Source organism: Stenotrophomonas sp. WHRI 8082 (assembly GCF_040223995.2).
Lineage (GTDB): Bacteria > Pseudomonadota > Gammaproteobacteria > Xanthomonadales > Xanthomonadaceae > Stenotrophomonas.
This window is the reverse complement of sequence record NZ_CP167826.1, coordinates 1138906-1195338: the sequence shown is the minus strand read 5'-3', so window position 1 is coordinate 1195338 and position 56433 is coordinate 1138906. Positions and strand designations below refer to the sequence as shown.

Below are 56433 nucleotides of genomic sequence, written 5' to 3'. Positions count from 1 at the left end.
CGGCACCGAGCGCGTCATCGTCTCGCAGCTGCACCGTTCGCCGGGTGTGTTCTTCGACCACGACCGTGGCAAGACCCACAGCTCGGGCAAGCTGCTGTACAGCGCCCGCATCATCCCGTACCGCGGTTCCTGGCTGGACTTCGAGTTCGACCCGAAGGACGCGCTGTTCACCCGTATCGACCGCCGCCGCAAGCTGCCGGTGTCGATCCTGCTGCGCGCACTGGGCTACAGCAACGAAGAAATGCTGGCCGAGTTCTTCGAGATCAACACGTTCCACATCAATCCCGACGAAGGTGTCCAGCTGGAGCTGGTGCCCGAGCGTCTGCGTGGTGAAACCCTGGGCTTCGACCTGGCCGACGGTGACAAGGTCATCGTGGAAGCAGGCAAGCGCATCACCGCGCGCCATGTCAAGCAGCTGGAAGCCTCGGGCATCGCCGCCCTGGCCGTGCCGGATGATTACATCGTCGGCCGCATCCTGTCGCACGACGTGGTCGATTCGTCCACCGGCGAACTGCTGGCGCAGGCCAACGACGAGATCAGCGACGACCAGCTGCAGGCCTTCCGCAAGGCCGGCGTGGACGCCGTGGGCACCCTGTGGGTGAACGATCTGGATCGTGGCCCGTACCTGTCCAACACGCTGCGCATCGATCCGACCAAGACCCAGCTGGAAGCCCTGGTCGAGATCTACCGCATGATGCGTCCGGGCGAGCCGCCGACCAAGGACGCCGCACAGAACCTGTTCCACAACCTGTTCTTCACCTTCGAGCGCTACGACCTGTCCACGGTCGGCCGGATGAAGTTCAACCGTCGCGTGGGCCGCAAGGAAACCACCGGCGAAGCCGTGCTCTACGACCGCAAGTACTACGGCGAGCGTAATGACGAAGAGTCCAAGCGCCTGGTCGCCGCGCATGGCGAGTCGTCCGACATCCTGGACGTGATCAAGGTCCTGACCGAGATCCGCAACGGCCGTGGCGTCGTCGATGACATCGACCACCTGGGCAACCGTCGTGTGCGTTCGGTCGGCGAAATGGCCGAGAACGTGTTCCGCGTGGGCCTGGTCCGCGTCGAGCGCGCGGTCAAGGAGCGCCTGTCGATGGCCGAGTCCGAAGGCCTGACCCCGCAGGAGCTGATCAACGCCAAGCCGGTCGCTGCCGCGATCAAGGAATTCTTCGGCTCCTCGCAGCTGTCGCAGTTCATGGATCAGAACAACCCGCTGTCGGAAGTCACGCACAAGCGTCGCGTCTCGGCCCTGGGCCCGGGCGGCCTGACCCGCGAACGCGCCGGCTTCGAAGTGCGCGACGTGCATCCGACCCATTACGGCCGCGTCTGCACCATCGAAACGCCGGAAGGCCCGAACATCGGCCTGATCAACTCGCTGGCCGTGTATGCCCGCACCAATGAGTACGGTTTCCTTGAAACCCCGTACCGCAAGGTCGTCGACGGCAAGGTCTTCGACGAAGTCGAGTTCCTGTCGGCCATCGAAGAAAACGAGTACGTCATTGCCCAGGCCAACGCGCTGACCAATGCCGACAGCGTGCTGACCGAGCAGTTCGTACCGTGCCGCTTCCAGGGCGAATCGCTGCTGAAGCCGCCGGCGGAAGTCCACTTCATGGACGTCTCGCCGATGCAGACCGTGTCGGTCGCTGCCGCGCTGGTTCCGTTCCTGGAGCACGATGACGCAAACCGTGCACTGATGGGCGCCAACATGCAGCGCCAGGCCGTGCCGACCCTGCGTGCGCAGAAGCCGCTGGTGGGTACCGGTATCGAACGCGCCGTGGCCCGCGACTCCGGCGTCACCGTCAACGCCCGTCGTGGTGGTGAAGTGGTGCAGGTCGACGCCGCGCGCATCGTGGTCAAGATCGTCGAAGAAGAGATCATCGGTGCAACCGACGCCGGCGTGGACATCTACAACCTGGTCAAGTACACCCGCTCCAACCAGAACACCTGCATCAACCAGCGTCCGCTGGTGAACGTGGGTGACGTGGTGGCGCGTGGCGACGTGCTGGCCGACGGTCCGTCCACCGACATCGGCGAGCTGGCCCTGGGCCAGAACATGCTGATCGCGTTCATGCCGTGGAACGGCTACAACTTCGAAGACTCCATCCTGCTCTCCGAGCGCGTGGTGGAAGAAGATCGTTACACCACGATCCACATCGAAGAGCTGACCTGCGTTGCCCGTGACACGAAGCTGGGGCCGGAGGAAATCTCCGCCGACATCCCGAACGTGTCCGAGCAGGCGCTGAACCGCCTGGACGAATCCGGCGTGGTGTACATCGGTGCGGAAGTGCGCGCCGGTGACATCCTGGTCGGCAAGGTGACGCCGAAGGGCGAAAGCCAGCTGACCCCGGAAGAGAAGCTGCTCCGCGCGATCTTCGGCGAGAAGGCGTCGGACGTGAAGGACAGCTCGCTGCGCGTGCCGCCGGGCATGGACGGCACCGTCATCGACGTGCAGGTCTTCACCCGCGACGGCATCGAGAAGGACAAGCGTGCGCGCCAGATCGAAGAATCCGAAATCAAGCGCGTCAAGAAGGACTTCGACGACCAGTACCGCATCCTGGAAGGTGCCATCTACGCCCGTCTGCGTTCGCAGATCGTCGGCAAGGTGGTCAACGGTGGCGCCAACCTGAAGAAGGGTGACGTCATCACCGACGCCTACCTGGACGGCCTGAAGAAGGCTGACTGGTTCGTGCTGCGGATGAAGGACGAAGACGCTTCGGAATCCATCGAGCGCGCGCAGAAGCAGATCCAGGCGCACGAGAAGGAATTCGAGCGTCGCTTCGCCGACAAGCGCGGCAAGATCACCGCGGGCGATGACCTCGCTCCGGGCGTGCTGAAGATGGTCAAGGTCTTCATGGCCGTGAAGCGCCGCATCCAGCCGGGCGACAAGATGGCAGGCCGCCACGGCAACAAGGGTGTGGTCTCCAACGTGGTGCCGGTCGAGGACATGCCGTACATGTCGTCGGGCGAAACCGTGGACATCGTGCTGAACCCGCTGGGCGTGCCGTCGCGCATGAACATCGGGCAGATCCTGGAAGTGCATCTGGGCTGGGCCGCCAAGGGCCTGGGTCGCAAGATCCAGGGCATGCTGGAAGCCCAGGCCGCGGTGTCGCAGCTGCGGATCTTCCTGGACGAGGTGTACAACCACGACAGCACCAACGTGGCCACCCACGTCGACCTGACCCAGTTCAGCGATGCGGAACTGCTGCGCCTGGCCGGCAACCTGACCGACGGCGTGCCGATGGCAACGCCGGTCTTCGACGGTGCCACCGAGGCGGAGATCAAGCGCATGCTGGAACTGGCAGACCTGCCGACCAGCGGCCAGACCCAGCTGTATGACGGCCGTACCGGCGAGGCGTTCGATCGCCAGACCACCGTCGGCTACATGCACTACCTGAAGCTGAACCACCTGGTCGACGACAAGATGCATGCCCGTTCGACCGGTCCGTACTCGCTCGTCACCCAGCAGCCGCTGGGCGGCAAGGCGCAGTTCGGCGGGCAGCGCTTCGGTGAGATGGAAGTCTGGGCGCTGGAAGCCTACGGCGCGGCCTACACCCTGCAGGAAATGCTGACGGTGAAGTCCGATGACGTGCAGGGCCGCAACCAGATGTACAAGAACATCGTCGATGGCGAGCACGAGATGGTGGCCGGCATGCCGGAATCCTTCAACGTGCTGGTGAAGGAAATCCGTTCGCTGGCCATCAACATGGAACTGGAAGACAGCTGATCGCGCAGGCGCTGCTGCCCCGGCAGCAGCGCCGCCGCTTCGCTCCTGACAGCCCATCGACACAGCATTCCTCCTTCTGGAGAACACCATGAAAGACCTGCTCAACCTCTTCAACCAGCAGCGCCAGACGCTGGACTTCGACGCGATCAAGATCGCGCTGGCTTCGCCCGACCTGATCCGTTCGTGGTCGTTCGGCGAAGTGAAGAAGCCGGAAACGATCAACTACCGTACCTTCAAGCCGGAGCGTGACGGCCTGTTCTGCGCCGCCATCTTCGGACCGGTCAAGGACTACGAGTGCCTGTGCGGCAAGTACAAGCGCATGAAGCACCGTGGTGTGGTCTGCGAGAAGTGCGGCACCGAAGTGACCCTGGCCAAGGTGCGCCGCGAGCGCATGGGCCACATCGACCTGGCGTCGCCGGTCGCGCACATCTGGTTCCTCAAGTCGCTGCCGTCGCGCATCGGCCTGATGCTGGACATGACCCTGCGTGACATCGAGCGCGTGCTGTACTTCGAAGCCTACGTGGTGACCGAGCCGGGCCTGACCGCCCTGGAGCGCCGCCAGCTGCTGACCGAAGAGCAGTACCTGACCGCGCGTCAGGAGCACGGTGATGACTTCGACGCCGCCATGGGCGCCGAGGCCGTCTACGAGCTGCTGCGCACGATCGACCTGCAGTCGGAAATGACCCGCCTGCGCGAAGAGATCGCCAGCACCGGTTCGGAAACCAAGCTCAAGCGCCTCACCAAGCGCATCAAGCTGATCGAAGCCTTCCTGGAATCGGGCAACCGTCCGGAGTGGATGGTGATGACCGTGCTGCCGGTGCTGCCGCCGGACCTGCGTCCGCTGGTGCCGCTGGACGGTGGCCGCTTCGCGACCTCCGACCTGAACGACCTGTACCGCCGCGTCATCAACCGCAACAACCGCCTGCGTCGCCTGCTGGAACTGAGCGCGCCGGACATCATCGTGCGCAATGAAAAGCGCATGCTGCAGGAATCGGTCGATGCGCTGCTGGACAACGGCCGTCGCGGCCGCGCCATCACTGGCACCAACAAGCGCCCGCTGAAGTCGCTGGCCGACATGATCAAGGGCAAGCAGGGTCGCTTCCGCCAGAACCTGCTGGGCAAGCGCGTCGACTACTCGGGCCGTTCGGTCATCGTGGTCGGCCCGTACCTGCGCCTGCACCAGTGCGGCCTGCCGAAGAAGATGGCGCTCGAGCTGTTCAAGCCGTTCGTCTTCGCCAAGCTGCAGCGTCGTGGCCTGGCCACCACCATCAAAGCCGCCAAGAAGCTGGTCGAGCGCGAAGAAGCCGAAGTCTGGGACATCCTGGAAGAGGTCATCCGCGAACATCCGGTGATGCTGAACCGTGCGCCGACCCTGCATCGTCTGGGCATCCAGGCGTTCGAGCCAGTGCTGATCGAAGGCAAGGCCATCCAGCTGCATCCGCTGGTCTGCACCGCGTTCAACGCCGACTTCGACGGTGACCAGATGGCCGTCCACGTGCCGCTCTCGCTGGAAGCCCAGCTGGAAGCGCGTGCGCTGATGATGTCCACCAACAACATCCTGTCGCCGGCCAACGGCGAGCCGATCATCGTGCCGTCGCAGGACGTCGTGCTGGGTCTGTATTACATGACCCGCTCGCTGGTGAACAAGAAGGGCGAGGGCATGGCCTTCGCCAACATCGCCGAAGTCAAGCGTGCCTACGACAACCGCGTGGTGGAACTGCATGCGCGCGTCAAGGTCCGCATCACTGAAGTGGTGACCGACGAGGAAGGCAACAAGCAGAACAAGACCTCGATCGTGGAAACCACGATCGGTCGCGCCCTGCTGGCTGAAATCCTGCCGGAAGGCCTGCCGTTCGCGCTGGCCAACACCGAGCTGACCAAGAAGAACATCAGCCGCCTGATCAACTCCAGCTACCGTCAGCTGGGCTTGAAGGACACGGTCGTGTTCGCCGACAAGCTGATGTACACCGGCTTTGCCTACGCAACCCGTGCGGGTGTGTCGATCGGTATCGACGACATGCTGATCCCGGACGAGAAGCGCGGCATCCTCACCGAGGCCGAAGCCGAAGTGCTGGAAATCCAGGAGCAGTACCAGTCGGGCCTGGTCACCGCCGGTGAGCGCTACAACAAGGTGGTCGACATCTGGTCGCGCACCAACGAACGCATCGCCAAGGCGATGATGGACACCATCGGTACCGAGAAGGTCACCGATTCCAACGGTGACATCATCGACCAGAAGTCGATGAACTCGCTGTACATCATGGCCGACTCCGGTGCACGTGGTTCGCAGGCGCAGATCCGCCAGCTGGCCGGTATGCGTGGCCTGATGGCGCGTCCGGATGGCTCGATCATCGAAACGCCCATCAAGGCGAACTTCCGTGAAGGCCTGAACGTGCAGGAGTACTTCAACTCCACCCACGGTGCCCGTAAGGGTCTGGCCGATACCGCGCTGAAGACCGCCAACTCGGGTTACCTGACCCGTCGTCTGGTGGACGTCGCGCAGGACGTGGTGATCACCGAGGTGGATTGCGGTACCACTGAAGGCCTGACCATGACGCCGATCGTGGAAGGCGGCGATGTCGTGGAGCCGTTGAAGGACCGCGTGCTGGGTCGTGTCGTCGCCGAGGACGTGTTCCTGCCGGGCAACGACGAAGATCCGATCGTCACCCGCAACACGCTGCTCGACGAAGCCTGGGTGGCCAAGCTGGAAGATGCCGGCGTGCAGAGCATCAAGGTGCGCTCGACGATCTCGTGCGCCTCGCCGTTCGGTGTCTGCGGCCGTTGCTACGGTCGTGACCTGGCGCGTGGCCACATCGTCAACATCGGTGAAGCGGTCGGCGTCATCGCCGCGCAGTCGATCGGTGAGCCGGGCACCCAGCTGACCATGCGTACGTTCCACATCGGTGGTGCGGCATCGCGTGCGGCAGCAGTGGACAACATCACGGTGAAGACCACCGGTTCGGTGAAGTTCAACAACCTGAAGTCGGTGTCGCATGCCAACGGTTCGCTGGTGGCGGTGTCCCGCTCGGGCGAAATCTCGGTGCTCGATGCCCATGGCCGCGAGCGCGAGCGTTACAAGCTGCCCTACGGCTCGATGATCGCCTCCAAGGATGGCGACTCGGTCAAGGCTGGCCAGACCGTGGCGAACTGGGATCCGCATAACCACCCGATCGTTTCGGAAGTGGCCGGTTTCCTGCGCTTCATCGACTTTGTCGATGGCATCACCGTCATCGAAAAGACCGACGAACTGACCGGCCTTGCCTCGCGCGAGATCACCGATCCGAAGCGTCGCGGTTCGATGGGCAAGGATCTGCGTCCGCTGATCCGCATCGTCGACGCCAAGGGCGCCGACCTGCTGATCCCGGGCACCGACATGCCGGCCCAGTACCTGCTGCCGCCGCGCTCCATCGTCAACCTGCAGGACGGCGCCGCCGTCGGCGTGGGCGACGTGGTCGCCAAGATCCCGCAGGAAGCGTCCAAGACCCGCGACATCACCGGTGGTCTGCCGCGCGTGGCCGATCTGTTCGAAGCCCGCAAGCCGAAGGATCCGGCCGTGCTGGCCGAGCGTTCGGGCATCATCAGCTTCGGCAAGGACACCAAGGGCAAGCAGCGTCTGATCATCAAGGACACTGACGGGACGGAACACGAAGAGCTGATTCCGAAGTACCGCCAGGTGATCGTGTTCGAAGGCGAGCACGTGACCAAGGGCGAAACCATCGTGGACGGCGAGCCGAGCCCGCAGGACATCCTGCGTCTGCTGGGTGTCGAACCGCTGGCTGCCTACCTGGTCAAGGAAATCCAGGACGTGTACCGCCTGCAGGGCGTGAAGATCAACGACAAGCACATCGAGGTGATCACCCGCCAGATGCTGCGCAAGGTCGAGATCACCGACCAGGGCAACAGCAAGTTCCTGAATGGCGAACAGGTGGAACGTCAGCGCGTTATCGAGGAGAATGCACGCCTCGGTGCCCGTACCGAACTGCCGGCCCAGTACGATCCGGTCCTGCTGGGCATCACCAAGGCTTCGCTGGCAACCGAATCGTTCATCTCGGCGGCGTCCTTCCAGGAAACCACCCGCGTGTTGACCGAAGCCGCTGTTCGCGGCACCAAGGACAACCTGCGCGGCCTGAAGGAAAACGTCATCGTCGGTCGCCTGATTCCGGCCGGTACCGGCCTGTCCTATCACGCCAACCGCCGTCGCGGCGCTACCGGCCTGACCGATTCGGAGATGCTGACGCTGACCGGTACGCCGGCCGCTGCAGCCGCAGAACCGGCTGCTCCGGCGCCGGCTCCGGTGGCCGCCGTCGAAGCTGAACAGGCTTCGGGGGAAGAGTAAGAAACACGGTCCGCCCCCTCGGGGGTGGGCACGGAAAAGGGCAGGCGAGGCCTTCGGGTTTCGCCTGCCAGTCTGAACGGGGTACATGGAGGCCCCCCGGTAACTTCCCTGGATCAGGGAGGGCTTGACAGGAGCGCGTTTGACTGCGTTTCTGACAGGTTGCTACAATCGTCTGTCTCAGCAGGCCCGTTTTCAGGCCTGCTTTAACATTTCCGCATCTCTGGTCAGTTTTTACTGGCCCCAATCAGAAGAACCTACTGATGGCGACGATCAACCAGCTGGTCCGCAAGCCGCGGCAAGCTACCACCTACAAGAGTGCCTCGCCGGCGCTCGAGAAGTGCCCGCAGCGCCGTGGCGTCTGCACGCGCGTCTATACCACCACCCCGAAGAAGCCGAACTCGGCCCTCCGCAAGGTTGCCAAGGTCCGCCTGACCAACCAGGAAGAGGTCATCAGCTACATCGGTGGTGAAGGCCACAACCTGCAGGAGCACTCCGTGGTCCTGATCCGCGGCGGTCGCGTCAAGGATCTGCCGGGTGTGCGTTACCACACTGTTCGCGGTTCGCTCGATGCCTCCGGTGTCGCCAAGCGTCGCCAGGCCCGTTCGAAGTACGGCGCCAAGCGTCCGAAGGCATAAGGAGAGAGCACATGTCGCGTAAAGGTAATACTCCGCAGCGTTCCGTCCTGCCCGATCCCAAGCACGGAAGTGAAACCATCGCCCGCTTCATCAACATGGTGATGTTGAGCGGCAAGAAGTCCGTAGCCGAGAAGATCGTCTACGGCGCGATGGACGTCATCAGCGAAAAGAACGCCGCCGCCAATACGGTGGAACTGGTGCAGAAGGCGCTGGAAAACGTCGCTCCGTCGGTCGAGGTCAAGTCCCGCCGTGTCGGTGGTGCCACCTACCAGGTGCCGGTCGAAGTGCGTTCGTCGCGCAAGATGGCACTGGCCATGCGTTGGCTGATCGACTCCGCGCGCAAGCGTGGTGAGAACACCATGCCGAAGAAGCTGGCGGCCGAGCTGCTGGATGCCTCGGAAAACCGTGGCGGCGCGATCAAGAAGCGCGAAGAAACCCACCGTATGGCCGAAGCCAACAAGGCGTTCGCGCACTACCGCTGGTGAGTTTGACGGCCTTGTAAAACAGGCAGGGCAGCACCATCTGAGTGCTGCCCCGCGACCCCGGAAGGGTCGCGCCAATCCGAAGGCCGCCGAAAGGCGGCGTTCGGCCATCCGAAATCCAAGAAATCGAGAGGCTCCCCGTGGCCCGCAACACTCCCATCGAGCGTTACCGTAACTTCGGCATCATGGCTCACATCGATGCCGGCAAGACCACCACGTCCGAGCGCATCCTGTTCTACACCGGCAAGAGCCACAAGATCGGTGAAGTGCATGACGGCGCTGCCACCATGGACTGGATGGAGCAGGAGCAGGAGCGTGGCATCACGATCCAGTCCGCTGCTACCACTGCGTTCTGGAAGGGCATGGACAAGTCCCTGCCGGAGCATCGTTTCAACATCATCGATACCCCCGGACACGTTGACTTCACCATCGAAGTCGAGCGCTCGCTGCGCGTGCTCGATGGTGCAGTGTTCGTGCTGTGTGCCGTTGGTGGCGTACAGCCGCAGTCCGAAACCGTGTGGCGTCAGGCCAACCGGTACAAGGTGCCGCGCATTGCGTTCGTCAACAAGATGGACCGCACCGGCGCGAACTTCACCAAGGTCGTTGGCCAGCTGAAGGCGAAGCTGGGTGCGGTTGCCGTGCCGATGCAGCTGCCGATCGGCGCTGAAGAAAACTTCAAGGGCGTGGTCGACCTCATCAAGATGAAGGCCATCCATTGGGATGAAGCGTCCCAGGGTATGAAGTTCGAGTACCTGGAAATCCCGGCCGACATGCAGGCAGAGGCTGATGAAGCCCGCGTCTTCATGATCGAAGCTGCGGCTGAAGCCAGCGAAGAGCTGATGGAAAAGTACCTGGGCGGCGAAGAGCTGACCGAGGCCGAGATCGTGGAGGCCCTGCGCGTGCGCACCCTGGCCACCGACATCGTGCCGATGTACTGCGGTTCGGCCTTCAAGAACAAGGGCGTGCAGGCCATGCTGGACGGCGTGGTGCAGCTGCTGCCGTCGCCGATCGACGTGCCGGACGTGACCGGTACCGACGTGGACGACGAAACCGTCGCACTGAGCCGCAAGTCCGATGACAAGGCGCCCTTCTCGGCGCTGGCCTTCAAGATCATCACCGATCCGTTCGTCGGCGCGCTGACCTTCTTCCGTGTCTACTCGGGCACGCTGAATGCTGGCGACCAGCTGCTGAACTCGGTGAAGGGCAAGAAGGAGCGCATCGGCCGCATCCTGCAGATGCATTCCAACGATCGCGAAGAGATCAAGGAAGTGCTGGCCGGTGACATCGCCGCTGCCGTGGGTCTGAAGGACACCACGACCGGTGACACGCTGTGCTCGCAGGAGCATCCGATCATCCTGGAGCGCATGGTGTTCCCGGAGCCGGTCATCTCGATGGCCGTCGAACCGAAGACCAAGTCCGACCAGGAAAAGATGGGTCTCGCCCTCGGCCGTCTGGCCCAGGAAGATCCGTCGTTCCGCGTCAAGACCGACCAGGAATCCGGCCAGACGATCATCTCGGGCATGGGTGAGCTGCACCTGGACATCATCGTTGACCGCATGAAGCGCGAGTTCAACGTTGAAGCCAACGTCGGCAAGCCGCAGGTGGCTTACCGCGAAACGATCACCCTGGCCGACGTCAAGTCGGACTACAAGCACGCCAAGCAGTCCGGTGGTAAGGGTCAGTACGGTCACGTCGTGATCGAGCTGTCGCCGATCACCGCTGCCGATCGTGCCGATCCGAAGCTGTCCGCTGCGATCAAGGATGATTTCCTCTTCATCAATGACATCGCCGGCGGCGTGATCCCGAAGGAATTCATTCCGTCGGTAGAAAAGGGCCTGCGCGAAACCATCACCAGCGGTCCGCTGGCTGGCTTCCCGGTCGTGGATGTCAAGGTCAAGCTGGTGTTCGGCTCGTACCATGACGTCGACTCCTCGGAAATGGCGTTCAAGCTGGCTTCCTCGATGGCGTTCAAGGAAGGTTTCCGCAAGGCCAAGCCGGTCCTGCTGGAGCCGATCATGAAGGTCGAGATCGTGACCCCGAGCGATTACCAGGGTGACGTGATGGGCGACGTCAGCCGTCGTCGTGGCATGCTGCAGGGTTCGAGCATGACCGGTGACGGTTCGGCCGAAATCATCAATGCGATGATTCCGCTGGGCGAGATGTTTGGCTACGCCACCTCGCTGCGTTCGCAGACCCAGGGCCGCGCCACGTTCACGATGGAATTCGATCACTACGAGCCGGCGCCGACCAACATCGCCGACGAAGTCATGAAGAAGGCCTGAGCGTAAGCTCAGGTCCTCCCAACCACTTTAGAAACTAAAAGGTAGATAGAAATGGCAAAGGGTAAGTTCGAGCGCACCAAGCCGCACGTCAACGTCGGCACCATCGGTCACGTCGATCACGGCAAGACCACGCTGACCGCTGCACTGACCAAGATCGGTGCCGAGCGCTTCGGTGGCGAGTTCAAGGATTACTCCTCGATCGACGCCGCGCCGGAAGAAAAGGCACGTGGCATCACGATCTCGACCGCACACGTCGAATACGAATCCACCGAGCGTCACTACGCCCACGTTGATTGCCCGGGCCATGCTGACTACGTCAAGAACATGATCACCGGTGCAGCGCAGATGGACGGCGCGATCCTGGTCTGTTCCGCTGCTGACGGCCCGATGCCGCAGACCCGCGAGCACATCCTGCTGTCGCGTCAGGTTGGCGTGCCGTACATCGTCGTCTTCCTGAACAAGGCAGACATGGTCGATGACGCCGAGCTGCTTGAGCTGGTGGAAATGGAAGTGCGCGAGCTGCTGAGCAAGTACGACTTCCCGGGCGACGACACCCCGATCATCGCCGGTTCGGCGCGTCTGGCGCTGGAAGGCGACCAGAGCGACATCGGTGTGCCGGCTGTCATCAAGCTGGTCGAGGCGCTGGACACCTGGATCCCGATGCCGGAGCGCGCTGTCGACAAGCCGTTCCTGATGCCGGTGGAAGACGTGTTCTCGATCTCGGGCCGCGGCACCGTGGTGACCGGTCGTATCGAGCGTGGCGTGATCAAGGTCGGCGAAGAAATCGAAATCGTCGGTATCCGCGACACCGTCAAGACCACCGTGACCGGCGTGGAAATGTTCCGCAAGCTGCTCGACCAGGGTCAGGCAGGCGACAACGCCGGTCTGCTGCTGCGCGGCACCAAGCGTGACGACGTCGAGCGTGGCCAGGTCCTCTGCAAGCCGGGTTCGATCAAGCCGCACACCGAGTTCGAAGGCGAAGTGTACGTGCTGTCGAAGGATGAGGGCGGCCGTCACACCCCGTTCTTCAACGGCTACCGTCCGCAGTTCTACTTCCGTACCACGGACATCACCGGTGCTGCCAAGCTGCCGGAAGGTGTCGAGATGGTGATGCCGGGCGACAACGTGAAGATGGTTGTCACCCTGATCAACCCGGTGGCAATGGACGAAGGCCTGCGTTTCGCGATCCGCGAAGGCGGCCGTACCGTCGGCGCCGGCGTGGTGTCGAAGATCATCAAGTAATCTGTTAGACTTTGCGCCCCGATGTTGCCTGGGTAGGGCATCGGGGCGCTTTTAAAAGGGAAAAGAAACACAGGACGTGTTTCGTGTTCCCCGGACCAGGATCGGTCGCGCCATTCAGGCTTTGTCAACACACTGTGTTGACAGGCTTTTTGTATGTGCGCTATGCTTCTACGTCTGGGCAGGCCGGGAAACCGACCTGCCTACGTTTTTGAGGTTAATGGATTGACCTTGTCGGCCTGCAGGAGTGCGGGCCGTCTGTATTCAGGATATTCACGGGGCTAGGCAACCCAGAGGCCTGGCTCGTCGCTCTTTTAACGAAGGAACCACCGTCATGGCGGACCAAAAGATCCGTATCCGGCTGAAGGCGTTCGATCATCGTTTGATCGACCGTTCGGCCAGCGAGATCGTAGAAACGGCAAAGCGGACCGGCGCGCAAGTGCGTGGCCCGATCCCGCTGCCGACCAAGATTGAACGCTACACCATCCTCGTCTCCCCGCACGTCGACAAAGACGCGCGTGACCAGTACGAGACCCGCACGCACAAGCGCGTGCTCGATATCGTTGATCCGAACGACAAGACCGTGGACGCGCTGATGAAGCTCGAACTGGCTGCCGGCGTCGACGTTCAGATCAAGCTGACCTGAGGACTACGACCATGACGAAGAAATATTCGTTGGGCTTCGTGGGCCGCAAGGCTGGCATGAGCCGCGTTTTCACTGAAGATGGCCAGTCCATCCCGGTGACCCTGATTGAAGCCTCCCCGAACCGCATCGCGCAGATCAAGACCGTCGAAGCTGACGGCTACAGCGCCGTGCAGGTGACCGTCGGCGCGCGTCGCGCTGCCCTGGTCAACAAGCCGGAAGCCGGCCACTTCGCCAAGGCGAAAGTGGAAGCGGGCCGTGGCCTGTGGGAATTCCGCGTTGAAGACGCGCAGCTCGGCGATTTCGCCGTTGGCGGCGAAGTCAAGGCGGACATCTTTGAAGTCGGCCAGATCGTCGACGTCCAGGGTGTCACCAAGGGCAAGGGCTTCCAGGGCACCATCAAGCGCTACAACTTCCGCATGGGTGACGCTACCCACGGTAACTCGCTGTCGCATCGCGCGCCGGGTTCACTGGGCCAGCGCCAGACGCCGGGTCGCGTGTTTCCGGGCAAGAAGATGTCCGGTCACATGGGTTCCGTGCAGCAGAGCACCCTGAATCTGGAAGTTGTCAAGGTCGACGTCGAGCGCGGTCTGATCGCGGTTCGCGGCGCCGTTCCTGGCGCGGCGGGTGGCGACGTGATCGTCCGTCCGGCGAGCAAGGCATAAGGAGAGATGACGATGGAACTCGTTATCACGGGTAGCAATAACAAGGTCTCGGTCTCCGATGCCGTGTTCGGTCGCGATTTCTGCGGTGATCTGGTCCACCAGGTTGTCGTCGCTTATCGCAACGCCGGTCGCGCAGGTACCAAGGCGCAGAAAACGCGTTCTGAAGTGGCTGGTACCACGAAGAAGTCGAAGAAGCAGAAGGGCGGCGGTGCGCGTCATGGCGCGCTGACGGCTCCGATCTTCATCGGCGGTGGTGTCACCTTCGCGGCCAAGCCGCGTAGCTTCGAGCAGAAGGTCAACCGTAAGCAGTACCGTGCCGCCATGTGCGCGATCCTGTCCGAGCTGAACCGTCAGGGCCGTTTGACGATCGTGGAGGCCTTCGATGTCGAAGCGACCAACACGAAGTCGTTGATCGCCAAGCTGGCCGGCCTGGAAGTGGGCAAGCGCCCGCTGATCGTCACTGAAGAAGCCTCCGAGCACCTGTACCTGTCGGCGCGCAACATTCCCTACGTGGAAGTGCGTGACGTGCAGGGTCTGGACCCGGTGTCGCTGGTCGGTGCCGATACGGTCATCATTACCGCTGATGCGGTCAAGAAGGTCGAGGAGTGGCTGGCATGAGCAGCAACGAGAAAATCTTCAGCGTGCTGCGCGCTCCGCGAGTCTCTGAAAAGACCGCGCGCCTGCAGGAACTTTCCAACCAGTATGTCTTCGAGATTTCGAACGAAGCCACCAAGGCCGATGTAAAGGCCGCGGTAGAGCAGCTGTTCGACGTCAAGGTCGAGGCCGTCAACGTGCTGAACGTCAAGGGCAAGAACAAGTCCTTCCGTAACCGCGCTGGCCGCCGTGGCGATTGGCGCAAGGCGTACGTGCGCCTGGCCGATGGCCAGTCCATCGATGTAACGGCCAAGGCCTGAGGTCCATCCCATGCCATTGATGAAATTCAAACCCACTTCCCCCGGCCGTCGTTCGGCCGTGCGCGTGGTTACTCCCGATCTGCACAAGGGCGCACCGCACGCACCGTTGCTGGAGCCGTTGAGCAAGTCGGGTGGTCGTAACCACCACGGCCGCATCACGGTCCGCCACGTTGGTGGTGGTCACAAGCAGCACTACCGCGTCATCGACTTCAAGCGCAACAAGGAAGGCATTCCGGCACGCGTGGAACGCATCGAATACGATCCGAACCGCACTGCCCATATCGCCCTGCTGTGCTACGTCGACGGTGAGCGTCGCTACATCATCGCACCGAAGGGCCTGAAGGCCGGTGACCAGGTGATTGCAGGCTCGGATGCGCCGATCAAGGCAGGCAACACGCTGCCGCTGCGCAACATCCCGGTCGGTACCACCATTCACGGCATCGAGCTGAAGCCGGGCAAAGGTGCACAGATCGCTCGTGCCGCCGGCGCCGCCGTGCAGCTCGTCGCTCGTGAAGGCATCTACGCCACCCTGCGCCTGCGCTCGGGTGAAATGCGCAAGGTGCCGGTCGAGTGCCGCGCCACCATCGGTGAAGTCGGTAACGACGAGCACAACCTGGAAAAGCTGGGCAAGGCTGGCGCCAAGCGCTGGCGCGGTGTCCGCCCGACCGTTCGTGGTGCAGCCATGAACCCGGTTGACCATCCGCACGGCGGTGGTGAGGCGAAGGCCGGCCAGGGTAATCCGCATCCGGTCACCCCGTGGGGTGTTCCGACCAAGGGTTACAAGACGCGCCATAACAAGCGCACTCAGCAGTTCATCGTCCGCGATCGTAGGGGCTAATCGACCATGGCACGTTCACTCAAGAAGGGCCCGTTTGTCGATCACCACCTTGTTGTCAAGGTGGCAGCCGCTGCGGGTAGCAAGCGTCCGATCAAGACCTGGTCGCGTCGTTCGATGATCCTGCCTGACATGGTAGGCGTCACCATTGCCGTGCATAACGGCAAAAACCACATCCCGGTTCTCATCAACGAGAACATGGTCGGCCACAAGCTTGGCGAATTTGCCATCACCCGGACCTTCAAGGGTCACGGTGGTGACAAGAAGTCCGGCAAGTAAGGAGAGATGACAATGGAAGCGAAAGCCATTTTGCGCTCCGCGCGCATCTCTGCGCAGAAAGCCCGCCTGGTCGCTGACCAGGTGCGCGGCCTGCCGGCCGAGCGTGCGGTCAACCTGCTGAAGTTCTCGGACAAGAAGGCTGCACACCTGATCAAGAAGGTGGTGGAGTCGGCTATTGCAAATGCCGAGAACAACCAGGGCGCTGACGTCGACGAGCTGAAGGTCCAGACCATCATGGTAGATGAAGGTCCGACCCTGAAGCGTTTCATGGCGCGGGCGAAAGGCCGCGGTACCCGCATCCTCAAGCGCACCAGCCACATCACTGTGGTTGTGGGCGCCGGCAAGTAAGCGGAAAGGAAAAGACCATGGGTCATAAAGTTCATCCGATTGGTATCCGCCTCGGTATTTCCAAGGATTGGAACTCCAAGTGGTACGCCAACAAGGGCGAGTTCGCTGGTTATCTGGCGGCCGACCTGAAGGTGCGGGAAATGCTGCGCAAGAAGCTTGCGCAGGCCGGCATCAGCAAGATCCTCATCGAGCGTCCGGCCAAGACCGCCCGCGTGACGATCCACACCGCCCGTCCGGGCGTGGTGATCGGCAAGCGTGGTGAGGACATCGAGAAGCTGCGCAAGGAAGTGAGCGAGATGATGGGCGTCCCGGCGCACATCAACGTCACTGAAGTGCGCAAGCCCGAGCTGGACGCACAGCTGGTTGCCGAGTCCATCGCGCAGCAGCTTGAGCGTCGCATCATGTTCCGCCGTGCAATGAAGCGCTCGGTCGGCAACGCGATGCGCCTCGGTGCCCTGGGCATCAAGGTCAACGTCGGTGGCCGCTTGAACGGTGCAGAAATCGCCCGTTCGGAGTGGTACCGCGAAGGCCGCGTGCCGCTGCACACGCTGCGTGCCGACATCGACTACGGCTTCGCTGAAGCCAAGACGACGTACGGCATCATCGGCATCAAGGTCTGGATCTACAAGGGCGAGGTCTTCGATTTCTCCCAGGTTGGCCAGGAAAAGCAGGACGACTCCCCGCGCAACGATCGTAACGATCGCGGCGACCGCGGTGACCGTCAGCGCCCGGCTCGTGAAGCGAGGTAACGACAATGTTGCAACCCAAGCGAACCAAATACCGCAAGGTACACAAGGGGCGTAACGACGGCCTGAGCTGGAGCGCAAACGCTGTCAGCTTCGGCGAGTACGGCCTGAAGGCAACCGCCCACGGTCAGCTGACCGCGCGTCAGATCGAAGCGGCCCGCCGCTCGATCAGCCGCTACGTCAAGCGCGGTGGCAAGATGTGGATCCGTGTGTTCCCCGACAAGCCCATCACCAAGAAGCCCATCGAAGTTCGAATGGGTTCGGGTAAGGGCAACGTGGAATACTGGGTGGCCCAGATCCAGCCCGGCCGCATGATCTATGAAATCGAGGGTGTTACCGAAGACGTGGCACGCGAGGCATTCCGCCTGGCCGCCGCCAAGCTCTCGGTCACCACCACTTTCGTAACCCGGACGGTGCGCTGATGGACCTCAAACAACTCCGTGAAAAGTCGGCTGACGAACTGAAGGCCCACCTGATCGACCTGCGTAAGGAACAGTTCTCTGTCCGTATGCAGCAGGTCACCGGCCAGCTGCCGAAGACTCACGATATCCGCCGGGTCCGTCGCGAGATTGCTCGCACGAAGACCCTGCTCGGCAGCACCAAGTAAGGATGGCCGCTATGAGCGACAACACTGAAAACAAAGCGCTGCGCACGGTCGAAGGCCGTGTCGTCAGCAACAAGATGGACAAGACGGTCACCATTCTGGTGGAACGCCAGGTCAAGCACCCGCTGTACGGTAAGTACATCAAGCGCTCGTCCAAGCTGCACGCCCATGATGCCGACAATGCCTGCAATGAAGGCGATGTCGTGCGCGTGACCGAAATTGCTCCGATGTCCAAGACCAAGAACTGGCGCGTGGTGGAAGTCATCACGCGTGCGGCTGAATAAGGAGATCTGACTCATGATCCAGATGCAGAGCTACCTTGACGCCGCGGACAATTCCGGTGCCAAGGAACTGATGTGCATCAAGGTGCTTGGTGGTTCCAAGCGCCGTTATGCGCACATTGGTGACATCATCAAGGTCACCGTCAAAGACGCGATTCCGCGCGGCAAGGTCAAGAAGGGCGAAGTTTACGACGCCGTTGTTGTCCGTACCCGCAAGGGTGTTCGTCGTCCGGACGGTTCGTTGATCCGCTTCGACGGCAATGCTGCCGTACTGCTGAACAACAAGCAGGAGCCGATCGGCACCCGTATCTTCGGACCGGTGACGCGTGAACTTCGTTCGGAGAAGTTCATGAAGATCGTCTCGCTCGCTCCCGAAGTGCTGTGAGCGACAGGAGATAATCATGGCTAACCGTATCAAGAAGGGCGACCAGGTTGTCGTCACCGCTGGCAAGGACAAGGGTAAGCAGGGCGAAATCGTCCGCGTGGACGGCGACCGTGTGGTCGTCGCCAACGTGAACATCGTCAAGCGCCACACCAAGCCGAATCCGCAGGCAGGCGTTGCCGGCGGCGTGGTCGAGCGTGAAGCGTCGATCCATATCTCCAACGTAAACGTCGTCAACCCGGCAACGGGCAAGGGCGAGCGCGTTGGCTTCAAGGTGCTGGAGGATGGACGCAAACTGCGTGTGTTCCGCTCCAGCGGTGAGGCGCTCGACGCCTGAGGATGCGCTGATGAATACCCGTCTCGAAAAGTTTTACAAGGAAGAAGTAGTCCCGGCGCTGATGAAGCAGTTCGGCTACAAGAATCCGATGGAAGTGCCGAAGCTGGTCAAAGTCACCCTGAACATGGGTGTCGGTGAAGCAGCGACCAACAAGAAGATCCTGGAAAACGCCGTCGGCGACATGACCAAGATTGCCGGCCAGAAGCCGGTCATCACCAAGTCGCGTGTGTCGGTTGCGTCGTTCAAGATCCGCGATGGTTGGCCGATCGGCTGCAAGACCACGCTGCGCCGTGAAAAGATGTACGAGTTCATGGACCGCCTGATCAACATCTCGCTGCCGCGCGTGCGCGACTTCCGTGGTGTGTCCGGTCGTTCCTTTGACGGTCGCGGCAACTTCAACATGGGTGTGAAGGAACAGATCATCTTCCCGGAAATCGATTTCGACGCTGTCGATGCGATCCGCGGTATGGATATCGCCATCACCACCACGGCGAAGACCGATGCGGAAGCGAAGGCGCTGCTGGCAGCGTTCAAGTTCCCGTTCCGTAACTGATACGTCGAGGAATATCCGAAAATGGCAAAGACCTCCATGGTCAACCGCGACATCAAGCGGAAGAAGCTGGCTGAGAAGTTCGCTGACAAGCGCGCTGCTCTGAAGAAGATCGTGTCCTCGCCGACCGCGTCTTACGAAGAGAAGATCGAAGCCTCCACCAAGTTGTCGAAGCTGCCGCGCGATTCGTCGCCGAGCCGCCATCGCAACCGTTGCGAACTGTCTGGCCGCCCGCGTGGCGTGTACAGCAAGTTCGGCCTGGGCCGTAACAAGCTCCGCGAAGCCACCATGCGTGGCGACGTGCCGGGCCTGCGCAAGGCCAGCTGGTAATCAGCCGGTCCTGCGACTGCCCTCCCTGAACGGGGAGGGCAGGTCCAGCCGAGGCGGGTTCGCCCGTCTGCAGAAAAAACCAGAGAGCCCGACGCAAGTCGGGCTCTTTTGGCGTATAATCCCGCGTCTTGCCTTGCGCTGGTTGCGGGGGAGGGGGCCTGGCCCATCCCAGGACTACAAAAACAGAATTCGCGAAAGCGGATATCGGTGCACTCAAAGGTACTCATATGAGCATGACTGATCCCATCGCCGACCTGCTGGTCCGCATCAAGAATGCGGCAGCGGTTGGCAAGCAGACGGTGAAAGCACCGTCGTCCAAGATCAAGGTTGCGATCGCCCAGGTCCTGAAGGACGAGGGTTACATCACCGACCTGCGCGTTACCGCGCTCGAGAACAACAAGTCCGAGCTCGAAATCGTGCTGAAGTATTTCGAAGGCAAGCCGGTCATCGCGACCCTGAAGCGTTTCTCGCGTTCGGGTCTGCGTCAGTACCGTGGCAAGAGCGAGCTGCCGAAGGTCATGAACGGCCTGGGTATTTCCATCATTTCCACCTCCAAGGGCATCATGACTGATGCGCAGGCGCGCCAGTTGGGCGTCGGCGGCGAAGTCCTGTGCTTCGTGGCCTAAGGCGAAAGGAGTAGACCATGTCCCGTGTAGCCAAGAAGCCGATCGACCTGGGTAAGGTTGAGTTGAACGTCCAGTCCGACAGTGTCACCGCCAAGGGCCCGAAGGGCACCCTGTCGCTGGCCAAGCCGGCTGGCATTGCCATCAATGTCGAGAACGGCGTTGCCACCCTGAGCACCGAAGACGCAGCCCTCGTGCCGCTGACCGGTACCGTCCGCGCGATCCTGGCCAATATGGTCAAGGGCGTCACCGATGGCTTCGAGCGCAAGCTTGAGCTGGTCGGCGTCGGTTACCGTGCTTCCATGCAGGGCAAGGACCTGAGCCTGGCGCTCGGTTACTCGCATCCGATCCTGTATGTGGCGCCGGAAGGCATCACCATCACCACCCCGACGCAGACCGAAATTCTGGTGCAGGGTGCTGACAAGCAGATCGTCGGTGAAGTTGCCGCCAAGATCCGTGCGTACCGCAAGCCGGAACCGTACAAGGGCAAGGGCGTGAAGTACTCCGACGAAGTCATCATTCGCAAGGAAGCCAAGAAGGCGTAAGCGCGAGTTCCTTGCAGGAGCCCGCACCTCCGTGTGCGGACTCCCCGGGGAAAAGCCCAACCTTCAGCTTTCCAGGACAAAAAATCATGAACAAGAACATCGCCCGCCTGCGCCGCGCCAAGTCGACCCGTGCCCACATCCGTGTGCTCGGCGTCGCCCGTCTGTCGGTGCTGCGCACCGGTCAGCATCTGTACGCACAGGTCTTCACCGCCGACGGCTCCACGGTGCTGGCTGCTGCCAACACCACCCAGGCCGACGTCAAGGAAGGCCTGAAGAGCGGCAAGAACGCCGAAGCTGCTGCCAAGGTCGGCCGTATCGTTGCAGAGCGCGCCAAGGCCGCCGGCATCGAGAAGGTTGCCTTCGATCGTTCGGGCTACCGTTACCATGGCCGCATCAAGGCCCTGGCTGACGCTGCTCGCGAAGCTGGCCTGCAGTTCTAAGGGATAAGGAAAGGAGCCCATGGGCTCCTTTCCGCCTGCTCGCCGGCCAGAGGGTGGCCGGACGGTCCCGTTCTTATGCAACGGCGTACCGGAACAACGCACCACTCCACAACCATAAGCGGCCTCGAGCCGTACATACCTAAACAACCAAGGAATCAAGATGGCAGAAGAACGTCCGCAGCGGGGTCGCGATCGCGACCGTAACCGCGAAGAAAAAGTCGACGATGGCATGATCGAGAAGCTGGTCGCGGTCAATCGCGTCAGCAAGACCGTCAAGGGCGGTCGTCAGTTCACCTTCACCGCACTGACCGTGGTCGGCGATGGCGAAGGCAAGGTCGGTTTCGGCTATGGCAAGGCACGCGAAGTGCCGGTCGCCATCCAGAAGTCGATGGAGCAGGCGCGCAAGAACCAGGTCAGCGTTGATCTGAACAACGGCACCTTGTGGCACACCATCAAGGACGGTCACGGTGCAGCACGCGTTTTCATGCAGCCCGCGTCTGAAGGTACCGGCGTCATCGCCGGTGGCGCCATGCGCGCCGTGTTGGAAGCCGTTGGCGTGAAGAACGTGCTGGCCAAGGCTGTTGGTTCGCGCAACCCGATCAACCTGGTGCGTGCCACCGTGAAGGGCCTGGCTGCTGTGCAGTCGCCGGCTCGCATCGCGGCCAAGCGCGGCAAGAAGGTAGAGGATCTGAATCATGGCTGATTCGACCAGCAAGACTGTCAAGGTGCGCCTGGTGCGCGGCCTTCGTGGTGCCCAGTCCCGTCACCGCCTGTCGGTGCGTGCCCTGGGTCTGAGCAAGCTCAACGATGTGCGTGAACTGAAGGACAGCCCGCAGGTTCGCGGCCTGATCAACAAGGTTCACTACCTCGTCAAGGTTGAGGAATAATCCAATGACCATGCATCTGAATGAACTGAACCCGGCACCGGGCGCGCGTACCCCGCGTACCCGTGTCGGTCGTGGCATCGGCTCCGGCCTGGGCAAGACCTGCGGCCGCGGCCACAAGGGTTCGTTCGCCCGTAAGGGTGGCGGCAAGATCAAGGCTGGCTTCGAAGGCGGCCAGACCCCCATGCAGCGTCGTCTGCCGAAGATCGGCTTCAACTCGCCGATCGCCAAGGACACCGCTGAAGTGCTGCTGTATCAGCTGGACAAGCTGCCGGCTGGCGAAATCACTTTCGCCATCCTGCGTGAAGCCAAGCTGGTTCCGAGCATCGCGAAGAAGGCCAAGATCGTCGTCAAGGGCGAGCTGACCAAGGCGTACACCCTGAAGGGCATCGCTGCCACGGCTGGTGCCAAGGCTGCGATCGAAGCTGCCGGCGGCAGCGTAACGGAGTAATAGCATCATGGCGCAAGCTGGCATCGGTAACCTCGCAGGTGGAATGGGCAAGTTCACTGAACTTCGCCAGCGTCTGCTGTTTGTCGTCGGGGCGTTGATCGTCTATCGGATCGGGTGCTATGTGCCGGTTCCGGGCGTGAACCCCGATGCCATGCTTGCCATGATGGAACAGCAGGGCGGCGGCATCGTGGACATGTTCAACATGTTCTCGGGCGGCGCCCTGCACCGTTTTTCGATCTTCGCGCTGAACGTCATGCCGTACATCTCGGCATCGATCGTGATGCAGCTGGCGGTCCACATCTTCCCGGCGCTGAAGGCGCTGCAGAAGGAAGGTGAGTCTGGACGCCGCAAGATCACCCAGTATTCCCGCATCGGCGCCGTGTTGTTGGCGGTGGTGCAGGGCGGCAGCATCGCGCTGGCACTGCAGAACCAGGTGTCGCCGGGTGGCACGGCCGTGGTGTATGCGCCGGGCATGGGCTTCGTGCTCACTGCCGTGATCGCATTGACCGCAGGCACCATCTTCCTGATGTGGGTCGGTGAGCAGGTGACCGAGCGCGGCATCGGCAACGGTGTGTCGCTGATCATCTTCGCCGGTATCGTCGCCGGTCTGCCGGGCGCGATCATCCATACGTTCGATGCGTACCGCGACGGCAACATCCAGTTCATCCAGCTGCTGCTGATCGCGCTGGTGGTACTGGCCTTCACCTTCTTCGTGGTGTTCGTCGAACGCGGCCAGCGCCGCATCACGGTGAACTACGCACGTCGCCAGGGTGGCCGCAACGCGTACATGAACCAGACCTCGTTCCTGCCGCTGAAGCTCAACATGGCCGGCGTGATCCCCGCGATCTTCGCCTCCAGCCTGTTGGCCTTCCCGGCGACGCTGGCGATGTGGTCAGGCCAGGCGGCCAACCAGAGCGCCACCGGTCAGTGGCTGCAGAAGATCGCCAATGCCCTCGGGCCGGGTGAGCCGCTGCACATGATCGTGTTCGCAGGGCTGATCACCGGTTTCGCGTTCTTCTATACCGCGCTGGTGTTCAACTCGCAGGAAACCGCGGACAACCTGAAGAAGTCGGGCGCGCTGATTCCGGGCATCCGTCCGGGCAAGGCGACCGCTGACTACATCGATGGCGTGCTGACGCGGTTGACCGCGGCGGGTTCGGCCTATCTGGTGATCGTCTGCCTGCTGCCGGAACTGATGCGCACCCAGTTGAACGCGTCGTTCTACTTCGGCGGCACCTCGCTGCTGATCGTGGTGGTGGTGGTGATGGACTTCATCGCCCAGGTTCAGGCGCACCTGATGTCGCACCAGTACGAAAGCCTGTTGAAGAAGGCAAACCTGAAGGGTGGCAATCGCGGCGGTTTTGCACGCGGCTGATCTGCCTGTTACACTATCGTCTTCCTGATGTGATGGTCCTCCGCTTCGCGGACTCGGCTATCCAAAGAAGGGCGGCCCCCGCAGCGGTTCCGGGTGGGGGTGAGATCTGGTGGTCCTGCGCAGGAGTAGCGCGGGCGGCCACGGCGGCATGTCTTCGGATATGGCGCCGCGACCAACCTGATCCGGCGCCGGAGCCTGGGCACACTCCCCGGGCCGGGTTTTTGAAACCTCACGGTCTCAGAAACTTCCAGTACACCGGAACCTTGTAAGATTCGCTAGTTCACTTTATTGATCTATCCTGCCGGATTGGCGCGCCTTCATGGTGCGCTGTCGGCCATCACTCAGCTGGAGAACCGCGTCATGGCGCGTATTGCAGGCGTCAACCTGCCAGCCCAGAAGCACGTCTGGGTCGGGTTGCAAAGCATTTACGGCATCGGCCGTACCCGTTCGAAGAAGGTCTGCGACTCCGCAGGCGTTACTTCGACCACCAAGATCCGCGATCTGTCCGAGCCGGAAATCGAGCGCCTCCGCGCCGAAGTCGGCAAGTTCATCGTGGAAGGCGATCTGCGCCGTGAAATCGGTATCGCAATCAAGCGTCTGATGGATCTGGGCTGCTATCGCGGTCTGCGTCACCGTCGCGGTCTTCCGCTGCGTGGCCAGCGTACCCGTACCAACGCCCGCACCCGCAAGGGTCCGCGCAAGGCGATCAGGAAGTAAGGGACAAAAATGGCTAAGCCCGCTGCTAAGACCAAGAAGAAGATCAAGCGCGTCATCACTGATGGCGTCGCCCACGTCCACGCTTCTTTCAACAACACCATCGTGACCATCACCGACCGTCAGGGTAATGCCCTGTCGTGGGCGACCTCCGGTGGCGCCGGCTTCCGCGGTTCGCGCAAGTCGACCCCGTTCGCTGCCCAGGTCGCCGCCGAAAAGGCCGGCCGTGCTGCGCTCGACTACGGCGTGAAGTCGCTGGAAGTCCGCATCAAGGGCCCGGGTCCGGGTCGTGAGTCCGCCGTTCGTTCGCTGAACAACGTCGGTTACAAGATCACCAACATCATCGACGTGACGCCAATCCCGCACAACGGGTGCCGTCCGCCGAAGAAGCGTCGCGTCTAAGGGAGCGATAAGAAATGGCTCGTTATATCGGTCCTACCTGTAAGCTCGCCCGTCGCGAAGGCGCCGACCTCTCCCTCAAGAGCCCGGCGCGCGCGCTGGACTCCAAGTGCAAGCTGGAGCAGAAGCCCGGCCAGCACGGCGCTACCGCCCGTAAGGGCAAGCTGTCCGACTACGCTACCCAGCTGCGTGAAAAGCAGAAGGTCAAGCGTATCTACGGTCTGCTGGAGCGTCAGTTCCGCAACTACTACAAGAAGGCCTCGACCAAGAAGGGCAACACCGGCGAGAACCTGCTGCAGTTGTTGGAAACCCGTCTGGACAACGTCGTCTATCGCATGGGCTTCGCTGTGACCCGTCCGGCTGCTCGTCAGCTGGTCTCGCACCGCGGTGTCACCGTGAACGGCAAGTCGGTCAACCTGGCTTCGTACCAGATCAAGGCTGGCGACGCAGTTGCGCTGTCCGAAAAGGCTGCCAAGCAGCTGCGCGTTCAGGAAGCCCTGACCGTTTCGGCCACGCACGACATGCGTCCGTCGTGGATTGAAGTGGATTCCGGCAAGTTCGCCGGCGTCTTCAAGGCGGTTCCGGATCGTTCGGACCTGCCTGCAGACATCAATGAAGCGCTGATCGTCGAGCTGTATTCGAAGTAATTCACATTGGAGAGCCCCCGGCGACGGCCGGGGGTTCACTAGGAGAACCCGCAACATGACGGTTACCGCCAACCAGGTTCTGCGTCCTCGTGGCCCGCAGATCGAACGCCTTACCGACACACGCGCCAAGGTCGTTATCGAACCCTTGGAGCGTGGTTATGGGCATACGCTGGGCAATGCCCTGCGTCGCGTCCTGTTGTCGTCCATCCCGGGCTTCGCGATCACGGAAGTCGAAATCGACGGCGTGTTGCATGAGTACACCACGGTCGAAGGTCTGCAGGAAGACGTGCTTGAAGTCCTGCTCAACCTGAAGGATGTGGCCATCCGTATGCATTCCGGCGACAACGCCACCCTGTCCCTGTCCAAGCAGGGTCCGGGCGTCGTCACGGCTGCCGATATCAAGGTTGATCATAACGTGGAGGTCCTCAACGGCGACCACGTGATCTGCAACCTGACCAAGGATACGGCAATCAACATGCGTCTGAAGATCGAGCGTGGTTTCGGCTATCAGCCGGCTGCCGCGCGTCGTCGTCCGGACGAAGAAACCCGTGCCATCGGCCGTCTGGTCCTGGATGCCTCGTTCTCGCCGGTCCGCCGTGTCGCCTATGCCGTGGAAGCGGCACGTGTCGAGCAGCGTACCGATCTGGACAAGCTGGTCATCGATATCGAGACCAACGGCACCATCGACGCCGAGGAAGCCGTGCGCACCGCCGCCGACATCCTCAGCGACCAGCTGTCGGTGTTCGGTGACTTCACCCACCGCGACCGCGGTGCGGCCAAGCCGGCCAACAACGGCGTGGATCCGGTGCTGCTGCGCCCGATCGACGACCTGGAACTGACCGTGCGTTCGGCCAACTGCCTCAAGGCGGAAAGCATCTATTACATCGGCGATCTGATCCAGAAGACCGAAGTGGAGCTGCTGAAGACCCCGAACCTGGGCAAGAAGTCGCTCACCGAGATCAAGGAAGTGCTGGCCCAGCGTGGCCTGTCGCTTGGCATGAAGCTGGAGAACTGGCCGCCGGCCGGCGTCGCCAGCCACGGCATGCTGGGCTGATAAGCCCCCTGCAGTACTGCAAAGGCCTCACCGGTAACGGTGGGGCCTTCGCACCGTAGAGCCGAGCTTGCGCGATTGCAGCCCCTGCAGTCGATCAAGCTCGGCTCTACAACAACCGACGGACGATCAGTCCGCGGACAGGCCGACCAGGAGGGGCGGCCAGGACCATCCGCAGTCCGAATACAGCGCCAGGATGGCGACAACGATCCCCAAAGTCTCAATCTTGCAAAGGAATCATCACCATGCGTCATCAGAAATCCGGTCGTAAGTTCAGCCGTACCAGCGCTCACCGCGAAGCAATGTTCAAGAACATGGCCGCGTCGCTGTTCAAGCACGAGCTGATCAAGACCACCCTGCCGAAGGCCAAGGAACTGCGCCGCGTTGCCGAGCCGCTGATCACCCTGGCCAAGGTCGACTCCGTCGCCAACCGTCGCCTGGCGTTCGCCCGCCTGCGTGACAACGAAGCGGTCGGCAACCTGTTCACCATCCTGGGCCCGCGTTACGCGTCGCGTCCGGGTGGTTACCTGCGTCTGCTGAAGTGCGGCTTCCGCGCTGGCGACAATGCACCGATGGCCTACGTCGAGCTGGTCGACCGTCCGGCCGCTGTTGCCGAGGAAGTGGCCGAGTAATCGGACCGTTCCCTGCAGCACCGTCAGAAGCCCGGCCTTGTGCCGGGCTTCTGCGTTACAGCACCCGTGCGTAGGGCATCGCGCCCGCCGTCGCATGGGTTACGCTTTGCATCTGCCTGCACTGAGTCCTGCTGATGAACCCGTTCCGTTGGCCGTTCCGCGCCCAGTTCCTGCTGGGGTTCCTGATCTGCGCGGGGCTGCTTGGCTTCGCGATCTACCTGCAGTTGAAGATGGGCCTCGAGCCATGCCCGCTGTGCATTTTCCAGCGACTGGCGTTTGCCGCGCTGGGCCTTGTGTTCCTGATCGGTGCGCTGCACGGTCCCTCCAATCGACCGGGGCGCATCACCTACGGCGTGTTGGCCTTCATCGCGGCGGCCGTGGGCGTGGGCATCGCCGCGCGCCACGTGTATGTGCAGATGATTCCGCCGGAGTTCGGATCGACCTGCGGCCCGCCACTCAGCTTCCTCAGTGAAACCATGGGCCCGTTCGAGGTGTTCCGCACCGTGCTGACCGGTACCGGCAACTGCGGCGACATCGACTGGGCCTTCCTGGGCCTGAGCATGCCGATGTGGTCGCTGGTGTGGTTCGTGTTGCTGGCGGGCTGGGCGTTGTGGGTGTCCGTGCGCCGTATTCGCTGATGTTGAACGTTGTACTTGATGCGCCGGGCATGGCTCGGCGCGCCCCCGAAGGTCCTGGAGTCCGCCATGTCGTCCGTTGATTCATTGTCGCCCGCTGACTGGTCGCCGGAGAGCTGGCGGGCAAAGCCTGCCCTCCAGTTGCCGACCTATCCGGATCCGGTTGCCTTGGACGCGGCGTTGCACGAGTTGAAGCGGCTGCCGCCGTTGGTCACCTCGTGGGAAATCCTGTCACTGAAGCAGCAGTTGGCGGATGCGCAGGAAGGTAAGCGTTTCCTGCTGCAGGGCGGCGATTGCGCAGAGAACTTCAGCGACTGTGAGTCCGGGATGATCTCCAACCGGCTCAAGGTGCTGCTGCAGATGAGCCTGGTGCTGGTGCATGGCATGCGCAAGCCGGTGATCCGCGTCGGACGCTTCGCCGGGCAGTACGCGAAGCCGCGTTCGGCAGACACCGAGACACGCGATGGGGTCACGCTGCCCAGCTACCGCGGCGATGTGATCAATGCGCCGGCCTTCACCGAAGCGGCACGCCTGCCGGATCCCAAGCGGATGCTGCAGGCACACGCGCATTCGGCGATGACGATGAACTTCGTTCGGGCGCTGATCGACGGGGGATTCGCCGATCTGCATCACCCGGAGTACTGGAACCTCGAGTGGGTGCGGCATTCCCCGCTGGCGGTGGAGTACCAGAAGATGGTGACGTCCATAGAGGATGCCATCGGCTTCATGGAGACCATCTCCGGCGCGCGCGTGCACAACCTCAAGCGGGTGGATTTCTATACGTCGCACGAGGCGTTGCTGCTGCCGTATGAGCAGGGACTGACACGCCAGGTGCCGCGTCAGCAGGGCTGGCTGAACCTGAGCACGCACTATCCGTGGATCGGCATGCGCACCGCTGCACTCGATGGCGCGCACGTGGAGTATCTGCGCGGCGTGCGCAATCCGATCGCGATCAAGGTGGGGCCGTCGGTGCAGCCGGACCAGCTGCTGCGCTTGATCGATGTGCTGAATCCAGACGACGAACCCGGCCGGCTGAGCTTCATCCATCGCATGGGCGCGGCGCAGATCGCCGACAAGCTGCCGCCGCTGCTGGATGCGGTGAAGCGCGACGGTCGCCGGGTGCTGTGGGTATGCGATGCGATGCATGGCAATACGGAGAGCACGGGCAACGGCTACAAGACGCGCCGCTTCGACAACATACGCGGTGAAGTCGAGTTGTCGTTCGATCTGCACGCGGCCGCGGGTACGCGCCTGGGTGGCGTGCACCTGGAGATGACCGGCGAAGACGTGACCGAATGCACCGGTGGCGCGCGTGAGCTCACCGAGCGCGATCTGGAACGTGCCTACCGCTCCAGCGTGGATCCGCGACTCAACTACGAACAGTCGCTGGAAATCGCCATGGCGATCGTGCGCAAGCAGAACGGCTGATCCGATCGCTGCTGAGGGGGTTGGATCCCGCGCGCACAGCGAGCGGGATCTGACCCCTTTTTTACGAACGCCTGACATGACGCTCATGGCTTCTGCGACACGCTGGTTCTTTCGCGTGGTCGTGGAGGTGCAGCAGTGTCGAGGTGGGAACAAGCGCAGGCGTACGTGGTGCCGTTGGGCATCGCGCTGGCAGTGGGGGCGCTCGGCGCCTGGGTGATCCTCGCGCTGTATCGGCGACTGGAAGGTCGCGACCGGCGGCGCGCGCGCATCGGGCGCATGCTCGGCCCGCCGCTTGCACTGGCGTTCCCGCTGCTCCTGCTGGTGCCTGCGCTGCAGGCAACGCCACTGCACGACCGCTGGTTGGACCAGGCGCAGCGGCTGGTGCACATCGGGTTGACCGCCTGCTTCATCTGGCTGCTGGTACGGGCCGTCGCCGCCGGCGAGAAGGCGATCCTGCGCAACCATCCCATCGAAGTGGCCGACAATCTGGAAGCGCGCCGCGTGCAGACCCAGACCCGTGTCCTCAGCCGCGTGCTGATGGGCGCGATCATCGTATTGGGGATATCGCTGGTGCTGCTGCAGTTCGACATGGTGGCCAAGATCGGCTCCGCCCTGCTGGCCTCGGCCGGCCTGATCGGCCTGGTGGCCGGTATCGCCGCCAAGCCCGTGTTCGGCAACCTGATCGCCGGCCTGCAGATCGCCGTGACACAGCCGATCCGGCTGGATGACGTGGTGATCGTGGAAGGCGAGTGGGGGCGCATTGAAGAGATCGGCAGCAGCTACGTGGTGGTGCGCATCTGGGACGAACGCCGGATGGTCGTGCCGCTGACATGGTTCATCGAAAACCCGTTCCAGAACTGGACCCGGCGCAGTGCGGACCTGTTGGGCACCGCCTTCCTGTGGCTGGATTACCGTGCGCCGATTCCCGCCATCCGCGCCGAGCTGGAGCGCATCTGCAAGGACGCCCCGCTGTGGGATGGCCGTGTCTGCGTGACCCAGGTCACCGAGACCACCGAACACACGCTGCAGGTCCGCCTGCTGGTCAGTGCACGCAACTCGGGCGATGCGTTCGACCTGCGTTGCCTGGTGCGCGAGCGGATGCTGGACTTCCTCGCGCGTGAACATCCACAGGCGTTGCCGCGCCTGCGTGCGCAGCTGGAGGAAAGTGCCGATACGCCAAAGCGGCGCGTCGCGCCGGCACCGGAGCAGGAGGTGCGCTCACCCGGTGCCGAGGATGGCGAACCGGCCGTCCAGCCCACGGCAGGGTAGCGCCGCGTCATGCGCGACGGCCCTGCCTGACGCCTCGCAGCTACTCCCGCCTGGGGTGACGCGGTCGTTACAGGGGGGGCGGTCGCCGCGCCATGGTGCGCTGCTCATAGGCATAGGCCAGCTCGATCAGGCGCGGCTCGGCCCAGGCCGTGCCCACGAACAGCAGTCCCACGGGCAAGCCATCGACGTGGCCCATCGGTACGCTCAGGCTGGGATAGCCGGCCACCGCGGCGGCGCTGTAGTTGCCCCCCGGGAACGCATCGCCGCCAGGGCTGTTGATCGGCCATGCAGTGCCCGTGGTGGGGGCCACCAGGGCGTCCAGCTGATAGGCGCGAAGCAGGGCATCGATGCCTTGTTCGCCGGCCATGCGACGTGCCTGGCTGCGCGCCTGGATGTAGGCAGGGTCGCCCAGCGATCCCGCGTGTGCCGATGCGACCAGCAGCTCTTGGCCGAACAGCGGCAGTTCCTGCGCGGTATGTTTTTCGTTGAAGGCGACCAACTGCGGCAGCGTGCGCCACGGGGCCTTCCACTGCTGGAGGTAGCGCTCCATGCCGGCCTTGAACTCATGCCGCAGCACGATCTGTTCGGCATCCGACCAGCCACTCTCGTCCGGCGCTGGCACCGTCACGACAGTGGCCCCGGCGCGCAGCAGGGTCTCGATGGCGTGCTGCATCAACGCGCCGATGCCGGGACGTTGGGACAGCGGATTGTCCATCACCCCGATGCGCGCGCCGCGCAGCCCGTTGGGATTCAAGCGCGCGGTGTAGTCATAGACCGCGCGGCCCGGCATCGCGGCGGTGGCAGGGTCGGCTGCATCGCGGCCCGCAATGGCCGTCAGTACCGCCGCCGCATCGGAGACCGTGCGGGCGATCGGGCCTGCCGTGTCCTGGCTGAACGAGATCGGGATGATGCCATCGCGACTGACCAGGCCCACGGTCGGTTTCAGGCCGACCACGCCGTTGACGGCAGCGGGGCAGACGATGCTGCCATCTGTCTCGGTGCCGATGGAGACGGTCACCAGGTTGGCTGCGACGGCGACGGCGCTGCCGCTGCTCGATCCACAGGGGCTGTGGCTGAGGCGGTAGGGATTGCGTGTCTGGCCGCCGCGCGCACTCCATCCGGAGGTGGATCCAAGTCCGCGATAGTTCGCCCACTCGCTCAGGTTGCTCTTGCCCAGGATCACCGCGCCGGCAGCGCGCAGGCGCGTCACCAGGAACGCGTCGCCGGGGCGGAAGCCGGCCAGAGCCAGCGAGCCGGCCGTGGTGCTCATCGGCAAGGCGTTGATGTTGTCCTTGAGCAGCACCGGGATGCCGTGCAGCGGACCGCGCAGGTGACCACGGCGGCGCTCCTCGTCGCGCTGTGCGGCCTCCTTCAGGGCATTCGGGTTGAGCTCGATCACCGCACGCAATCGCGGCCCTTCGCGGTCCAGCGCGGCTATGCGCTCCAGATAGGCCCGGGTCAGCGTCCCGCTGTCCAGTTCGCCGGCCGCCATACGGGCCTGCAGGTCGCTTATCTCGGCCTCGGCGTAGGGAAACGGCGCCGCCGCAGGAGGTGCGTCATCGGCCGCACGCACAGGTGACGCACAGCCGACCAGCGCCGTGGCGAGCATGACGGACAGGAAGAGAAGGCGCGTTGGTGATAGAGCGTTGCGCATGGTGGGCGGCTTGGGCACCTAACCAGTGTATCGCGACGCCTTCAGGGTTTCCGCTTCAGGATGTCGCGCGCCAGCACGTAGACCACCAGCAGGTTCAACACCAGCACGGTCCAGGAGGCCCAGCCCGGATGGCGGGAAATGGCGTAGACATCGAAGGGCAGGTAGATGCCGGCAGACACGCAGCCCAGCCACGAGGCCCAGGCCTTGGCCCGCCATAAACCCCAGGCTTCCACCAGGTGGAGCAGGGCATAGCCCAGCATCGCGGCCGCCGCAAGGTGGACGACATCGGGACTGATCATGTTCAACAGGGAGGGCAGGGTGCCGTGATCCGGGTCCAGGCTGAAACGCCGGATCAGGGCATTGATCCCATCACGCAGTGGCTGCGGACCGAGCATTTCCAGCCCGGTCGCGGCCAACAGTGCAAGCACCGCTTTGCCCGTTTCGAGCAGAGCGATGACATGCAGGCCCGGATGCCGTTGCGGATCCGGGTTGTAAGCAGGATGGCTCACGAGTCGGCTCAGCCGCCGCGCGATGCCTTCTTGCGGTCGCTTTCGGTCAGCCCCTTCTTGCGCAGGCGGATTTCCTTCGGCGTGATTTCAACCAGCTCGTCGTCTTCGATGAAGTCCAGTGCCTGTTCCAGCGAGTACTTGATCGCCGGGGTCAGCTGGATCGCATCGTCCTTGCCCGAAGCGCGCATGTTGGTCAGCGGCTTGGTCTTGATGGCATTGACGGTGAGGTCGTTGTCCTTGGAGTGGATGCCGATCAACTGACCTTCATACACGTTGTCGCCTTCAGCAGCGAACAGCTTGCCGCGTTCCTGCAGCGGCCCCAGGGAATACGCCGGGGTGGCACCCGGTGCGTTGGCGATCATGACGCCGTTCTGGCGCTTGGCGATCGAACCCTGTTCCTTCGGACCGTAGTGGTCGAACACGTGGAACAGCAGGCCCGAACCCTGGGTCAGGGTCTTGAACTCGTTCTGGAAGCCGATCAGGCCACGAGCCGGGATCTGGTACTCCAGGCGCACACGGCCCTTGCCGTCCGGTTCCATGTTCTTCAGCTGGCCCTTGCGGGTACCCAGCTTTTCCATGACGCCGCCCTGATGCTGTTCTTCGATGTCCACCACCAGCTGCTCGATCGGCTCCATGGCCTGGCCGTCGATCTGCTTGATGATGACTTCCGGGCGCGACACGGCCAGCTCATAGCCTTCACGACGCATGTTCTCGATCAGCACCGACAGGTGCAGCTCGCCACGGCCGGAGACCAGGAACTTGTCGGCGTCTTCCAGCTGTTCCACCTTCAGGGCCACGTTGTGCACCTGCTCGCGGTCCAGGCGGTCCTTGATCTGGCGGCTGGTCAGGAACTTGCCACCGGACAGGTCCTTGTTGCCGGCGAACGGCGAGTTGTTGACCTGGAAGGTCATCGAGATCGTCGGCTCGTCGACGGTCAGCGCCGGCAGCGCTTCCGGGGTGTCCGGATGGCACAGCGTGTCGGAAATGGTCAGTTCCTGGATGCCGGAGATGGCGACGATGTCACCGGCCTCGGCAGTGTCCTGCTCGATGCGCTCCAGGCCGAGGAAGCCCAGTACCTGCGCCACCTTGCCGTTGCGCTTCTTGCCTTCACGGTCGATCACCGCGACCTGCATGTTCTTCTTCAGGGTGCCGCGCTGGATGCGGCCGATGCCGATCACGCCCACGAAGTTGTTGTAGTCCAGCTGGCTGATGCGCATCTGGAACGGACCGTCCGGATCGACTTCCGGCATCGGCGCGTGCTGCATGATCGCTTCGTACAGCGGGGTCATGTCGCCGTCGCGCACGGTGTCTTCCAGGCCGGCGTAGCCGTTCAGGGCCGACGCGTAGACGATCGGGAAGTCCAGCTGCTCATTGGTCGCGCCGAGCTTGTCGAACAGGTCGAACACCTGGTCGATCACCCACTCCGGACGCGAGCCCGGGCGGTCGACCTTGTTGACCACGACGATCGGCTTGAAGCCCATCGCGAAGGCCTTCTGGGTGACGAAGCGGGTCTGCGGCATCGGGCCGTCCATCGCGTCGACGAGGATCAGCACGGTGTCGACCATCGACAGCACGCGCTCCACTTCGCCGCCGAAGTCGGCATGTCCGGGGGTATCGACGATGTTGATCCGGTTCTTGACGCCGGTCTTTTTGTCTTCCCAGGTGATGGCCGTGTTCTTGGCCAGGATGGTGATGCCGCGTTCCTTTTCCTGATCGTTGCTGTCCATCACGCGCTCGGCGAGGACGGTGCGTTCGGACAGGGTGCCGGACTGCTTCAGCAGCTGATCGACCAGGGTGGTCTTACCATGGTCGACGTGCGCGACGATGGCGATGTTGCGAAGATTTTCGATGGACATGCGAAAGGGGGCCAGTCGGCGCCGGATTTGGAAAAAGAAGTCCATCATCATACCTCGAACTGACCGTTTCGCGAAAAACCCGTTTCAGTCTTCCCCAGATGCCCATTCAGCCAAGGCCACCGGCCACCCCAGGACAGGCTCCGCAGCCGTGGCCTTCGCCCTTGCCTTCGCCCTTGCCCTTGCCCTTGCTTCCGCTTTCGCCCTGGCTTTTTCCTCCCCACCGCAGCGGCCATCTGTCTGGCGGGGTGGGAGGGGGCGGTGCGGGGCCGTTAGAGCCGCATGGATGCGGCGACGAGCCTACAGGGAGGTATTCACGGCGTGCCCCGCACCGGCCCCTCCCACCTCGCCCTCCAAGAAGACAGAACCGCTGCAAAACCTTCAACGATCGTCGTACCCGCGAGCGAAACGGGACGGGTGTAAACTTGGGAGCTGGACCTTTCCCACCCGAATTCCAAGGATCTTCATGTCCCTCATCGCTACGTTCGACACCACCCAGGGCCCGATCAAGGTCGAGCTGTTCGCCGACAAGGCGCCGCTGACCGTCGCCAACTTCGTGAACCTGGTAAAGCACGGCTTCTACGACGGCCTGGTCTTCCACCGCGTCATCGCCGACTTCATGATCCAGGGCGGCTGCCCGCGCGGCCAGGGCACCGGCGACGCAGGCTACAAGTTCGAAGATGAAAAGAACGGCGTGAAGCACCAGGTGGGTTCGCTGTCCATGGCCAATGCCGGCCCGAACACCAACGGCAGCCAGTTCTTCATCACCCACATCAAGACCGACTGGCTGGACGGCAAGCACACCGTGTTCGGCCAGGTGCTGGAAGGCCAGGCCATCGTGGATTCGGTCAAGCAGGGCGACGTCATCCATTCGATCACCCTGGAAGGCGATACCGATGCCGTGCTGGCCGCCAAGGCCGACCGCGTCGCCGAGTGGAACAAGTCGATTCCCTCGCGCGCCTGATCCCCTTTTGAAACGGCCACCCCTGCGGCGGCCGTTTTCATGATCCCCGCCGCCTGCCAGGCCGCCCGGCCACGCCCGCGGTTCATCTCCAACGCTCGCAAGCTAGAGGAAACCCCCCATGAAAGCACCTGTTCGTGTTGCCGTGACCGGCGCTGCCGGCCAGATCGGCTATGCCCTGCTGTTCCGCATCGCCTCCGGCGAAATGCTCGGCAAGGACCAGCCGGTCATCCTGCAGCTGCTGGAACTGCCCGTTGAAAAGGCCCAGGCCGCGCTGAAGGGCGTGATCATGGAGCTGGAAGACTGCGCGTTCCCGCTGCTGGCTGGCATCGTCGGTACCGATGACGCCGAAGTGGCGTTCAAGGACATCGACGTGGCCCTGCTGGTCGGTGCCCGTCCGCGTGGCCCGGGCATGGAGCGCGCTGACCTGCTGCTGGAAAACGCGAAGATCTTCACCGCACAGGGCGCTGCGCTGAACAAGGTCGCCAAGCGCGACGTGAAGGTGCTGGTGGTCGGCAATCCGGCGAACACCAACGCCTACATCGCGATGAAGTCGGCGCCGGACCTCAACCCGCGCAACTTCACCGCCATGCTGCGCCTGGACCACAACCGTGCCCTGAGCCAGCTGTCGACCAAGATCGGCAAGCCGGTCGGCGGCATGGAAAAGCTGGTGGTATGGGGCAACCACAGCCCGACCATGTACCCGGACTACCGCTTCGCCACTGCCGATGGCGCGTCCATCGGCGAAGCGATCAATGACCAGGACTGGAACGCCAGCACCTTCATCCCGACCGTGGGCAAGCGCGGCGCGGCGATCATCGAAGCGCGTGGCTCGTCCTCGGCCGCGTCGGCAGCCAACGCGGCCATCGACCACGTGCGCGACTGGGTGCTGGGCAGCAACGGCAAGTGGGTCACCATGGGAGTGCCGTCCGACGGCTCCTACGGGATCCCGGAAGGCGTGATCTTCGGCTTCCCGGTGACCACCGAGAACGGCGAATACACCCTGGTCAAGGATCTGCCGATCGACGACTTCAGCAAGAAGTACATCGACAAGACCCTGGCCGAGCTGGAAGAAGAGCGTTCGGCCGTGGCCCACCTGCTGGGCTGAGCCATCGCTGCGTAATGAGAAGACGCCGGGCCTGTCCCGGCGTTTTTTTTTGCGCGTCGTCGGGTGTAGGCGAACGGGTGGGACCCCCTCGCGGCGGGCTCTGACAGCAGGCTGCTTGCTTGGGGCCGGGCGGTGGGGCTGGGACGGGGGACGGCAAGAGCCGCATCCATGCGGGCCTCGTTTCGCGCCATCCATGGCGGGGTCCACGTCATCGCATTCGCGCTGCCGCTCCCACGCTTTGCTGCGCAAACCGTGGGCCCCGTCTCACCAGCACCCATACCCCGCCGCTTCGCGGCCGCCCCTGACTCAGGGGCTCCCTCCACCAGACGTTTCAACGAGATCTGCGGTAGCGCCGACCCATGGTCGGCGGAATGTTCCCGCCAACGGCCCGCTGCGCTCGCCGACCACGGGTCGGCGCTACCGATGTCCGCAGGTCCCATGGCCGCCATGGACCTGTCGAAGGTGGGGCGGGGTGGGGTGGCGGGGGTGTTGAGCGCCATGGATGGCGCGAAACAAGGCACGCATGGATGCAGCCCTTGCCGTCCCCCGCCATCCCACCCCGCCCCGCCAACAAGCAGCCATGCAGCTTTTGACGTTGCCGTTGCCGTCGCCTTTGCCGTTGCCTTTGACGTTGCCTCTGCGGGTGCCGGGCGCAGCCCGGCAAACACACCCCCTACGACCAAGGTCGGGGCGTTCGCGCCGCGGCTGGCGCACTATGCTCGATCCCATGACTTCGTCTGGGAGGGCTGTGTCATGGACTACGAAGAAACCTACCGCCGTTCGATCGACGAACCGGAGGAATTCTGGGGCGAGGAAGCCAATCGCATCTATTGGCACAAGAAACCGCAACAGGTGCTCGACTACAGCAACCCCCCATTCCGGCGCTGGTATGTCGGCGGTGAAACCAACCTCTGTTACAACGCCGTCGATCGCCATCTCGACGAGCGCGCCGAGCAGCTCGCGTTGGTGGCGGTGTCCACCGAAACCGGGGTGACCCGCGAGATCACCTACCGGCAGCTCTATCGCGAGGTCAACGACTTCGCTGCCGTGCTGAAGCATCTCGGCGTGGGCCACGGTGACCGTGTGGTGATCTACATGCCCAACATGGCCGAAGCCGTATTCGCCATGCTCGCGTGCGCCCGCATCGGGGCGGTGCACTCGGTGGTGTTCGGTGGCTTCGCCGCCCATAATCTGGCGCTGCGCATCGACGACGCCGCACCCAAGCTGCTGATCGCCGCCGATGCCGGTATGCGCGGTGGCAAGGTGATTCCGTATAAAGCGCTGGTCGATGCCGCCTGCGCGGAGGCACACAATCCACCGCCGCACGTACTGATCGTATCGCGGGGTCTGGACCCGGCAGAGCCGCGCATACCAGGCCGCGACGTCGACTACGCCAGCCTGCGCGCCGAGCACGGTGGGACAGAGGTGCCCGTGCAGTGGCTGGAATCCAGCGAGCCGAGCTATCTGCTGTATACCTCCGGTACCACCGGCAAGCCCAAGGGCGTGCAGCGGGACGTGGGCGGCTATGCGGTCGCCATGGCGCAGTCGATGCAGACCGTGTTCGATTGCCAGCCCGGCCAGGTGATGTTCTCCACCTCCGATGTCGGCTGGGCGGTGGGGCATTCCTACAACGTGTACGGGCCGCTCATCGGCGGCTGCACGTCGCTGTTGTACGAAGGCCTGCCGACCCGTCCGGATCCGGGCATCTGGTGGGCGCTCTGCGAGCAGTACAACGTGCGCACGCTGTTCTCCTCGCCGACGGCCATCCGCGTGCTGAAGAAGCACGATGTCGATTTCATCCGTCGCCATGACCTGCAGGCGCTCAAGTACATCTTCCTCGCCGGCGAGCCGCTGGACGAGCCCACCGCGCACTGGGCCAACGATGCGCTGGGCAAGCCGATCATCGACAACTACTGGCAGACCGAAACCGGTTGGCCGGCCTTGACCCTGCTGCCGGGGCTGGACATGAAGCCGGTGCGGTTCGGCTCGCCCGGTTTCCCCAACCTGGGCTACCGGATGAAGGTCATCGATGAAAACACCGGGGCCGAAGTAGCGGCGGGGCAGAAGGGCGTGCTGGTGATGTCGCCGCCGTTGCCACCGGGGTGCATGACCACGGTGTGGAACGACGACGCCCGATTCCTGCAAAGCTATTTCAGCCACTTCAAGGAACTGCTGTACAGCTCGTTGGATTGGGCGATCCGCGACGAGGACGGCTACACCTTCATCCTCGGCCGCACCGACGATGTGATCAACGTGGCCGGGCACCGGTTGGGCACGCGCGAGATCGAAGAGGCCATCTCGGGTCACCCGCGCGTGGCCGAAGCGGCGGTCATCGGCGTCAAGGATGAGCTCAAGGGACAGGTGCCGCTGGTGTTCGTCACCCTGAAGCAAGGACTGGCAGGCGAGGACCCGGCGCAGGTCATCAGTGAAATGATGGCCGCCGTGACGGCGTCGCTCGGCGCCATCGCACGGCCCGCGCACATCCACCTGGTCAATGCATTGCCGAAGACACGATCCGGCAAACTGCTGCGACGCTCGCTGCAGGCCTTGGCAGAGGAACGTGACCCGGGCGATCTGTCCACCTTGGACGACCCTGCCGCGCTGGATGAGATCAGGCGCGTGCTGCGCACCTGATGCGCAGGAGACCGGTCATTCGTGGCCGGTTCCTCGCATGGTGTAAATCGTGCTGGCACGACATGCGGTATTGTTGAATCGACATGAGCCAGTTCCGACATGGAAAAGCGGCGCGCGTGAGCTAAAGTGGGCGCACCCAGCGGCACAGGTTGATCCGTGAAGACCCTTTCCTCTTGCGAAGTGGTTACGACAATGCCGGTGGACGACGCGACGCCCGGTTGGGACGCCATCAACGGTGCGCTCGGCTCCCTTTACGCTGACCAACAGGCGCGGCACTTTGGTGCCGCATTGGCATGGACATTGGGCGGGAAGGACCCGCTTGATGGGATCAGTGTCTATTGGAGCGAGGCCGGGCGACCGCATTGGCATTACATCAGCTACGGGCTGTCGGAGTTGTTCGACAAGCAGAGTGAGGATCCGGACGTCAGTGGCTTCGGCTTCGAGTTGACCTTCCGGCTCGCCGCGCCTGCCGGTGCCGGCCCGGCCGATCCGCCGCCCACGTGGCCGATGAACCTGCTGCAGAATCTTGCCCGCTATGTGTTCCAGACCGGCAACACCTTCGAGGCGGGCCATCATCTTGATGCGCACGGACCGATCGCCGCAGATCGGGCCACCCTGCTGCACCATGTTGCCTTCATCGAAGACCCGCAGTTGCCTGCCCGCGACACGGTCAATGGTCGCCTGGCGTTCCTGCAGGTGGTGGGGCTGACGGCGGACGAGGTCGAGGCCATGCGGCGCTGGAACAGCGAGGCGATGCTGCACGCCATGGCAGCGGCCATGCCGTTGTGGATCACCGACATCGCGCGTTCTTCATTGCTGGATGATCCGGCGCTGTCGGCCGTGGCCGCGCAGGGGAGCGAGCAGCACGGGTCCAGCACCGGCCTGCTGCTGCTGGAGACGCTGGACTGGCGCGTCGACGGCGATACGACGACGCTGGTGCTCGGTGTCGGCCAAGTGGCCAGTGTGCGCGAGTTGCTGGGACTGCGCCTGGGGCATGGCAGGCCACTGGTGCTGGCCAGCGGCGCACGCCAGTGGGAGTTCCTGGCCAGCGCGCAGGAAGCGCTGGAGCCCGGCGATGACAGTGCGCGCTGCACGCTGGATGCGGCGGGCCTGCGCGCGCTGCTGGCGTGCCTGGAGCAGCCCTGCGGACGCTATCCCGTTCCGGGTACCCAGGTGGTGCTGGAGATCGTGCCGACGCTGTTGCGCGACGCGCAGGGCCGGGTCGTCCGCGAAATCGGGTGATCGGCCGGACCCGCTGTCGCGGGCCCGGCGCGGTGCCTTACGCCAGGCCTTCGGCCTTCAGCGCGGACTGCACGCCGCTGTCGGCTTCCATGCGGGTGGTGTACGCCGCCAGGTTGTCCAGGCCGGACAGATCCACCTTCAGGCCGGCAGCCCAGCGCAGGGTGATGTAGAAGTAGGGGTCAGCGTAGCTGCGGAAGCCGGCCAGCCAGGGCTTGTCGGCCAACTGTCGGTCGGCCTGTTCGAACAGGCTGCGCAGGCGCTTGTGCGCGGCATCGGCCAGCGCGCCTTTCTGCCCTTCGTCGGCGATGAAGGCGGCAGGCGCGAACAGCGGCTTGAACGCCGGATGCAGATCCGAGTTGACGAATGCCAGCCAGCGTGTGGCTTCCGCGCGCTGGCGCGGGCTGCCATCGCCCGCCAGACCTGCCTGCGGATGCGTATCGGCGATGTATCCCAGGATGGCCGCATTCTGGGTCAGCACGAAATCACCATCGACCAGCGCGGGCACGGAGCCGGCGGGATTGATCTTCAGGAACTCCGCGCCCTTCAGGGTTTCCCGCGTCAGCAGCTCGACCTCGAACGGCTGGCCGGTCCAGCGCAGCGCGATGTGGTCAGCGGTGGAACAGGCGCCTGGCTTGCTGTACAGCTTCATGGAAGGTCTCCGCACGGGGGTGATGGCTCTGGGGCCGTCACTATCGCGGAGCCCGGCGCGCGGAGCAATGGCGCGCGGGGGCAACAGTCTGTTACGACGAGCGCGGCTTCAGACTCTGCACCTTATAGAAGGTGTGGTCGCCGATCGTTGCTACCTGGTAGGCGTTGCGCCAGCTCGGGCTGGCGATGGACAGCGCCGCGAAATGGCTCGCACCGGGCACGATTTCCTTGCGCTGGTTCAGCGGCAGGGCCCAGTTGCGTTCAGCATCGAAGGCGACCGTCATGGCTTCCCGCCATGCCGCGTCGTTGGCCAACTGCGTGCCGGGCGCGACGATGGTCGGGGCGAACTGCTTGCGCGCGGTCACCACCTGGCACATCGAATCACCCCACAGCCCGCTGTCACGGCGCCGTAGGGCAACCTCGGCAACGGCCTGCTGTCCGCGAACGGTCTGGTCGCGTGCTTCCAGGTACACCGTCGTGCTCAGGCACAACGAATCGGCGGCCGGCTGCGGCAACAACTGCGACAGCCAGAGAATCCAGGCCAGTTTCATATCACTCCTTGCTCCGTGTGGGCCGCACCTGCCATGTCCGCCGGCATGGGGGCCGGGGGAGGGGCGAAGGCGCGACTTGGCGTCATGGGGAGGCAACCATCGGGGTCGCCCCGTGGGCAGCCCCAAGCGAGAAGATCGATGAATCGATCCGGGGGGCCGCACCTGCTCACCGGAACTGGGTGGTGAGCGGGAAAGTTGGCGCAAGGTAAGGGGGTATTTCCCAACGCGTCCTGAACCGCGCCGGTTGACATTCAGGTTCGGGGCAGTGCCGGAATAGCTTCACGGATGCCCCTATTCAGTTTTTCTATAGTGCCGCTGCGACGCGACTGCCCTGATCTATCGCACGCTTGGCATCCAGCTCCGCCGCCACATCCGCACCGCCGATGACGTGTGTGCGGATGCCCGCGGCCGTCAAGGAATCCAGCAGGGTGCGGTTCGATTCCTGGCCAGCACAGATGACCACATGGTCGACGTCCAGCCGCTGTTCCACGCCCTCGAAGCGGATGTTCAATCCTGCATCGTCGACGCCCAGATATTCGACGCCGCCCAGCATCGTCACGCCCTTGGCCTTCAACGTGGCGCGATGGATCCAGCCGGTGGTCTTGCCCAGCCGCGCACCCGGTCGGCCTGGGCTGCGCTGCAGCAGCCACAGCTTGCGCGGCGACGGTTCGGGATGCGGGCGGGACAGCGCACCACGGGATTCGTACGTCGCATCCACCCCCCATTCGGTCATCCAGCGCTCGACGTCCAGCGCCGGCGACGGGCCGGCATGGCTGAGGAACTCGCCCACGTCGAAGCCGATGCCACCGGCGCCGATGATCGCCGCGCGCGGGCCCACCGTGACGCGGCCGAGCACCACGTCCAGGTAGTCCACCACCTTGGCGTGGTCGGCCCCCGGGAAGTCGACCCGGCGCGGGGTGATGCCGGTGGCCAGCACGATCTCGTCGAAGCCGGCCAGTTGGTCGGCATCGGCCCGGGTGCCCAGACGCACCTCGACGCCGGTTTCGTCCAGCCGGTTGCGGAAGTAGCGCAGGGTCTCGTGGAACTCTTCCTTGCCCGGGATGCGCTTGGCGACGTTGAACTGGCCGCCGATCTCGTCGCCCGCATCGAACAGCGTGACACGGTGGCCGCGCTCGGCCGCCACCGTGGCGCAGGCCAGGCCGGCGGGGCCGGCACCGACCACGGCCACCTTCTTCGGGCTCGTGGTGGGGCGATAGACCAGTTCGGTTTCATGCGCGGCGCGAGGGTTCACCAGGCAGCTGGCCAGCTTGTTCTCGAAGACATGGTCCAGGCACGCCTGGTTGCAGGCGATGCAGGTGTTGATGCGATCCGGACGTCCGGCGCGGGCCTTGTTCGCCCACTGCGGATCGGCCAACAGCGGCCGCGCCAGCGACACCAGGTCGGCCCCACCGCCGGCGAGGATGCGCTCGGCCACGTCGGGCATGTTGATGCGGTTGCTGGCGACCACCGGAACGCCTACGTGCGGCTTCAGCTTGGCGGTCACCCCGGCAAACGCGCCGCGCGGTACCGATGTCGCGATGGTGGGGATGCGCGCCTCATGCCAGCCGATGCCCGAATTGATGATCGTCGCGCCCGCCGCCTCGATGGCTTTTGCCTGCAGGACGATCTCCTCCCAGTCGCTGCCGTCGGTCACCAGATCAACCAACGACAAACGATAGATGATGATGAAGTCGGGCCCACAGGCTTCGCGGATGCGGCGCACGATTTCCACGGCGAAGCGCATGCGCTGGCGGGCGTCGCCGCCCCATTGATCGGTACGCGCATTGGTGCGCGGGGCGATGAATTCGTTGATGAGGTAGCCCTCCGACCCCATCACTTCCACGCCGTCATAGCCGGCCTCACGTGCCAGCCGCGCGCTGTTCGCGTAGTCGCCGATATGGCGCTCCACGCCACGCGCAGACAGGGCACGCGGGGTGAACGGATTGATCGGTGCCTTGAGCTTCGACGGTGCAACCGAGAGCGGGTGATAGGCATAGCGACCCGCATGCAACAACTGCAGGCAGATCTTCGCACCATGCTGGTGGGCGGCCGCCGTGAGCTGGCGATGCGGGCGCACTTCCCATGGCCAGGACAGTTTGCCGCCGAACGGCTTCAACCAACCGACCACGTTCGGCGCAAAGCCGCCGGTGACGATCAGGCCCACACCGCCTTCGGCCCGCTCGGCGAAATAGGCGGCCAGGCGCGGGAAATCGCGCGCACGGTCTTCGAGCCCGGTATGCATGGATCCCATCAAGACCCGGTTGCGCAGCTGGGTGAAGCCCAGGTCGAGCGGGGTGAACAGGTGGGGATAGGCGCTGTCGCTGGCTGGCGTCATCGTGGATACGCTTGCGTACGGAAGCAGTCAGCGTGCCGGGAAACGCCGCAGGTAGCAAGATGCGACGCCGCATCGCCTGCGCGGAGGAGGGGTGCCCCCGCGACGCCGCATCACGTGCGGGTGGGTGGGGCTATGTCATCCGTTGCCGCATCACGTGCGGGTGGAGGGCAGGGTAGAGCCGACTTCAGTCGGCTGCCGTTCAAACCGCAGCCGACTGAAGTCGGCTCTACCGTGATGCGGCGGCGGCGGGCAGCGGTCGGCCGATGCCGAACCATCGCAGGGTTACGCCACACAGGGGGCCGATCAGCAGCGCGAACGCCAGTGTGCCCACCCCGACATCGCCGCCCAGCAGCCATCCCAACAACAGGGCGCTGCCTTCAATCAGGCTGCGCACCTGCCAGATTGGCCAGCCGGTACGCGTGTGGAGTCCTGTCATCAGGCCATCGCGAGGGCCGGGCCCCAGCCGCGCGCCGATGTAGAAACCAGTGGCGATGGCTACGAGCAGCAGACCGGACAAGAAAAGAGGCAGCTGCAGCCACAGCGTGTCCACCGGGGGCAGGAGCCACAGGCCCACCTGTGCGGAAGGGCCGATCAGCAGCACGTTGAGGACCGTGCCCACTCCGGGCTTCTGCCTGAGCGGCCACCACAGCACCAGCACCACGGCACCGATCACATTGGTCGCCAAGCCAAACGACAGCGGTGAATGTGCGGCGATGCCTTGTGAGAGGACATCCCACGGCGCGACCCCGATGCCGGCACGCACCATCAGTGCGATGCCGATGCCATACAGAAACAGGCCGAGCACGAGTTGGATCAAGCGCATCAGAAGAGAGGAGGGCATGGGGCCGTATCCGGAAAGCTGTAGCGACAATAGGCGCTGCCCTCATGCAGCAACAGATACAGACAGTGACGAATATGACGAGACAGCGTCCAACCGGCCGCAGCCGTATCGGCAGGAGCGGTCTGCGCATGCATGCCGCGGAAATCCAAGCAAAACGCATCACAGAACGGGACGCAGCGCGCCTGACAAATGTGAACTGGCGCGTCGATTGGACGTGATCAGCACCGCAACACGGTTCAGCTGCAAGCGCGCGATAAAGTTCCTCACCGCACCGCCTGCGCGCTGAACGCTTGACATCCTGGGAAGGCAGAATCCCCCGCTGCAACCCTGAAGCTCGGGAAAACCCTTGCCCTGCCTGCCTGTTGCGGTTTTTCATGATCCTGTATAGGGTGCAACCGCCGGTCCGGTAGAGGCCCGGCACCCGGTTTCACATGTTACGGGACTGTTAACATGACCTTCACTCGCCTGAGCATAATGTTCGCGGCGGTGGCGTGCTGAATCGGCTGTCGTAGTGCTGGCCCATGCCTCTACCGGTTTCATACCCCCGATATAGGAGCTGTACTCAATGAACAAGAAGATTCTTACCGCCGCGCTGCTGGGCGGCCTGGCTTTCGCCCAGGCTGCATCCGCACAGTCCGGCCAGGAATTTGACGACCGCTGGTACCTGACCGGTTCGGCTGGCTTCAACTTCCAGGACAGCGACCGCACCACCAACGATGCTCCGTTCGTGACCCTGGGCCTGGGCAAGTTCATCAGCCCGAACTGGTCGCTCGACGGTGAGCTGAACTACCAGAACCCGAACTTCGATGCCAACCAGGACCTGAACTGGTCGCAGTACGGCGCGTCCGTCGACCTGCGTCGCCACTTCATCCAGGAAGGCCGTGGCTGGAACCCGTACCTGCTGTTCGGCCTGGGTTACCAGAAGTCGGAAGAAGAGTCGGCTGCCACCAGCGTGAACGGTCCGAACGAGCGTAAGGACGGCAACTTCGCCGCCAAGGCCGGTGTCGGCCTGCAGACCACCTTCGACAAGCGCGTTGCCGTGCGTGCCGAAGTGGCTTACCGCGCTGACTTCGACGACAAGAGCACCGCTGCTCCGTCGGAAGACTGGTTCGGCGACGTGCTGGCTTCGGTCGGCGTCGTGATTCCGCTGGGACCGGCTCCGGTCGCTGCAGTCGTGGCTCCGGCCCCGGTTGCTCCGAGCTGCGCCGACCTGGATGACGACGGTGACGGCGTCAACAACTGCGACGACAAGTGCCCGGATTCGCAGCCTGGCCAGACCATCGGTCCGGACGGTTGCCCGGTGCCGGTCTCCATCGATCTCAAGGGCGTGAACTTCGACTTCGATAAGGCCAACCTGCGTCCTGACGCGGTTGCGATCCTGAGCGAAGCCTCGCAGATCCTGACCCGTTACCCGGATCTGCGTGTTGAAGTCGCTGGTCACACCGACTCCAAGGGTACCGACGCGTACAACCAGAAGCTGTCCGAGCGTCGTGCTACCGCTGTGTACAACTACCTGACCTCGAACGGCGTCTCGGCGTCGCGTCTGACCGGCCCGATCGGTTATGGCGAGAGCCGCCCGATTGCTCCGAACACCAATGCTGATGGTTCGGACAACCCGGAAGGCCGTGCGAAGAACCGTCGTACCGAGCTGAACGTCCAGAACTAAGTTCTGACGCTTCACCGGCAAGACACAGCAGGACCCGGCTTCGGCCGGGTCTTGTTGTTTGTGGGGTCCGTAACTCGACGTCGGTTCGCCTGCGCTGGCTCCTGCACCACCATTCGTCAGAAAACCGCAAAAAAACCAACAAGTTGCCGTATTCATTGAATGTAGGATCTTGAAAGCCGTTGTGTCGCTGTTAAACTCGGCGCACTTACCTCCTTTCTGGATGCTCCTCATGCTGCGCACTGCATCGGCCGCCGTCCTGGCGCTGGCCCTGGTTCCCGCTGCCCATGCCGCCGTCGATTGCTCGATCGGTGCCAGCGCGGCGCCCCTGCCGCTGCCTGCCACGGCCATCGCGCCGGTAGCCAGCGAGCTGTTTACCCGTAGTTCGCAGCTGGGCATGCCCGCTGGCGTGCTGACCAGCACCTACGAACAGACCCAGTCGCTGGACAGTGTGCTGCAGCGACTGCGCATCGAAGGCTGCCAGAACGTCGCCAATGCCATGCCGAGCGCGCCGGCAGTGAAGCCGAACGATCCGGCGGCTTACAAGCCGCAGACCGCGTTCGACAACACGCCCTGGCGCTTTGACATGAGCCAGAACGGCAAGCGGATGACCGCCGATGAGTTCGACGCCTGGATGAAGTCGCGCGGTGTGCGCGTGGTCAAGCCGCGTGCGGCTGCTGCCACGGCCGTTGCCCCGGTTGCTCCGGTGGAAGCGGCTGCCGAGACCAAGCCGGTCGACAAGAAGTAAGCACGGAGGGGAGCAGGACATGCGGCCACGACGCCCGCCTGCCACCCCCGCTGCCCGCACCCACGCACCGCGTGGGCGTGCGACATCCGCTGCCACTACAGGCGGCGTGCGCCATGGGTTGGCGCGTGTGCTGTCCAAGGCCGGTGTGTGCTCACGCACCGAGGCCGCGCGCTGGATCGCCGCCGGACGCGTGAGCGTGGATGGGCGCGTGGTCCATGACCCGGAGTTTCCGATCCTTGCCGGCCGCCACCACATCAAGGTGGACGGCCAGCCGCTGGATGCCGCGCCGCGCATCTACCTCATGCTCAACAAGCCGCGTGGGCTGGTCACGACTGCCCAGGACGAGCAGGGGCGCGACACGGTGTATCGCTGCTTCGATGGCGCCGGCCTGCCGTGGCTGGCCCCGGTCGGACGGCTGGACAAGGCCAGCGAGGGCCTGCTGCTTTTCAGCAATGACCCGCAGTGGGCTGCGGCCCTGATGGATCCGGCCACCGGCCCCGAGAAGACCTATCACGTGCAGGTCGATGGCATTCCCGATGCGTCGATGCTGGCGGCGTTCTGTGCAGGCATCGACGACGACGGCGAGTTCCTGGCCGCGCGCGCGGTGCAGGTGCTGCGCACGGGAGAGAAGACGGCCTGGCTGGAAGTGGTGCTCGAAGAAGGGCGCAATCGGCATATCCGTCGCCTGCTGGCGGCGTTTGACCTGCAGGTGCTGCGGCTGGTGCGGACCGGCATCGGCGGGCTGGTGCTCGGCGACCTGCCCAAAGGCCAGTGGCGACAACTGCAGCAAGAAGATCGGCGGCAACTGGAGGCCGTCGTGGTTCCGGGCTGAGACCCGCGGCCGGCGCGCGACGTCGGCCCCGTATCGGGCGCAGGGGGGCGCCCGGCTATTCGCATACCCTGCAACAGGAGTCACCGCATGAACCGCCACCGCACCCCGCTGATTCGAACCGCCGCGCTGCTGCTGCCCCTGGGCCTGCTGGCCGCGTGCAGCAGCAAGAAAGAGCTGGTCAAAGCGCCGGACCTGACGACTGACGACGTGGTGACCATCACCGTGCCCGACCTGGACGCCCGCGGCAGCTACCGTTTCACCATGACCGACGGCGAAAAGACCCTGTCCGCCGACGACTTCGACGCCTGGATGAAAGCCAACGGCATCCGGATCTCCAGGTAAAAAAAGGGGACGGAGGGGATTAAGTCGTTTTCGGCTGCAACGCAGGCCGAAAACGACTTAATCCCCTCCGTCCCCTTTTTGTCGGGTCAGATCACGCCGAGTTCGCGGCCGATGCGGGTGAAGGCGTCGATGGCACGATCAAGGTGTGCGCGGGTGTGGGCGGCACTGATCTGCGTGCGGATGCGCGCTTGGCCTTTGGGCACCACCGGGAAGAAGAATCCGATCGCGTAGATGCCTTCTTCCAGCAGGCGCTCGGCGAATTTCTGCGCAAGCGGTGCGTCGTACAGCATCACCGGACTGATCGGATGCACGCCCGGCTTCACGTCGAATCCGGCAGCGACCATCTGCTCGCGGAAATAGGTGGTGTTGCTCACCAAGGTCTCGCGCAGGTCATCGGCGGCGGCCAGCATGTCGAAGGCTTTGATGCCGGCGGCCACCACGTGCGGTGGCAGCGAGTTGGAGAACAGATACGGGCGCGAGCGCTGGCGCAGCAGTTCAATCACTTCGGCCCGGGCGGTGGTGAAACCACCCAGTGCGCCGCCCATGGCCTTGCCCAGCGTGCCGGTGATGATGTCGATCTTGTCCAGCACGCCCTTGACCTCGGCCGAGCCGCGGCCGGTCTTGCCCAGGAAACCGGTCGCATGGCATTCGTCGATGTGCACCAGCGCGCCGTACTTCTGTGCCAGTGCAGTGATCTCGTCGAGCGGCGCGATGAAGCCGTCCATCGAGAACACGCCATCGGTGGTGATCAACTTGGTCCGGCAGCCCGCAGCGTCAGCGGCCTGCAACTGGGCTTCCAGGTCGGCCATGTCGCAGTTGGCATAGCGGAAGCGCTTGGCCTTGCACAGGCGCACGCCATCGATGATCGAAGCGTGGTTCAGGCTGTCGGAGATGATCGCGTCATGTTCGCCGAGCAGTGGCTCGAACAGGCCGCCGTTGGCGTCGAAGCACGCGGCATACAGGATCGTGTCCTGCTTGCCGAAGAAACCGGCGATCTGCGCTTCCAGCTGCTTGTGCAGATCCTGGGTGCCGCAGATGAAACGCACCGAGGCCATGCCAAACCCGTGGCTGTCCAGCGCGTCTTTCGCGGCCTGGATCAGGTCGGGGTGGTCGGCCAGGCCCAGATAATTGTTCGCGCAGAAGTTCAGCACCGTGCGGCCGTCGGCCAGGGTGATCTCCGCCGACTGCGGACTGGTGATGATGCGCTCGGACTTGAACAGGCCCTGCGCGCGGATGGCATCCAGTTCGTCGGTGTAGTGGCGGGTCAGGTCGGACGAAGATTCAGTCATGGCAGCGGCGCGGCTCAACACAGGAAAACCGGGATTTTACCTGCCTCGCCCCGGTAGCGGCGGTCGGGGCTGGATCACGCACGTGTTGCGTTGCAATATCAAACAGGTTAAAAAACCGTGAACCGGTTGTTTTCCCACCACTGGTCCGCGCCACGCCCCATGTCCCTCCTCCCGCCATCGCCCCCCCCGGAGACGCCCATGAAGCACGCCGTTCGTTGTCTTGCCGCTGCTGCCGCCCTGTCCCTCGCCTCATTCGCCGCCAGCGCCCAGGAAGCTGAATCGCCCTACAGCTGGAACGTCACCGCCGTGTCCGATTACGTCTTCCGTGGCGTTTCGCAGACGGATGAAGACCCGACGCTGCAGGCAGGTTTCACCTACACCAGCCCGGTCGGTCTCTATGCCGGTGTGTGGGGGTCGGGTGTGGACTTCGGGCCGGGCGACCCGAGCACCGAGGTCGACTTCCTGATTGGGTATGGTCTGGATGTATCGGACAACGTCAATTTCGATGTGCTGTTCAACCGCTACACCTATCCCGGTGCCAGCGAGCTCAACTACAACGAGCTGATCACCACCACCACCTTCGCCGAGCAGTATAAGCTCACCGTGGCCTATACCAACGACCTGTCGGGTTCGGACACCAAGAGCTGGTACTACGCCGTGGGCGGTGAGTGGGCGCTGCCGCAGGACGTCACCCTGGCCGCCAATGTCGGCCGCACCTCGCTTGAAACCAATTACGGCAAGGACTACACCGATTTCAACATCGGCGTCAGCCGCCAGTTCGGCCTGTTCAACCTGGGCCTGGGGTATCACGGCACCGACGGTGCAGGCCGCGACAACAACGGCGACCTGGCCGACAACCGCGTGGTGTTCACGGTCGCCATCGGGAAGTAAGCACGCGGCGCCTGCGGGCGCAGCTGCAGCGAACGTCATGCACAACGAAAAAGGCGCCCTTGCGGGCGCCTTTTTTCATGCGGCTGGAGTGATCGGCGCGCTTCGCGCGTCCGATCAGTTCCAGCTGAGCACGACCTTGCCGGCCTTGCCTTCTTCCATCAGGTCGAAGCCCTTCTGGAAGTCATCGATCGGCAGCTGGTGGGTCAGCACCTTGCCCAGCGGGAAGCCGGACAGCACCAGCTGGGTCATCTTGTACCAGGTCTCATACATCTTGCGGCCGTAGATGCCCTGCACGGTCAGGCCCTTGAAGATGATCTTGTCCCAGTCGCAGCCTGCGCCGCGCGGCATGATGCCCAGCATGGCGATCTTGCCGCCGTGGTACATGCAGTCCAGCATGTCGTTGAACGCGCGCGGGTTGCCGCTCATTTCCAGGCCGACATCGAAGCCCTCCATGTGCAGGTCCTTCATCACGTCCTTCAGCGACTGGTTGGCCACGTTCACCACGCGCGTAGCGCCCATGTCGGCGGCCAGTTTCAGGCGGAAATCGTTGACGTCGGTCACCACCACGTTGCGTGCGCCGATGTGCTTGCAGATACCGGCGGCGATGATGCCGATCGGGCCGGCGCCGGTGATCAGCACGTCCTCGCCGATCACGTTGAATTCCAGCGCGCAGTGCGCCGCGTTGCCGTAGGGATCGAAGAACGCCGCCAGTTCGGACGGAATCTGGTCCGGAATCGGCCACAGGTTGCTGGCCGGCATCACCATGTACTCGGCGAACGCGCCATTGACGTTGACGCCGATGCCGACGGTGTTGGGGCACAGGTGCGGGCGGCCACCACGGCAGTTACGGCAATGGCCGCAGACGATGTGGCCTTCGGCCGATACCCGCTGGCCGATCTCATAGCCGGTCACCGCACTGCCGAGCGCGGCGACGCGACCGACGAATTCGTGGCCGATGGTCAGGCCGGGCTTGATGGTGCGCTGGCTCCATTCGTCCCACAGGTAGATGTGCAGATCGGTACCGCAGATCGCGGTCTTCTCCAGCTTGATCAGCACCTCGTTCGGACCCGGCACCGGCACCGGCACTTCTTCCAGCCAGATGCCCTTGGCGGCTTCGCGCTTGACCAGCGCCTTCATCATTTGTGCCATGGCGGCGGAACTCACAGGGGGAAAGATGGCGCGGATTATAAAGCGGTCGCGCGCTGCGCCATGTTGCAGCGCGGGCTGGCTGGCGGGCGTCCGCGGGGTGGCACCCATGACCTCCGGGCGTCTTCGCCGGGCAGGTTGGCGGCTAGAATCGACGGTTCAATCCTCCAAGGGCCGCTGCATGCGCTCGAATCTGCTCGCTTTCTCCATCGTCGCCAGTCTTGGCCTGGTCCAGGTCGCCCATGCCGCCGAAGGCATGTGGGTGCCGCAGCAGCTGCCGGAAATCGCCGGCCCCCTGCAGAAGGCGGGGCTGAAGCTGTCGGCCGAGCAGTTGGCCGACCTGACCGGCGACCCGATGGGCGCAGTCGTGGCGCTGGGGGGCTGCACGGCCAGCTTCGTCTCCCCGCAGGGCCTGGTGGTCACCAACCACCACTGTGCCTATGGCGCCATCCAGCTGAACTCCACGGCCGAAAAGAACCTCATCAAGGACGGCTTCAATGCGCCGACGACCCGCGATGAGCTGAGCGCGGGCCCGAACGCCCGCGTGTATGTGCTGGACCAGATCACCGACGTCACCGCGCAGGCCAAAGCCGCCATCGCCGCCGCCGGTAAGGACCCCCTGGCGCGCACCCGCGCGCTGGAGGCCTTCGACAAGTCCCAGGTTGCCGCGTGCGAGGCCGACGACGGCTTCCGCTGCCGCCTGTACAGCTTCTCCGGCGGCAACACCTACCAGCTGTTCCGCAACCTGGAAATCAAGGATGTACGCCTGGTCTACGCGCCCCCGGGCAGCGTCGGCAAGTTCGGCGGCGACATCGACAATTGGATGTGGCCGCGCCACACCGGTGACTTCTCGTTCTACCGCGCTTATGTCGGCAAGGACGGCAAGCCGGCAGCCTTCGCGGCCGACAACGTGCCCTACCAGCCCAAGCACTTCCTGAAGTTCGCCGACCAGCCGCTGGGCGCCGATGACTTCGTGATGGTGGCCGGGTATCCGGGCCGCACCAACCGCTATGCGCTGGCCGGCGAGTTCAACGAAACCGCCGACTGGACCTACCCGACCATCGCCCGGCACTACAACGCGGTGCTGAAGCTGATCGAAGACGCCGGCAAGGCCGACGCCGACGTCAAGGTGAAGTACGCCGCCACCGCCGCCAGCATGAACAACGTAGCGAAGAACTACGCCGGCCAGCTGGAGGGCTTCAAGCGCATCGACGCGGCCGGCCAGAAACAGGCCGAAGAGGCGGAGGTGCTGGCGTGGCTGAAGAAGCAGGGCACCGCAGGCAAGCCGGCACTGGCCGCGCATGCGCAGCTGATCAAGCACCTGGAAGCCGGCCGCAGTACCCGCGAGCGTGACCTGTTCGTCAACCAGTTCAACAGCACCTCCGCCGTCGGATCGGCCATCACCCTGTACCGCACCGCCATCGAGCGCAGCAAGCCGGATGCCGAGCGCGAAGTGGGTTACCAGCAGCGCGACCTGCCGACCATCGAAGGCGGCGTGCGCCAGATGGACCGTCGTTACGTCGCCAAGATGGACCAGCAGCTGCAGCAGTACTGGCTGAGCCAGTACGTGGCCCTGCCGGCGGCGCAGCGCGACAACGAGGTGTTGAACCAGTGGCTGGCCGGCAGCGATGCCAGCGCGGTCAATGCGCTGGTCGGCAAGCTGGGCGGCACCCGCCTGGGCAGCCTGGATGAGCGCCTGAAGTGGCTGAAGGCCGACCGCGCCGCGTTCGAGTCCAGCACCGATCCGGCCATCCAGTACGCCGTGGCAGTGATGCCCGCGCTGCTCAAGCAGGAAGAACAGAAAAAGACCCGTGAAGGCGAATCGCTGAGCGCGCGTCCGCTGTACCTGCAGGCCGTGGCGGACTATAAAAAGAGCCAGGGCGAGTTCGTCTATCCCGATGCCAACCTGTCGCTGCGCATCACCTTCGGCAACGTGATGGGCTACGGGAAGGACGGTGTGAACTACACCCCGTTCACCACCCTGGAAGGCGTAGCCGCCAAGGAAACCGGCGAAGACCCGTTCGACTCGCCCAAGGCCCTGCTGGACGCGGTCAAGGCCAAGCGCTACGGCGGCCTGGAAGACAAGCGGCTGGGTTCGGTACCGGTCAACTTCCTGTCCAACCTGGACATCACCGGCGGCAACTCCGGTTCGCCGGTGCTGGACGCGCACGGCAAGCTGGTCGGGCTGGCCTTCGATGGCAACTGGGAGTCGGTCAGCTCGAACTGGGTGTTCGATCCGATCATGACCCGCATGATCGCCGTGGACAGCCGCTATATGCAGTGGATCATGCAGGAAGTGGCGCCAGCGCCGCAGTTGCTGAAAGAACTGAACCTGGCGCAGTAACCGGGAAGGGCGCGGCGGATCCTGGTGATCCGCCCGCCTGTCGCGCGCGGCCTGCATTCAAGCAGAGCAGGTATCATGGCGCTCCGGCGTGCTTTCACAGGACGTGAACGAACGTCGGACCTCCTCCCCCCAAGGACGTCAAATCCGCATGCGCATCCTGCTTGCCCGTCATGGCGAAACGCCGTGGAACGCCGAAGGCCGTTACCAGGGCCAGATCGATATCCCGTTGTCGCCGATCGGTGAGGCCCAGGCACAAGCCCTTGGTGAACGCCTGAAGTCGATCGACATCACCCGCGCGGTGGCCTCGCCGCTGTCGCGTGCGCAGCACACCGCACAGCTTGCCCTCGGTGCCCGTGCCGACATGCTGCTGACCGAGCCGGACCTGCAGGAAATCGCCCACGGTGAGTGGGAAGGCCTGTTGGCCAGCGAAATCCATGAGAAAGATCCGTCACGCCTGCGCGCCTGGCGCGAAGAGCCGGACACCGTGCTGATGCCCGGCGGCGAGTCGCTGCGCCTGGTGCTGGACCGCAGCTGGCGTGGCCTGGCCCGCGCCACCGAAGGCCTTGGCGACGAAGACACCCTGCTGGTGGTCGCGCACGACGCGGTGAACCGGGTGATCCTGTGCCGCATCCTCGGGCTGCCGATCAGCCGTCTGTGGAGCTTCCGTCAGGCACCGACCACGTTGAACCTGCTCGAAGGGCCGGACATCGAACAGCTGGAGGTGGTCCGCATGAACGATTGCGCCCACCACACGCCGTTCTTCGGCGAAGCCAAGCACCGCGCGCTCTGATACCTGCACTGAACTGGACGTCCCACCGTGACCGCACTGCCCACTACGCTCGCCGACTGGCTGACCTACATTGAACGCCAGCATCCGGCCACCATCGACATGGGGCTGGAGCGCGTTCGCAGCGTCGCCACGGCGATGCAGCTGGGCGCACCTGCCACGCGCACGATCACCGTGGGCGGCACCAACGGCAAGGGCTCCACGGTCGCTTTCATCGAGGCCATCGCGCGTGCCGCAGGCTGGAAGACCGGGGCCTACACCTCGCCGCACCTGCTGCGCTACAACGAGCGCGTGCGCATCGACGGCGAAGAGGTCAGCGATGACGCGCTGGTGGCGGCCTTCGCAGCCGTCGAGGCAGCCCGTGGCGCGACCACCCTGACGTACTTCGAATACGGCACGCTGGCCGCGCTGCACCTGTTCGCGCAGGCCGGGCTGGACCTGGCGGTGCTGGAGGTCGGGCTCGGCGGGCGGCTGGACGCGGTCAACCTCATCGACGCCGATGTGGCCGTCATCACCACGGTGGACATCGACCATGCCGAATGGCTGGGCAGCGAGCGCGAGGCGATCGGCAGCGAAAAAGCCGGCATCCTGCGGGCCTGGAAGCCGGCCGTGCTGGGCGAGATCGATCCCCCGTCCAGCGTGCTGCGGCGGGCTTACCTGATCGGCGCCAATGCGATCCGCGCCGGCAGCGACTATTTCAGCGAAGTGTTGGAAGACGGCCAGTGGGCATGGCGCGACGTCGCGGTACGTCTGCAGCTGCCAATGCCGGCGCTGGCCGGCCCCGTGCAACTGGCCAATGCCAGTGCCGCCATCGCCGCCCTGCGTTCGCTGGATCGCCCGGACGGCCTGCCGTTGCCGCGCAGTGCGTACGCTGAAGGCGTTGCAGCAGCGCGCATCCGTGGCCGCCTGCAGGCAGTCGAACACAACGGCGCCACGGTGCTGGTGGATGTGGGCCACAACCCGCAGGCCGCCGCCGCACTGGCCCGCGCGCTGACGTCCATGCCCGTTGCCGGACAGACGTTTGCCGTCTATGCAGCGCTGCAGGACAAAGATGCAGTCGGCGTCGTGCAGGCGCTGAGCGAGGTGGTGACGTACTGGACCTTGGCCGGGCTGGACGGCGCACGCGGACAATCGGCCGGCGCCTTGGCCGGCCGCTTGGCCGACACCGCTGCCGCCAATGCCGCGCAGGCGCCCCGCGTGGCCGATGCGCTGCAGCAGGTGACCGCGCTGGCGGGTGCGCAGGATCGCATCCTGGTGTTCGGTTCGTTCCACACCGCCGCCGAGGCGCTGCAGTGGTTTGAGCACGCCGAACGCGCTCATTCAGCCATCTGAGACGCCGCGTCACCGCGC

57 protein-coding genes (1 of these 57 only partly in view) are annotated in these 56433 nt (G+C 63.9%); 48 read left to right on the top strand and 9 right to left on the bottom strand.

Going from position 1 to position 56433, the window contains the following annotated elements; translation table 11 throughout:
- The 36 genes from rpoB to ABRP17_RS05145 all read left to right on the top strand — a co-directional run.
- On the top strand, positions 1–3724 hold the 3' portion of the coding sequence (gene rpoB / locus ABRP17_RS05320) for a DNA-directed RNA polymerase subunit beta (RefSeq protein WP_188324959.1). Its footprint begins 431 nt before the window's first position; the window shows 3724 of its 4155 coding nt (coding positions 432–4155); its start codon lies off the left edge, out of view; it ends in the stop codon at positions 3722–3724.
- Between the two features lie 88 nt (positions 3725–3812).
- On the top strand, positions 3813–8060 hold the full coding sequence (gene rpoC / locus ABRP17_RS05315) for a DNA-directed RNA polymerase subunit beta' (protein ID WP_349985764.1): 4248 nt from the start codon (positions 3813–3815) through the stop codon (positions 8058–8060).
- Positions 8061–8320: 260 nt separating this feature from the next.
- A complete protein-coding gene (gene rpsL, locus ABRP17_RS05310; protein ID WP_042615316.1) occupies positions 8321–8695 on the top strand; it encodes a 30S ribosomal protein S12 in 375 nt (124 codons plus the stop codon).
- A gap of 11 nt (positions 8696–8706) precedes the next feature.
- The gene (gene rpsG / locus ABRP17_RS05305) at positions 8707–9180 is read left to right on the top strand and encodes a 30S ribosomal protein S7 (RefSeq protein ID WP_188324957.1); all 474 of its coding nucleotides are present in this window, start codon (positions 8707–8709) and stop codon (positions 9178–9180) included.
- Between the two features lie 137 nt (positions 9181–9317).
- Positions 9318–11459 (top strand): elongation factor G, encoded by a 2142-nt coding sequence (fusA, locus tag ABRP17_RS05300; RefSeq protein WP_188324956.1) that lies wholly within the window; start codon positions 9318–9320, stop codon positions 11457–11459.
- 51 nt (positions 11460–11510) lie between these two features.
- On the top strand, positions 11511–12701 hold the full coding sequence (tuf, locus tag ABRP17_RS05295; RefSeq protein WP_188324955.1) for an elongation factor Tu: 1191 nt from the start codon (positions 11511–11513) through the stop codon (positions 12699–12701).
- A 331-nt stretch (positions 12702–13032) separates the two neighbouring features.
- Positions 13033–13344, top strand: coding sequence for a 30S ribosomal protein S10 (rpsJ, locus tag ABRP17_RS05290; protein ID WP_010341589.1), 312 nt, complete (start codon positions 13033–13035; stop codon positions 13342–13344).
- Positions 13345–13355: 11 nt separating this feature from the next.
- A complete protein-coding gene (gene rplC / locus ABRP17_RS05285; protein WP_188324954.1) occupies positions 13356–14006 on the top strand; it encodes a 50S ribosomal protein L3 in 651 nt (216 codons plus the stop codon).
- 12 nt (positions 14007–14018) lie between these two features.
- Positions 14019–14624: a 50S ribosomal protein L4 gene (gene rplD, locus ABRP17_RS05280; RefSeq protein WP_188324953.1), complete on the top strand. Its 606-nt coding sequence runs from the start codon at positions 14019–14021 to the stop codon at positions 14622–14624.
- Positions 14621–14920, top strand: a complete 300-nt coding sequence (gene rplW, locus ABRP17_RS05275) for a 50S ribosomal protein L23 (RefSeq protein ID WP_042614228.1) — start codon at positions 14621–14623, stop codon at positions 14918–14920. Before rplD ends, rplW begins: the two co-directional genes overlap by 4 nt.
- Positions 14921–14930: 10 nt before the next feature.
- On the top strand, positions 14931–15758 hold the full coding sequence (gene rplB / locus ABRP17_RS05270) for a 50S ribosomal protein L2 (RefSeq protein WP_188324952.1): 828 nt from the start codon (positions 14931–14933) through the stop codon (positions 15756–15758).
- 6 nt (positions 15759–15764) lie between these two features.
- A complete protein-coding gene (gene rpsS, locus ABRP17_RS05265; protein ID WP_188324951.1) occupies positions 15765–16034 on the top strand; it encodes a 30S ribosomal protein S19 in 270 nt (89 codons plus the stop codon).
- 12 nt (positions 16035–16046) lie between these two features.
- Positions 16047–16382, top strand: a complete 336-nt coding sequence (gene rplV / locus ABRP17_RS05260; RefSeq protein ID WP_017355410.1) for a 50S ribosomal protein L22 — start codon at positions 16047–16049, stop codon at positions 16380–16382.
- 17 nt (positions 16383–16399) lie between these two features.
- The gene (gene rpsC / locus ABRP17_RS05255) at positions 16400–17131 is read left to right on the top strand and encodes a 30S ribosomal protein S3 (RefSeq protein ID WP_038690288.1); all 732 of its coding nucleotides are present in this window, start codon (positions 16400–16402) and stop codon (positions 17129–17131) included.
- 5 nt (positions 17132–17136) lie between these two features.
- Positions 17137–17550, top strand: coding sequence for a 50S ribosomal protein L16 (rplP, locus tag ABRP17_RS05250; RefSeq protein ID WP_042614224.1), 414 nt, complete (start codon positions 17137–17139; stop codon positions 17548–17550).
- Entirely contained in the window at positions 17550–17735 is a 186-nt protein-coding gene (gene rpmC / locus ABRP17_RS05245; RefSeq protein WP_101098576.1) for a 50S ribosomal protein L29, read from the top strand. Before rplP ends, rpmC begins: the two co-directional genes overlap by 1 nt.
- Positions 17736–17746: 11 nt before the next feature.
- Positions 17747–18016, top strand: coding sequence for a 30S ribosomal protein S17 (gene rpsQ, locus ABRP17_RS05240; RefSeq protein WP_188324950.1), 270 nt, complete (start codon positions 17747–17749; stop codon positions 18014–18016).
- A gap of 13 nt (positions 18017–18029) precedes the next feature.
- The gene (rplN, locus tag ABRP17_RS05235) at positions 18030–18398 is read left to right on the top strand and encodes a 50S ribosomal protein L14 (RefSeq protein WP_042614221.1); all 369 of its coding nucleotides are present in this window, start codon (positions 18030–18032) and stop codon (positions 18396–18398) included.
- A gap of 16 nt (positions 18399–18414) precedes the next feature.
- A complete protein-coding gene (gene rplX / locus ABRP17_RS05230) occupies positions 18415–18732 on the top strand; it encodes a 50S ribosomal protein L24 (protein WP_188324949.1) in 318 nt (105 codons plus the stop codon).
- A 10-nt stretch (positions 18733–18742) separates the two neighbouring features.
- Complete coding sequence (rplE, locus tag ABRP17_RS05225; RefSeq protein ID WP_188324948.1) at positions 18743–19285, top strand: 50S ribosomal protein L5; 543 nt, start codon at positions 18743–18745, stop codon at positions 19283–19285.
- 21 nt (positions 19286–19306) lie between these two features.
- Entirely contained in the window at positions 19307–19612 is a 306-nt protein-coding gene (gene rpsN, locus ABRP17_RS05220) for a 30S ribosomal protein S14 (RefSeq protein WP_188324947.1), read from the top strand.
- A gap of 227 nt (positions 19613–19839) precedes the next feature.
- On the top strand, positions 19840–20238 hold the full coding sequence (gene rpsH, locus ABRP17_RS05215) for a 30S ribosomal protein S8 (RefSeq protein WP_004145387.1): 399 nt from the start codon (positions 19840–19842) through the stop codon (positions 20236–20238).
- A gap of 17 nt (positions 20239–20255) precedes the next feature.
- Complete coding sequence (gene rplF, locus ABRP17_RS05210) at positions 20256–20780, top strand: 50S ribosomal protein L6 (protein ID WP_188324946.1); 525 nt, start codon at positions 20256–20258, stop codon at positions 20778–20780.
- A gap of 86 nt (positions 20781–20866) precedes the next feature.
- Positions 20867–21220 carry a 50S ribosomal protein L18 gene (gene rplR, locus ABRP17_RS05205; RefSeq protein WP_188324945.1) on the top strand — a complete coding sequence of 118 codons (354 nt, stop codon included), beginning with the start codon at positions 20867–20869 and terminating at the stop codon, positions 21218–21220.
- Positions 21221–21380: 160 nt separating this feature from the next.
- Positions 21381–21923 (top strand): 30S ribosomal protein S5, encoded by a 543-nt coding sequence (gene rpsE / locus ABRP17_RS05200; RefSeq protein WP_188324944.1) that lies wholly within the window; start codon positions 21381–21383, stop codon positions 21921–21923.
- Positions 21916–22107 (top strand): 50S ribosomal protein L30, encoded by a 192-nt coding sequence (gene rpmD, locus ABRP17_RS05195; protein WP_188324943.1) that lies wholly within the window; start codon positions 21916–21918, stop codon positions 22105–22107. The genes rpsE and rpmD overlap by 8 nt, the downstream gene beginning before the upstream one ends.
- A 4-nt stretch (positions 22108–22111) precedes the next feature.
- Complete coding sequence (gene rplO / locus ABRP17_RS05190) at positions 22112–22555, top strand: 50S ribosomal protein L15 (RefSeq protein WP_188324942.1); 444 nt, start codon at positions 22112–22114, stop codon at positions 22553–22555.
- 7 nt (positions 22556–22562) lie between these two features.
- Positions 22563–23930 (top strand): preprotein translocase subunit SecY, encoded by a 1368-nt coding sequence (secY, locus tag ABRP17_RS05185; RefSeq protein WP_188324941.1) that lies wholly within the window; start codon positions 22563–22565, stop codon positions 23928–23930.
- Positions 23931–24290: 360 nt separating this feature from the next.
- On the top strand, positions 24291–24647 hold the full coding sequence (gene rpsM / locus ABRP17_RS05180; protein WP_188324940.1) for a 30S ribosomal protein S13: 357 nt from the start codon (positions 24291–24293) through the stop codon (positions 24645–24647).
- A 9-nt stretch (positions 24648–24656) separates the two neighbouring features.
- Positions 24657–25046, top strand: coding sequence for a 30S ribosomal protein S11 (gene rpsK / locus ABRP17_RS05175; RefSeq protein ID WP_042614211.1), 390 nt, complete (start codon positions 24657–24659; stop codon positions 25044–25046).
- A gap of 14 nt (positions 25047–25060) precedes the next feature.
- The gene (gene rpsD / locus ABRP17_RS05170) at positions 25061–25690 is read left to right on the top strand and encodes a 30S ribosomal protein S4 (RefSeq protein ID WP_042614210.1); all 630 of its coding nucleotides are present in this window, start codon (positions 25061–25063) and stop codon (positions 25688–25690) included.
- 55 nt (positions 25691–25745) lie between these two features.
- Complete coding sequence (gene rpoA / locus ABRP17_RS05165) at positions 25746–26744, top strand: DNA-directed RNA polymerase subunit alpha (protein WP_188324939.1); 999 nt, start codon at positions 25746–25748, stop codon at positions 26742–26744.
- A 242-nt stretch (positions 26745–26986) separates the two neighbouring features.
- Positions 26987–27373 carry a 50S ribosomal protein L17 gene (gene rplQ, locus ABRP17_RS05160; RefSeq protein ID WP_042614208.1) on the top strand — a complete coding sequence of 129 codons (387 nt, stop codon included), beginning with the start codon at positions 26987–26989 and terminating at the stop codon, positions 27371–27373.
- Between the two features lie 134 nt (positions 27374–27507).
- Complete coding sequence (locus ABRP17_RS05155) at positions 27508–28011, top strand: disulfide bond formation protein B (protein WP_188324938.1); 504 nt, start codon at positions 27508–27510, stop codon at positions 28009–28011.
- A 66-nt stretch (positions 28012–28077) separates the two neighbouring features.
- Entirely contained in the window at positions 28078–29436 is a 1359-nt protein-coding gene (locus tag ABRP17_RS05150; RefSeq protein ID WP_192096300.1) for a class II 3-deoxy-7-phosphoheptulonate synthase, read from the top strand.
- Between the two features lie 135 nt (positions 29437–29571).
- Positions 29572–30705, top strand: a complete 1134-nt coding sequence (locus tag ABRP17_RS05145; RefSeq protein WP_188324936.1) for a mechanosensitive ion channel family protein — start codon at positions 29572–29574, stop codon at positions 30703–30705.
- 67 nt (positions 30706–30772) lie between these two features.
- Here ABRP17_RS05145 and ABRP17_RS05140 read toward each other — a convergent pair whose 3' ends face one another.
- The 3 genes from ABRP17_RS05140 to typA are packed head-to-tail and all read right to left on the bottom strand — an operon-like array spanning position 30773 to position 34724.
- Positions 30773–32359 carry an amidase gene (locus ABRP17_RS05140; protein ID WP_372486901.1) on the bottom strand — a complete coding sequence of 529 codons (1587 nt, stop codon included), beginning with the start codon at positions 32357–32359 and terminating at the stop codon, positions 30773–30775.
- Positions 32360–32400: 41 nt separating this feature from the next.
- Positions 32401–32868 carry a DUF2127 domain-containing protein gene (locus ABRP17_RS05135; RefSeq protein ID WP_188324934.1) on the bottom strand — a complete coding sequence of 156 codons (468 nt, stop codon included), beginning with the start codon at positions 32866–32868 and terminating at the stop codon, positions 32401–32403.
- Between the two features lie 8 nt (positions 32869–32876).
- Positions 32877–34724 (bottom strand): translational GTPase TypA, encoded by a 1848-nt coding sequence (gene typA / locus ABRP17_RS05130; RefSeq protein ID WP_188324933.1) that lies wholly within the window; start codon positions 34722–34724, stop codon positions 32877–32879.
- Between the two features lie 463 nt (positions 34725–35187).
- On the opposite strand from typA, the gene ABRP17_RS05125 reads away from it, so the two are divergent.
- The 4 genes from ABRP17_RS05125 to ABRP17_RS05110 all read left to right on the top strand — a co-directional run bounded on the left by ABRP17_RS05125 (position 35188) and on the right by ABRP17_RS05110 (position 40666).
- Positions 35188–35685, top strand: a complete 498-nt coding sequence (locus ABRP17_RS05125) for a peptidylprolyl isomerase (RefSeq protein WP_057687625.1) — start codon at positions 35188–35190, stop codon at positions 35683–35685.
- 118 nt (positions 35686–35803) lie between these two features.
- Complete coding sequence (locus tag ABRP17_RS05120) at positions 35804–36790, top strand: malate dehydrogenase (protein WP_188324932.1); 987 nt, start codon at positions 35804–35806, stop codon at positions 36788–36790.
- A 753-nt stretch (positions 36791–37543) separates the two neighbouring features.
- On the top strand, positions 37544–39424 hold the full coding sequence (gene prpE, locus ABRP17_RS05115; RefSeq protein WP_349986801.1) for a propionate--CoA ligase: 1881 nt from the start codon (positions 37544–37546) through the stop codon (positions 39422–39424).
- A 156-nt stretch (positions 39425–39580) separates the two neighbouring features.
- Positions 39581–40666 carry a suppressor of fused domain protein gene (locus ABRP17_RS05110; RefSeq protein WP_349986803.1) on the top strand — a complete coding sequence of 362 codons (1086 nt, stop codon included), beginning with the start codon at positions 39581–39583 and terminating at the stop codon, positions 40664–40666.
- A 37-nt stretch (positions 40667–40703) separates the two neighbouring features.
- Here the strand turns inward: ABRP17_RS05110 and ABRP17_RS05105 are convergent, their stop codons facing one another.
- The 4 genes from ABRP17_RS05105 to ABRP17_RS05090 all read right to left on the bottom strand — a co-directional run bounded on the left by ABRP17_RS05105 (position 40704) and on the right by ABRP17_RS05090 (position 45041).
- Positions 40704–41315: a glutathione S-transferase N-terminal domain-containing protein gene (locus ABRP17_RS05105; RefSeq protein ID WP_188324930.1), complete on the bottom strand. Its 612-nt coding sequence runs from the start codon at positions 41313–41315 to the stop codon at positions 40704–40706.
- A gap of 91 nt (positions 41316–41406) precedes the next feature.
- Positions 41407–41865, bottom strand: coding sequence for a cell wall hydrolase (locus tag ABRP17_RS05100; RefSeq protein ID WP_188324929.1), 459 nt, complete (start codon positions 41863–41865; stop codon positions 41407–41409).
- A gap of 304 nt (positions 41866–42169) precedes the next feature.
- Complete coding sequence (locus tag ABRP17_RS05095) at positions 42170–44200, bottom strand: NADPH-dependent 2,4-dienoyl-CoA reductase (protein WP_349986804.1); 2031 nt, start codon at positions 44198–44200, stop codon at positions 42170–42172.
- A 226-nt stretch (positions 44201–44426) separates the two neighbouring features.
- Entirely contained in the window at positions 44427–45041 is a 615-nt protein-coding gene (locus tag ABRP17_RS05090; RefSeq protein ID WP_349986805.1) for a hypothetical protein, read from the bottom strand.
- Between the two features lie 565 nt (positions 45042–45606).
- Between ABRP17_RS05090 and ABRP17_RS05085 the strand changes: the two genes are divergently transcribed.
- The 4 genes from ABRP17_RS05085 (at position 45607) to ABRP17_RS05070 (ending at position 48626) form a co-directional block, all read left to right on the top strand.
- The gene (locus tag ABRP17_RS05085; protein ID WP_188324927.1) at positions 45607–46707 is read left to right on the top strand and encodes an OmpA family protein; all 1101 of its coding nucleotides are present in this window, start codon (positions 45607–45609) and stop codon (positions 46705–46707) included.
- A gap of 229 nt (positions 46708–46936) precedes the next feature.
- Positions 46937–47452, top strand: a complete 516-nt coding sequence (locus tag ABRP17_RS05080) for a hypothetical protein (protein WP_188324926.1) — start codon at positions 46937–46939, stop codon at positions 47450–47452.
- Between the two features lie 19 nt (positions 47453–47471).
- Positions 47472–48284 carry a pseudouridine synthase gene (locus tag ABRP17_RS05075; protein ID WP_349986806.1) on the top strand — a complete coding sequence of 271 codons (813 nt, stop codon included), beginning with the start codon at positions 47472–47474 and terminating at the stop codon, positions 48282–48284.
- A gap of 87 nt (positions 48285–48371) precedes the next feature.
- Entirely contained in the window at positions 48372–48626 is a 255-nt protein-coding gene (locus ABRP17_RS05070) for a hypothetical protein (protein WP_192080887.1), read from the top strand.
- 86 nt (positions 48627–48712) lie between these two features.
- On the opposite strand, the gene kbl is transcribed toward ABRP17_RS05070, so the two are convergent.
- On the bottom strand, positions 48713–49915 hold the full coding sequence (gene kbl, locus ABRP17_RS05065; RefSeq protein ID WP_188324923.1) for a glycine C-acetyltransferase: 1203 nt from the start codon (positions 49913–49915) through the stop codon (positions 48713–48715).
- A gap of 198 nt (positions 49916–50113) precedes the next feature.
- Between kbl and ABRP17_RS05060 the strand changes: the two genes are divergently transcribed.
- Positions 50114–50806 carry a TorF family putative porin gene (locus ABRP17_RS05060; RefSeq protein WP_188324922.1) on the top strand — a complete coding sequence of 231 codons (693 nt, stop codon included), beginning with the start codon at positions 50114–50116 and terminating at the stop codon, positions 50804–50806.
- Positions 50807–50920: 114 nt separating this feature from the next.
- Here ABRP17_RS05060 and tdh read toward each other — a convergent pair whose 3' ends face one another.
- Positions 50921–51955, bottom strand: coding sequence for an L-threonine 3-dehydrogenase (gene tdh / locus ABRP17_RS05055; protein ID WP_188324921.1), 1035 nt, complete (start codon positions 51953–51955; stop codon positions 50921–50923).
- Positions 51956–52133: 178 nt separating this feature from the next.
- Between tdh and ABRP17_RS05050 the strand changes: the two genes are divergently transcribed.
- The 3 genes from ABRP17_RS05050 to folC all read left to right on the top strand — a co-directional run bounded on the left by ABRP17_RS05050 (position 52134) and on the right by folC (position 56415).
- Positions 52134–54296, top strand: coding sequence for a S46 family peptidase (locus ABRP17_RS05050; protein WP_188324920.1), 2163 nt, complete (start codon positions 52134–52136; stop codon positions 54294–54296).
- Positions 54297–54444: 148 nt separating this feature from the next.
- The gene (locus ABRP17_RS05045) at positions 54445–55086 is read left to right on the top strand and encodes a histidine phosphatase family protein (RefSeq protein WP_188324919.1); all 642 of its coding nucleotides are present in this window, start codon (positions 54445–54447) and stop codon (positions 55084–55086) included.
- Between the two features lie 27 nt (positions 55087–55113).
- Entirely contained in the window at positions 55114–56415 is a 1302-nt protein-coding gene (gene folC / locus ABRP17_RS05040) for a bifunctional tetrahydrofolate synthase/dihydrofolate synthase (RefSeq protein ID WP_349986617.1), read from the top strand.
- The last annotated feature ends 18 nt before the right edge of the window (positions 56416–56433 follow it).

Bases quoted from the DNA above. Each gene is read 5' to 3' on its own strand.
- rpoC (WP_349985764.1), top strand. From the start codon at position 3,813: ATGAAAGACCTGCTCAACCTCTTCAACCAGCAGCGCCAGACGCTGGAC.
- rpsL (WP_042615316.1), top strand. From the start codon at position 8,321: ATGGCGACGATCAACCAGCTGGTCCGCAAGCCGCGGCAAGCTACCACC.
- rpsG (WP_188324957.1), top strand. From the start codon at position 8,707: ATGTCGCGTAAAGGTAATACTCCGCAGCGTTCCGTCCTGCCCGATCCC.
- tuf (WP_188324955.1), top strand. From the start codon at position 11,511: ATGGCAAAGGGTAAGTTCGAGCGCACCAAGCCGCACGTCAACGTCGGC.
- rpsJ (WP_010341589.1), top strand. From the start codon at position 13,033: ATGGCGGACCAAAAGATCCGTATCCGGCTGAAGGCGTTCGATCATCGT.
- rplC (WP_188324954.1), top strand. From the start codon at position 13,356: ATGACGAAGAAATATTCGTTGGGCTTCGTGGGCCGCAAGGCTGGCATG.
- rplD (WP_188324953.1), top strand. From the start codon at position 14,019: ATGGAACTCGTTATCACGGGTAGCAATAACAAGGTCTCGGTCTCCGAT.
- rplW (WP_042614228.1), top strand. From the start codon at position 14,621: ATGAGCAGCAACGAGAAAATCTTCAGCGTGCTGCGCGCTCCGCGAGTC.
- rplB (WP_188324952.1), top strand. From the start codon at position 14,931: ATGCCATTGATGAAATTCAAACCCACTTCCCCCGGCCGTCGTTCGGCC.
- rpsS (WP_188324951.1), top strand. From the start codon at position 15,765: ATGGCACGTTCACTCAAGAAGGGCCCGTTTGTCGATCACCACCTTGTT.
- rplV (WP_017355410.1), top strand. From the start codon at position 16,047: ATGGAAGCGAAAGCCATTTTGCGCTCCGCGCGCATCTCTGCGCAGAAA.
- rpsC (WP_038690288.1), top strand. From the start codon at position 16,400: ATGGGTCATAAAGTTCATCCGATTGGTATCCGCCTCGGTATTTCCAAG.
- rplP (WP_042614224.1), top strand. From the start codon at position 17,137: ATGTTGCAACCCAAGCGAACCAAATACCGCAAGGTACACAAGGGGCGT.
- rpmC (WP_101098576.1), top strand. From the start codon at position 17,550: ATGGACCTCAAACAACTCCGTGAAAAGTCGGCTGACGAACTGAAGGCC.
- rpsQ (WP_188324950.1), top strand. From the start codon at position 17,747: ATGAGCGACAACACTGAAAACAAAGCGCTGCGCACGGTCGAAGGCCGT.
- rplN (WP_042614221.1), top strand. From the start codon at position 18,030: ATGATCCAGATGCAGAGCTACCTTGACGCCGCGGACAATTCCGGTGCC.
- rplX (WP_188324949.1), top strand. From the start codon at position 18,415: ATGGCTAACCGTATCAAGAAGGGCGACCAGGTTGTCGTCACCGCTGGC.
- rplE (WP_188324948.1), top strand. From the start codon at position 18,743: ATGAATACCCGTCTCGAAAAGTTTTACAAGGAAGAAGTAGTCCCGGCG.
- rpsN (WP_188324947.1), top strand. From the start codon at position 19,307: ATGGCAAAGACCTCCATGGTCAACCGCGACATCAAGCGGAAGAAGCTG.
- rpsH (WP_004145387.1), top strand. From the start codon at position 19,840: ATGAGCATGACTGATCCCATCGCCGACCTGCTGGTCCGCATCAAGAAT.
- rplF (WP_188324946.1), top strand. From the start codon at position 20,256: ATGTCCCGTGTAGCCAAGAAGCCGATCGACCTGGGTAAGGTTGAGTTG.
- rplR (WP_188324945.1), top strand. From the start codon at position 20,867: ATGAACAAGAACATCGCCCGCCTGCGCCGCGCCAAGTCGACCCGTGCC.
- rpsE (WP_188324944.1), top strand. From the start codon at position 21,381: ATGGCAGAAGAACGTCCGCAGCGGGGTCGCGATCGCGACCGTAACCGC.
- rpmD (WP_188324943.1), top strand. From the start codon at position 21,916: ATGGCTGATTCGACCAGCAAGACTGTCAAGGTGCGCCTGGTGCGCGGC.
- rplO (WP_188324942.1), top strand. From the start codon at position 22,112: ATGACCATGCATCTGAATGAACTGAACCCGGCACCGGGCGCGCGTACC.
- secY (WP_188324941.1), top strand. From the start codon at position 22,563: ATGGCGCAAGCTGGCATCGGTAACCTCGCAGGTGGAATGGGCAAGTTC.
- rpsM (WP_188324940.1), top strand. From the start codon at position 24,291: ATGGCGCGTATTGCAGGCGTCAACCTGCCAGCCCAGAAGCACGTCTGG.
- rpsK (WP_042614211.1), top strand. From the start codon at position 24,657: ATGGCTAAGCCCGCTGCTAAGACCAAGAAGAAGATCAAGCGCGTCATC.
- rpsD (WP_042614210.1), top strand. From the start codon at position 25,061: ATGGCTCGTTATATCGGTCCTACCTGTAAGCTCGCCCGTCGCGAAGGC.
- rpoA (WP_188324939.1), top strand. From the start codon at position 25,746: ATGACGGTTACCGCCAACCAGGTTCTGCGTCCTCGTGGCCCGCAGATC.
- rplQ (WP_042614208.1), top strand. From the start codon at position 26,987: ATGCGTCATCAGAAATCCGGTCGTAAGTTCAGCCGTACCAGCGCTCAC.
- ABRP17_RS05155 (WP_188324938.1), top strand. From the start codon at position 27,508: ATGAACCCGTTCCGTTGGCCGTTCCGCGCCCAGTTCCTGCTGGGGTTC.
- ABRP17_RS05150 (WP_192096300.1), top strand. From the start codon at position 28,078: ATGTCGTCCGTTGATTCATTGTCGCCCGCTGACTGGTCGCCGGAGAGC.
- ABRP17_RS05140 (WP_372486901.1), bottom strand. From the start codon at position 32,359: ATGCGCAACGCTCTATCACCAACGCGCCTTCTCTTCCTGTCCGTCATG.
- typA (WP_188324933.1), bottom strand. From the start codon at position 34,724: ATGTCCATCGAAAATCTTCGCAACATCGCCATCGTCGCGCACGTCGAC.
- ABRP17_RS05125 (WP_057687625.1), top strand. From the start codon at position 35,188: ATGTCCCTCATCGCTACGTTCGACACCACCCAGGGCCCGATCAAGGTC.
- ABRP17_RS05120 (WP_188324932.1), top strand. From the start codon at position 35,804: ATGAAAGCACCTGTTCGTGTTGCCGTGACCGGCGCTGCCGGCCAGATC.
- prpE (WP_349986801.1), top strand. From the start codon at position 37,544: ATGGACTACGAAGAAACCTACCGCCGTTCGATCGACGAACCGGAGGAA.
- ABRP17_RS05105 (WP_188324930.1), bottom strand. From the start codon at position 41,315: ATGAAGCTGTACAGCAAGCCAGGCGCCTGTTCCACCGCTGACCACATC.
- ABRP17_RS05100 (WP_188324929.1), bottom strand. From the start codon at position 41,865: ATGAAACTGGCCTGGATTCTCTGGCTGTCGCAGTTGTTGCCGCAGCCG.
- ABRP17_RS05095 (WP_349986804.1), bottom strand. From the start codon at position 44,200: ATGACGCCAGCCAGCGACAGCGCCTATCCCCACCTGTTCACCCCGCTC.
- ABRP17_RS05090 (WP_349986805.1), bottom strand. From the start codon at position 45,041: ATGCCCTCCTCTCTTCTGATGCGCTTGATCCAACTCGTGCTCGGCCTG.
- ABRP17_RS05085 (WP_188324927.1), top strand. From the start codon at position 45,607: ATGAACAAGAAGATTCTTACCGCCGCGCTGCTGGGCGGCCTGGCTTTC.
- ABRP17_RS05080 (WP_188324926.1), top strand. From the start codon at position 46,937: ATGCTGCGCACTGCATCGGCCGCCGTCCTGGCGCTGGCCCTGGTTCCC.
- ABRP17_RS05075 (WP_349986806.1), top strand. From the start codon at position 47,472: ATGCGGCCACGACGCCCGCCTGCCACCCCCGCTGCCCGCACCCACGCA.
- ABRP17_RS05070 (WP_192080887.1), top strand. From the start codon at position 48,372: ATGAACCGCCACCGCACCCCGCTGATTCGAACCGCCGCGCTGCTGCTG.
- kbl (WP_188324923.1), bottom strand. From the start codon at position 49,915: ATGACTGAATCTTCGTCCGACCTGACCCGCCACTACACCGACGAACTG.
- ABRP17_RS05060 (WP_188324922.1), top strand. From the start codon at position 50,114: ATGAAGCACGCCGTTCGTTGTCTTGCCGCTGCTGCCGCCCTGTCCCTC.
- tdh (WP_188324921.1), bottom strand. From the start codon at position 51,955: ATGGCACAAATGATGAAGGCGCTGGTCAAGCGCGAAGCCGCCAAGGGC.
- ABRP17_RS05050 (WP_188324920.1), top strand. From the start codon at position 52,134: ATGCGCTCGAATCTGCTCGCTTTCTCCATCGTCGCCAGTCTTGGCCTG.
- ABRP17_RS05045 (WP_188324919.1), top strand. From the start codon at position 54,445: ATGCGCATCCTGCTTGCCCGTCATGGCGAAACGCCGTGGAACGCCGAA.